This is a genomic window from Kitasatospora sp. NPDC015120, from assembly GCF_043080305.1.
Taxonomy (GTDB): Bacteria; Actinomycetota; Actinomycetes; order Streptomycetales; family Streptomycetaceae; genus Kitasatospora.
On sequence record NZ_JBIBVJ010000008.1, the window covers coordinates 218906 to 276433 of the forward strand.

The window sequence follows — 57528 nt, forward strand, 5'->3', positions numbered from 1 at the left end:
CGGGGGCGGGCGGGGGGGGGGGGGGGGGGGTGGGGGGGGGGGGGGGGGGGGGGGGGGGGGGGGGGGGGGGGGGGGGGGGGGGGGGCCCCCCCCCGGGCCCCCCCCCCCCCCCCCACGCTGCGCGCGCCCTCAGCATGCGCTGTCAGGGCAGTGGCACGGCGTCCAGGCAGGGGTGCCGGGCGCTTCCGGCCGGCGCGGTCAGGACGGTGGCCACCTGGCCGGCGATCTCCACCCGGAGACCGCCGTCGGCGCTCGCCCACACCGGCCTTCCGCCCGGTCCCAGGGCGCCGGTCCGGTGGACGACGACGACGGAGAGTGGCGCGTGTCCGCCGGTCGTGGCCGGCAGGGTCACCGCGTAGCGGCGGTACGGGTCGGTCATGGCCCGCCTCCTCGGTTCGGCCCCCGCCTGTCGATTGTCCGCACACCGGGCCGGACCGCACCTCGGGGCCACCGCCCCCGGTAGGGGGCGGGGCGGCGGGGGCGGCCCGGCGCGGCGGTCCCGCAGCCGTGCGGTCGTGCCGGTCGTGCGGTCGTGCGGTTCAGGTGCTCAGCGCGACGATCATCCCGATGAGCATGACCGACACGGCCACCGCCGCCAGCACGATCACGACGGCGGGCCAGCGGCCCCAGGCCCGGCGGACCTCCACGGGCTCGGGGTGCGAGATTCCTGAGATGCCTCCTTCGGCCGGCGGCGTGTCGCCGCCGGGCGGCAGGGTGCCGCGCGGGTCGAGGCCGGGTGTGCGGTCGGGGTCGGGGTCAGGTGTGGCCATGATGTCGTCCCGGGTCGTGGCTTGCTCCGGAACCCCGGCGGGTTCCCCGGGTGGACGGCGGCAAACCCCGGTGCCGCTCGGCCGGGCAACCACGTCTGCCGGGGCCACCGCCCGTACGACACGGGCCGCCCCCGGGCCCGAAGGCCCGGAAGCGGTCCGCTCCGGCGAACGGTGATCCTGCGGGCGCTACTCCACGGACCGGTCCGTGTTCGAACGGCGCCGCGCACGGTGGAGCAGGAGGCCGCCCACCGTCACCAGACCGCCGGCGGCGAGCCCCGCCGCCGTGACCGTCGCACCCGTGTCCGGCAGGTGACCGCCCCCGCCGTGCGGCGGCTCCGACGGGCCACCCGGGTGCGGCGGCTTCGACGGGTGAGGCGGCTTCCCGCAGCCCTCCTTCCCGGGGCATTCCGACACCGTGATGCACAACGACACGGGCCGGCTCTTCACGGACTCCCCGTTCGGGGTACGGGCCGAGGCCGTCACCGTGTTCGTCACATGACCGGCCCTCGCGTCCTCCTGCGTCACCACGTACGTGCCACGACACGTCGTGCTCCCGCCCGGGTTCAACGTCGTCGTGTCACAGACGACCGACGCCACCCGGTCATCGCTGACAGCGACGTCCGTCAGCACGGTCGACCCGCTGTTGGTCACCGTGTACGTGTACGTCACCGTGTCACCCGCTCTCGCGGAGCCCGACACGTCGGACTGCTTCGTGATCGACAACGACGGCGCACCCGGCACCGTCTCCACCGTCACCTCCACCGGCGGGCTCTCCACCGGCCGGCCCTCGGGGTCGGTGCCCGACGCGCGGGCCGTGTTGGTCACACGACCCGCTTCGACGTCCCGCTCCGTGATCGTGTACGAGCCGTGGCAGGTGGTGCTCTCGCCCGGCGCGAGGCGGGTCGCGGTGCAGCTGACGTTGCCGATCAGGTCGTCGGTGACGGTCAGGCCGGTCAGGTCGGTGGTGCCGGTGTTGTGGGCGGTGTAGGTGTAGGTGACGGTCTCGCCGACGGAGAACGGGCCGGGCCGGTCCGCCCGCTTGGTCAGGCTCAGCGCCGGCGCGCCCTGGTTCACCGTGATGACGGCCGTGGTCTCCTCGCTGACCACCTGGTCGCCGGTCTGGTCCGTCGCGTAGGCCACGGCGATGTTGATGACGTGGCAGCCGTCCGGGTGGGGCTGGTCACAGACCAGGTCCTGCCGGGTGACGGTGTACGTGCCGTGGCAGGTGGTGGTGGCGCCGGCCGCGAGGGTGGTCGCGTCGCAGACGATGCCGGTGATGTGGTCGTCGGTGACGGTCAGGTCGTTCAGGGCGAGGTTGCCGGTGTTGGTGACGCGGTAGGAGTAGGCGACCACCGAACCGACCTGGAACGGGCCGCTGGACGTCACCTGCTTCGCCAGGGACAGCCGGGGCGCCGGGACGGGGACGGTGATGCTCGCGTCGGCGGGGTCGCTGGCGATCGGGTGGCCCTGCGGATCGAGCGCCCCGGCCCGCGCCGTGTTGACGATGACGCACTGGGTGGCGTTGCTGTCGGCGCGCGTACAGTCGTCGATGTCGGCCTGGGTGACGGTGTACGTCCCGTGGCAGGTGGTGGTGGCGCCGGGGGCGAGGGTGGTCGCATCGCACGGGACGGGCGCGACCCGGGTGTCCTGGACCGTCACGTTGTGCAGAACCGTGCTGCCGGTGTTGGTGACGGTGTAGGAGTAGGCGGCTGTCGAACCCACGTGGTACGGACCGCTCGAAACCACCTGCTTGGTCAGGGTGAGGTGGGGCGTTCCGACGGGAATGGTCAGGTCGGTCTCCGGGGAGGTGATCGTCTGCCCGTCCGTGGTGCCCGTCGCCGTGGCGGTGTTGGTGACCGAACCGGTCGTCCCGTCGGTCGGCGTGATGGTGTACGTGCCGGTGCAGGTGGTGGTGTCCCCGGTGCTGTCCGCCGGAGCCAGCGTGGTGGACTGGCAGGTGATGCCCGTGACGTGGTCGTCGTGAACCTGGATGTTGGTCAGCTGCACCCCGCCGGTGTTGCGGACGGTGTAGGAGTAGGTGACGGTCTGCCCGACGGTGTAGGGGCCCGGCGTGACCACGTTCTTCTCGATCTGGAGCGCGGGCGGCTTTTCGAGGGGCACGCTCTCCGAGGACGGCGGCGAGGTGACCGGGTCGCCGTTCGACGTTCCCGTCGCGACGGCGGTGTTGTCGATCGATCCGTTGGCCGCGTCAGCCGCGGTGACCGTGTAGGTGGCGGTGCAGGTGATCGTCCGACCGGGCGCGAGCGTGGTCACGGGACACGACACCGGGCCCACCTTCGGGTCGTTGACGACCAGGTTGGAGATCTCGGTGTTGCCCGAGTTGGTCACCACGAAGTCGTACGGCACCTGCGACCCCGGAGCAAGGTCACCGGGCAACGGCAGCCTGACCTGCTTCACCAGGTTCAGCTGGGGCAGCGGGGCGTCGGTGGTGACGACCACGTTCCGGATCAGATGGACGTCGGTGGACGCGCCGGTCGACGAGGCGAAGCCGAACTTGTAGGTGGCCGGAAGCGGCTGGGGCGCGGGGGTGGACAGGACCTGGTGCGGGCCGGTGCCGTCGTTGAAGTCGATCGCCACGGTGATCGTCGGGTTGGCCCCGGCGGTGATGCGCACGTTCACCTGCCGCCGGGACTCCTCAAGGATGTCCGCGGCCTGCGCCGGGGTGACGCCCGGAGGCAGGACGGTCGTCGGGCCCTGGAGCTTGCCCGGCAGGGTCGAGGGCCACGGACCGGTGGTGGTGAGGTTGCTGGTCGTGGCCGTCAGGAAGCAGTAGCCGACCACGTCGTTGCCCGGGCCGCGCAGGGTGACCATGTTCGGACCCGGTGGCGGGAAGGCGATCCTGGCCGGCGCCCGCTGGGGACAGCCGTTGCCGCGCTCCTCCCCGTCACCGAAGAAGTTGCCGTAGACGTCCAGGCCGAGGCCGAGGTATCCGTGGTCGACGCCGGGCAGCAGCGGACTCCCGGGATTGTCGGCCTGACGGATCTGGGCGTAGCCGAGACTGCCGCCGTAGGAGCCCGGACGGGTCAGCGAAGCGGCACCGTCCACGAGGAAGAAGGAGATCCCGTCTGCCGGGTTCGCCGGGGTGGTGCTTCCGTACTGGTACTGGTCGAACGTGACGTCAAGACCCTGCCCCGCCGGGAGGGCGTGGTTGTACAGCACGGCCGCACTCTGGAAGTGCCCGGCGTCGGTCAGCCGCAGAAAGCCCTCCGGCGCCGCGTTGTCCGGAGGCACCGGCCCGATGGCCGGCGGGCAGCCGAGCACCGGGTGGTTCCCGCTCCCCGGGGGCGAAGCCGTCGGCGGAGCGCCGGTCAGACAGGCCGGCCCCACCGCCGAGAACTCCGGAGCGGTGGCCTGCCTGAACGACTCGTCGAGCAGCGGAGCACCGGCGGCCCGCACCTGCGCCTGCCCGGTCGGGTTGGCGGCGGCCCTCGGGTAGGCCCGGGCGACGCCGCTCCCGCCGGTCGACAGGGGCAGCGCGGTGCCGACGGCGAGGGCCAGTACGGCCGCGGCGAGGCGGGGGCCCCGCCCACGCCACCCGCTCTGGCCAGGGGGCGAAGGGGATTGTCTGCTTCTCATATTTTTTATCACTAGCAGCGGCCGGCCGACCGCCTCGGACGACAGCCCGGCAGGTCCCTCGGACGGCTCCCGCAACAGACCCCTATGCCGCCACCGGGGCTCGACGAGGACGCCGAGCCTGCGGGGCAGCCGTCCGGGGAGCGGTGGACGGAGACCGTTCGAGCTCGGTGCGCCGGCCCTTGCTGTCGCCGTAGCCGGCGTCCGCGGTCACCCGGCGCAACGGGATCCCGCCGTGGATCGCCCGGCGGACCGTCCCGCCGGGCGGTCCGGTGCCCGGTCGTGAACCCGACCTCGTCGCCGGTTCCTGCGAGCCGGCAGCGCTCGCGGTCGTCGGTCCAGGACTTCGGCAGGCGGAGCGTCCGGTCGATCGGGGTCCGGCCAAGCCGTCCGGAGTGGGCGGGGACGACGCACCGGCGGAGGCGGGTTTGCCCGGCCGCCGGTCGGCTAGCCGCCGGGTATGGACACTTCCTCCCATGACCTCCCGCAGGGCGGGCCGTGCTCCCGCCGGCTGCGTGACGCCCTCGACGCCCCGGCCGGGTGGCGCTTCCTGGACCGCGCCGCCGCGCCGCTCGCCGACGCGGTGAACGGGCTGCCGCTCGGCCGCTACCGCGACCTGCTGCACGGTGTGTGGCTCGGCCACCCCCTGCACCCGGCGCTGGTCCAGCTGCCGATCGGCTGCTGGATCTCGGCGGAGCTCCTGGACGCCCTGCCCGGGCACCGCCGGGCGGCGGGCGTCCTGGTCGCCGCCGGGCTGGCGGCGGCCGGGCCCGCCGCCGCGGCCGGCTGGGCGGACTGGGCCCGCCTGGACCCGCCCCGGCGGCGCACCGGTCTGGTGCACGCCGCCTCCAACTCGGCGGGCGTCCTGCTGTTCGCCGCCTCGCTCATGGCCCGCTGCCACCACCGGCCGATGAAGGGCCGGCTGCTCGGCCTCGCCGGGCTGACCGCCGTCTCGGTCGGCGGCGTGCTCGGCGGCCAGCTCTCCTACCGGCAGGCGGCGGGCCCCAACCGGGCGGCGGCCGTGCCCCGGCTGGCGCCCCCGGACTGGGTCGCGGTGGGGCCGGTCGAGGACTTCCCGCCGGGTGAGCCGGTGCGGCGCACGGTCGACGGGCTGGCGGTGGTGGTGGTCCACGACGACCAGGACGGCTGGCACGTCCTCGCCGAGCGCTGCGCGCACCTGTCCGGCCCGCTGGCCGAGGGCACGGTGGTGGACGGCTGTCTGCGCTGCCCGTGGCACGGGAGCGAGTTCCGGCTGAGCGACGGCGAGGTCGCCCGCGGGCCCGCCACCGCCCCCCAGCCGGTGCTCCAGGCCCGGGCGCTCTCCGGACACCTGGAGATCCGGCTCCCCGGCGCGGGCTGAGGGGCCCGGGGGCCGAGAGAGGCGCGGGGAAGCCGCGCGAGCGGGTGCGGGGCAGAGCGGGTGCGGGGGTCAGAGCGGGTGCGGGTCAGAGCGGCTCGACGCTGAGCTGGACGCCCAGTTCGGTGAACCCCAGCGCGGCCGCCACGCGCCGGGACGCCGGCACCCTGGCCCGCCACTGCGGCAGCAGGTCCCGCGCGAGCGCGTGCCGCACCGCGGCGGAGGCGGCCGCCCGGGCGAGGCCACGGCCGCGCAGGGCGGGCGCGGTCAGCACGGCCAGGTGGGCCGTGCGGCCCGGCCAGCGGCAGTAGCCGGCGGCGGCCGCGATCCGGCCGTCCACCCGGACGGCGAAGGCGGGCGAGGTGATCTCGTCGAGGCCCGCCTCGTCGGCGTCCGCCCGCCCCGCGGCCCGGTGCAGACCGGTCAGGTCCGGGTGTCCGGCCGGCAGGCGCTCCGGCCGCTCCACGCCCGCGTCCGGATCCGCGTCCCCCGCGGCCGGCCGGAAGCCGGCCGCGGACACATAGGCGAGCGCGGCCGGTCCGAGCACCCGGCCGAGCGGGAACGCCCTCGTGAACACCGCCGGATCGCCCAGCCGGCCGGCCGGCACCCCGGCCACGGCGGCGCGGATCCGGTCGGCGGTCTCCTGCGTCGGCGCCGTCACGACGGCCGCCCCGCCCAGGACGACGACGCCCACCCAGCCGGGCGGGCAGAGCCGCGACCCGGGAGAGACCACCACCTCGGCCTCGCCCGCCGCCCCGAAGGCGACCGGCACCGCCGCCAGTTCCCGCCACGGGGCCGCGGCCCGCACCACCGCAGGATCGTCCGCCACGGGTCCGATCCTGCCAGGCGGCTCGCCGGGGTGTGGGACCGCCCCGGTGGGGCAGCCGCTCCGCATGCTGCTGATCAGACCTCCCGGTGTGTACCCGCCCCAGGGCGACACCGACCTGCTCGTCCGCTGTCTGCGCCGCGAGGCCCTCGACCCCGCCAGCCGGGTGCTGGACCTCGGCACCGGCACGGGGGTGGTGGCCCTGGCCGCCGCGCGCACCGGGGCACGGGTGACGGCGGTGGACCTCTCGCCCCGCGCCGTGCTCACCGCCTGGGTGAACACCCGGTTGCACCGCAGCCGGGTCGAGCTGTGCCGGGGCGATCTGACCGGCCCGGTGAGCGGGCGGAGCTTCGACCTGGTGACCGCCAATCCCCCGTACGTGCCCGCCGAGGAGCCCGGACGGCCCCGCGGTGCGGCGCTGGCCTGGGACGCCGGGCCGGACGGGCGGCTCGTCCTCGACCGGATCTGCCGGGAGGTGCCGGAGCTGCTCACCGCCCGCGGAACGCTGCTGCTGGTGCAGTCCTCGCTCGCGGGGGTGCCGCAGACGCTGGCCGCGCTGCGCGACGCGGGGCTGCGGGCGGCCGTGGTGGCCCGCCGTCGGCAGGTGTTCGGGCCGGTGATGACGGCGCGGGCCGGACTGTTCGAACGGCTGGGGCTGATCGGGGCGGGCGAACGCGAGGAGGAGTTGGTGGTGGTGCGCGGTGTCCGGTCGCGGTGACCCGGGCGGCGGCGGCCGTCCACCGGTGCGGGTGACGGTCCTGGCGGAGGGGCCGGTCCTGGTGGAGGGCCCGGTCGAGGTGACCGGGCCGGACGGCCTGGTCCGGCTCTGCGAGCGCCCGGTGGTGGCGCTCTGCGCGTGCCGGCGCAGCCGGAACCAGCCGTTCTGCGACACCAGCCACCGGCGGCGCCGGGCCCGGCCTCAGGCCGGGTAGACGCCGCGCACATTGTCCTGGGCCGGGCGGGCGGCGGCGGCCGGGCCGGCCGCGAAGGCCCGCAGGACGTTCTCGGTCACCCGGCGGGTCAGCGCGCCGGTGCGCCCGTCCAGGCCGTGGTTGACGCCCGGGGCGGCCGGGCCCTCGGCGTCCAGCGACTCGACCCAGCGCATGGTGCCGCAGGCGAACACGGCCGCGCCGGAGGGGTGGGTGTAGTAGGCGGTGTCGGCGCGGGCGCGCCGGCCGTCGCAGACCACCGGGGAGTGGGAGACGATCTCCAGCGGCCGGGGGAAGGAGCGGGCCGCGTCGACCGTGTCGTACTCGACGCCCACCAGGTGCTCGAAGGAGTCGCCCGCCGCCACGCCGGTGCCGTCGAAGATCCAGTGCCCGGGCGCGGTGACGACGTACGGCGCGTCGACGGGGTAGCCGTCGTACAGCACGCCGAGCAGGGAACTCTCCGGGTCGGCGCCGGGCCCCAGCCGGAAGTCGGTGGTGGCCGGCCCGCCGTCCAGGTAGCCGGGGTCGCGGGCCCAGTCGCCCTTCCAGCAGGCCATGATCCGGTCCTCGCCCAGCGGGGACGGCTGGTAGCGCACGCGCCGGAAGCAGCAGTTGGCGCCGAGCACGGCCAGATTGGTCCCGGCGTCGCGGGCCGCGGAGACGGCCGCGCGCTGCTCGGGCGACCAGTACTCGTCGTGGCCCGGCGACAGGACGGCGTGCGCGCCGTCGAGGATGCCGGGGCGGCGGTGCACGTCCACGCCGGTGACGTAGGACAGCGGCAGTCCGAGGCGCTCGGCCAGCGCGATCAGCGGCGCCTCGTAGACGAGGAACAGGCCCGCGCCGTCGTCGTACAGGTACGGGCGGTCGAAGCTGACCTCCAGCGAGCGGGTGGCGAGCCCGCCGCTCGGGCCGTCGTACAGGTCGTGGCCGCCCCACTGGTTGTACGCCTGCCAGGTGCCGACGGCGTTGACGACGACGAGGGTGCCGGCGGTGGCCGCGGAGCGGATCGTCAGCGGCACGTAGCGCTGGCCCTCGCCGTCGACGGCGTCCAGGCGCAGCAGGTAGCTGCCGGGCGGCCAGCCGGTGGTGTCCAGTTCGGCGGACGGCTCCCAGGCGGTGGTCACGGTGCGGGTGCGGGGGTCGACGACGGCGGGCGGCCGGCGCCCGCCGGGCAGCGGCGGGGACCGCCACAGCAGGCGGGCGCGCGCACCGCCGTACCAGCCCATGCGGTAGGCGCTGACGCGGAAGGCGGGGGCGGTGGTGGACACGTGCAGCCGCACGCGTTCGCCGGGCAGCGCGCTGACCTGCGCGGCGTAGCCCTCGACGGCCTCCGGCGGGCCGGCGGCGGTGATCCGCCAGCCGGCGTCGCCGGGCAGGGCGTTCTCCGCTTCCGTCGGTGTGGGCGCGGCCTCGGCCGGGGCCGCCGTCGCGGCGGGCGGGGTGGCCGACGAACGGGTCCCCGGGGGCGCGGGCGTCGGGGAGCGGCTGCAGGCCCCGGCCGCCGCGGCGGCGAGCGTCAGCCCGAGGAACCGCCGCCGTCCCGCCATGCCGCGCTGCCCGTCCATGCACCCTCCGCACCCTCGGCCCCCGCTGACCGGTCGTCGGGAAAAGGATGCGGGAGCCCGCACCGGCGGGGCGGCAGCGACACCACCTCAGCCGGGACCGTCGGGCAGCGGCGAGCGCAGCGAGCTGCGCCCGGCCCGCCAGTGCTCCAGCAGGTGGGCGGAGAACCGGCCGTCGACCGCCTCCGTCGCCGCCAGGCCGAAGGCGATGTCCCCGGCCAGCGCGGGTTCGGTGGCCGTCAGCGCGTCGATCACGCCGCGCCGGACCAGCTGCTCGTGGACCGCGTCCGCCTCGACGTGCTCGCGGTAGAACAGGGTGCCCTCCGGGCCGGCCCCCAGGCGCTCCAGCGCGGCGGCCAGCCGGGCGGCGCCCGGCGAGGAGGTGATCTCGATGGCGGCGAACTGGCCGACGGCCGCGCCGCGCAACGCGCGGTGCAGCCCGAACAGCATCATCAGGTTGACCACCGCCAGCGCGGGCGCGGGCACCGCGTCGAGGTAGTGCCCGTAGGCCGGCTCCAGGCCGAGGTCGGCCATCATCCGGGCGAACAGCAGCGCATGGGCGTTCTCGGGCCGCCCGGCACCGTACTCGTCGAAGGCGACCGTCATCAGCACCGCCTGGGCGGGGCCGTGGATCCTGGGCAGCAGCCACAGCTGCGGATCGGCCTCCTTGAGGTGGTAGACCGAGCGGTGCACCAGGTACTCCCGGGCCTGCCAGCGCTCGCCCTCGGCCTCCAGGTACGCCGACGGGCCGCCGTCGCCCTCGGCGCTCAGCAGGCCCCCGACGGCCTCGGCGAGCGGCGGCACGGGCCCCGCCGCGTCCCGGACGGCGGCGAGGAACGGGCGCTCCAGACCGCGGCGGCGGGCGAGCAGGCCGGGGTCCCACTCCCAGCCGGGGTGGACGCCGGGCAGGCCGCGGTCGTGCAGTTCGTAGCAGAGGTACAGGGCCAGCTGGTGGTCCTCGCCCCACGGGTCGGTGCCGCGGAGCGCTTCCGTCCAGGCGCCGTCGGGCGGGCCCGCGGTCACCAGGGCGAGGACGGCGGCGGAGAGCGGCCCCCGGGGAGCCGGGGTCCGCCTCATCGCGTGCTCCCGCCACCGGACGGACGCCGGTTCGCCGGCGCCCCGGCGGGCCCGGGGAGCGGCGGCCGTCCCCCGGCCCCGTGAGCGGGCGGTGCGTTCGGGGTCCGCAGGTCCATACCGTCCGCCTCCTCGGCGTCGTGCTCCGCTTCCGGCCGGGCGGGTTCCCCCGATCGTCCGGAACGAACCCCACGCACGGCCGGCCGTGCGACAGCGGGCGGGCGTCACCGTCCGGGCGGGGCCGGGACGCGCAGGGCCAGGAGCAGACCGTGATCGACGGGGGCGGGGCCGGTGGTCAGGCGGGCGGCGATGCGGTCGAGGTGGGCGGGGAGGGCCGGGAGAGCGGCGGGCCCGCCGCCGTCCGGGGGGCCGGCGGCGTCGAGCAGGCGGGCCGTGCGGTCGGCGCCCGGGCCGTGCACCGGACGGCCGAGGGTGGCGAACAGGAGGACGTCGCCCGGCCGCAGGCTCAGATCGGACTGGTCGTAGCGGGCCTCGGCGCCGGCGCCGAGGGCGGGGCCGACGGGGCCGGGGGCGAAGGCGGGGGCGCCGGCCCGCAGGAGCAGCGGGGGCACCTCGTCGGCGGCGCTCCACAGCAGTTCACCGGCGTGCGGGTCGTAGAGGGCGCAGACGGCGCCGGCCGTGCGGTGGCCGTCGTGCTCGCGGAGCATGGCGTTGAGCACGTCGAGCAGTTCGGCCGGGCCGGCCCCGGTGTGGGCGAGGGCGCGCAGGCCGTTGCGGACCTCGCCCGCCCGGACGGCGGCGACCGGGCCGCGCCGGCCGACGCCGCCGACCGCCAGCAGGTAGCGGCCGCCGGGCAGCCGCAGGAGGTCGCACAGGTCCCCCGCCGAGCGGGGGTTCTCGGCGCCGCGCAGGGGGCGGACGGCGCTCTCCGGCCCGCCGGTCTCCGGTTCGGCGACGGACGACGCCGCCGTCAGCGCGGTCCGCAGGGCCCGCGCGGCCCGGTGCTCGGCGGCGGCCCGGCGGCGCTGCTCGGCGAGGCGGGAGCGGACGGCGGTCAGCTGGTCGTCGGTGTGACGCCGCCCGGTGACGTCCTCGACGACGCCGTTGACGGTGCGCGCCCGGCCGCCTCCGGGATCGGCGAGCGACTCGGCGACGACCCGCAGGACGCGCGGGGCGGCGCCGTGCGCGCCGACCACGCCGAACTCCAGGGTGGCCAGGTGCTGGCCGGCGAGCAGTCGGCGGACCAGCAGGCCCGCGGCGGGCCGGTCCTCGGGGCACACCCGGTGCAACAGCCCGGCGAGCGGCACCACGGCCGGCCGGCCGCCGCCGAGGCCGAGCAGCCGCAGGGCCTCCCGGGAGCAGTCCGGCCCGGGATCGCCGGTCGACCAGCGGAAGCTGCCCACGCCCGAGAGCCGTTGCGCCTCGGCCAGGTGGGCCGCGCGTTCGACCGGGCCGCGGCGCGGGCGCCAGGTGAGCAGCAGGCCGTCCAGGAAGGGGGTGGCGCGGATCGTCACGGCCCGTTCCGGGCTGCCGGTGCCGCTGAAGCCCTCCGCCGGGCCTTCGTGCGGGACGGCCTCGACGGCGGCCCGCAGGATCCGGGCGAACGTCCCGGTGGCCACCAGGCCCGGGTGCAGTTCGCTGAGGCGCCGGCCCTGGGCGGAGGGGCCGGGGCCGACGGCGGCCCGGTTGGCGTAGGCGACGCGCAGGTCGGTGACCGGCCCGCCGCGGCCGCCCGGGCGGACCGCGGAGAGCGCCAGGACCGGGGAGAAGGTGGCGTCCAGGACGCCGCGCAGCCAGGCCTCGCCGCCGGGGACGGCGAGCGCCGGCTCACCGCCGTCGCCCGCCGCCACCCGCAGCAGGTTCACGCCCACCGGCCCCGCCAGCGCGTTGACGTACCGGGTGGCGGAGCGGGCCTGCTCCGCCGGGCCGGCCCAGCCGAGGCTCATCGCGCCGATGATCCGCCCGCCGTGGTGCAGCGGGACGGCGCAGGCGCTGCGGCCGGGGACGATGCGGCCGGTGACCGGCCGGCCGGCGTCGCTCTCCGGGGGGTCGAACTCCCAGACCATGCCGCCGCCGTGCGCGGCCGAGACCAGGGGCACGCCGGTCTCCGGGGGGATGCGGCGCCACTGGCTGAGCCGCTGGGCGGGGACGCCGTGGCCGGCGACCAGGGCGAGGGCGCCGTCCGGCTCCAGCAGGCCGAGCACGACCGCGATGACGCCGACGGGGGCGAGGGCGACCTCGTGCAGCGCCCGGGCGAGGTCCTCGGGGGTGTCGGCGCTCGCCAGCGCCGAGGAGGCCAGGTGGAAGAGCGCCGCGAGGTCGTGGACCCGGGCGTGGGCCGCCCCGCCCGGCGGGTGCGGCAGGGGCCGGGGCGGTTCGGGCGGCTGCGGGTAGGCGGCGGCCGGTTCCCCGCCCGCCGGCAGCGGCGGCCCGGCCGGGGCCTGCCCGCCGTCCGGGGTCGCCGTGGCGTCCTCGGGCGGCGGGGCGGCGACGCCCACCAGGCCCGCGGCGAGGTCGGCCACCTTGCGGTTGGTGTCCTGGGAGAGGTGCACCAGGTACGCGAACGCCTCGTCGGGGGTGCAGCCGAGCCGTTCGGTGAGCATCCCCTTGGCCTGCTCGATGACGCCGCGGCTGCGCATCGCCCGGCGCAGTCCCTCGGCCTCGGTGCGCAGCCGGTCCACGGCCTCGCGCAGCACGGCGGTCTCCTCGGCGCCCGGCGGGGTGTCCGGGCGCGGGGGGTCCTGCCCCGCGGTGGAGGGCGGCGGGCCGGGCACGGTCACGCCTGTCGGCGCGGGAGGGCTCCGGACCGGTCGGGGCGGAGCGGGAGGGGGGCGAGCTGCATGACGGTCTCCCCGGTGTCGGTGGGGCTCCGCCACGCGCCTGCCCGTGCCGTCGGCCGGACACCCCGGCGCGCACGCGGGACCTCCGGACGGGCGGACCCGCCCGGACTTCCAGTATCGCGGTGCGGACCCGCCCGGGTCGAGCGGACGGGTCCGCCCGGACGGCCCGGGGCGGCTCAGCCGGGGACCGGCGGGCGGGCGAGCAGGCTGGTGTCCAGGCCGGCCAGCAGTTCCCCGGTGTCGGCGTGGACCTCGGCGGCGCCGGCGCCGAGCAGGTCCTGGGCGGAGTGCCCGCCGCTCTCGACGGCCACGCACCGCAGCCCGGCCCGGGCGGCGGCGATGACGTCCCAGAGCGTGTCGCCGACGAAGACCGCCAGCTCGGGGGTGCTCTCGGCCCGGTCGAGGGCGGCGCGGACGAGGTCGGGCTCGGGTTTGGTGGCGGCGACGTCGTCGGCGGTGGTGACCGCGGCGATCACCTCGTCGGCGTCCAGCGCGGCGCGCAGCGCGGTCAGCTCGCGCTGGGAGGCGGAGCTGGCCAGGACCACCCGCCAGCCGCGGCGGGCGCAGGAGCGCAGCAGTTCGGCGGCGTCGGGCAGCGGGCGCACCACGGGCCAGTACCGGGCGTAGAGGGCGTCGTGGGCGGCGGTGACGGCCTCGTCGTCGGCGTGGTCGCGGTCCTCGCCGAGCAGGTGGTCGAGCAGCCGGTCGGCGCCCATGCCGACGGCCCGGTGCACCCGGACGGCGGGGACGGCGCGGTCGTACTGGCGCAGGGCCTCCCACCAGGCGAGGGTGTGCAGGTAGGTGGTGTCGAGCAGCGTTCCGTCGACGTCGAAGAGAGCCGCCGGGTTGGTGGTCATCGGATCCTCCCTGGAGGGGGTCGGGCCTAAGGTGGCACGGTGTCGTGGACGGCGAACGCTTCGGTGGCGCCGGTGAGTTCGAGTACCCGGCGGACCAGCGGCCGGGGGCGGGCGATCTCCACCCGGCTGCCGAAGCCGGCCGCCCGGGCGGCGGCCTCCAGCAGTGCGCCGACGCCGGTGGAGTCGCAGAACGCGAGGTCGCCGCAGTCGATCACCACGACGGTGCCGGGGACGGCGAGCGCGCGGTCGAGGGCCCGGCGCAGGACGGCGACGGAGTCCAGGTCGAGTTCGCCGTGCAGGGCGAGGACGCTGCCGCGGGCCCACGGCCGGAGGCGGACGGCGAGTCCGGCGGGTTCGTCCGGCACGGTCGTGGTGTCGGCGGGCGGTCGGGGCTGACGGCGGGTCATCGCGGGTGCTCCTCTGGGGTGTGCGGTGCCGGACGGGGGCGGCACCCGGGCTCACGCGGTCCGGTAGGGGGCCGCGCGGGCGGGGGCGAGGCGCAGCCCGTGGCCGGGTGCGCCGTCGGCGCCGGGGGTGACGGTGCCGCCGGCGGGGTCGAGGGTGCCGTCGAAGAGCAGCCGTTCGATCGCGACGTGGTCGTGGAACCACTCCAGGTGGCGGCAGTTGGGGACGGCGGCGGCGGCGTGGGCGTGCAGGTGCGGGGCGCAGTGGGCGGACACGTCCAGGCCGTGCGCCTCGGCGAGGGCGGCGGCGCGCAGCCAGCCGGTGAGGCCGCCGCAGCGGGTGGCGTCGGCCTGGAGGCAGTCGACGACGGGGGCCATCCGGGCGAAGTAGGCGGGGTCGTGACCGTACTCCCCCGCCGTCACGTCGGGCCGTACCGCGTCGCGGACGATCCGCAGGCCGGTGAGGTCGTCGGAGGAGACGGGTTCCTCGAACCAGGTGACGCCCTGGTCGGCGAGGGCGTCGCCGATCCGGACGGCCTGTTTGCGCCGGTAGGCGCCGTTGGCGTCGGTGTACAGCGCGGTGCGGTCGCCGACGGCGGCGCGGGCGGCGCGCACCCGGGCGAGGTCGCGGCGTTCGCGGGTGCCCCGGGACTCCCCGATCTTGATCTTGACGCGCGGGATGCCCTGGTCCTCCGTCCAGCCGCGCAGCTGGCGGGTCATCCGCTTGTCGGAGTAGGTGGTGAAGCCGCCGCTGCCGTAGACGGGGACGGGCCGGGCGGCGCCGCCGAGCAGCCGGGCGAGCGGCAGGCCGAGCAGGTGGCCGCGCAGGTCCCACAGGGCGAGGTCGACGGCGGAGAGGGCGCCCGCGACCAGGCCGGGGCGGCCGGTGTTGCGCACGGCGCGGTTCATCGCCTCGTGGGCGCCGGCGGTGTCGTGGGCGTCCCGGCCGGTGACCAGGGCGGCGAGTTCCTCGCGGACGACGGCGCCGGCGGCCGGGGCGCCGTACGTCCAGCCGGTGCCGGTGTGCGGGCCGCTGACCGCCTCGACCAGGACGAGGGTGGTGCGGTCCCAGGCGAGGGTGCCGTCGGCCTCCGGGCTGTCGGTGGGGACGGTGTAGACGCGCACGCCGATCCGTTCGACGGCGTTCATGACGGGGCCCGCAGTCCGGATCGGGCGCCGGCGGCGAGCAGCCCGGCCGCGCGGTCGACCAGGGCCATGATGGTGAGCGCGGGGTTGGCGCTGCCCTGGGTGGGCAGCACGCTGCCGTCGGTGATCAGCAGGTTCGGCACGGCGAAGGTGCGCAGCCGGTGGTCGACGACGCCCTCGCGCGGGTCGGCGGCCATCCGGCAGCCGCCGACCAGGTGGGCGTAGCGGTCGATGGTGATGACCTCGCTCGCCCCGGCGGCGCGCAGGATCGACTCCATCACCTCGCGGGCGGCGCGGATCAGCCGGCGGTCGTTGTCGCACTGGGAGAAGGAGAACGCGGCGACGGGCAGGCCGCGCCGGTCGGTCTCGGCGGCGAGGGTGACGCGGTTGCCGGCCTGCGGCAGGAGTTCCGCCATGGCGCCGAGGGTGGCCCAGTGCACCGAGTCGGCGAGGTAGGCGCGCAGGTCGGCGCCCCAGTGGCCCTGGGCGATCACGTGCTCGGCCCAGGTGATGGGCAGCGGCGAGATGTTCTGGATGGTGAAGCCGCGCCGGTAGGGCTTGGCGGGGTCGCTCTCGTAGTACTGCTCGGTGGAGACCTCGGGCGGCGGGGCCTTGTAGGCGCGGATCTCCTCGTCGAAGCGGCCGGAGGTCTGCGGCGCGCCCTGGACCATGACGTAGCGCCCGACCTGGTCGTGGTCGTTGCACAGGCCCTCGGGGAAGCGCCGGTTCGCGGAGTTGAGCAGCAGGCGCGGGGTCTCGATGGCGTAGCCGGCGACGGCGACGGTGCGGGCCCGCTGGAGGTGTTCGCGGCCGTGGTGGAAGTAGCGCACGCCGCGGGCGAGCCCGTCGGGGCCGAGGTCGATGCCGGAGGCCATCGCGTCGGCGCGGATCTCGGCGCCGCGGGCGAGGGCGTCGGGGACGTGCGTGATCAGGGGCGAGGCCTTGGCGTTGACCTTGCAGCCCTGGAGGCAGAAGCCGCGGTAGATGCAGTGCGGGCGGCGTCCGAAGCGGCCGTTGGTGATGGCGACCGGGCCGATCCGGGCCTCGATGCCGAGCGCGGCGGCGCCGCGCAGGAAGACCTCGCCGTTGCCGCCGAGCCGGTGCGGGGGGTGCGGGTAGGGGTGCGGTTCGCCCCAGGGCCAGTACTGGCCGGCGACCGGGAGTTCGTACTCCAGGCGCCGGTAGGACGCGCGCAGGTCGGCGTAGTCGATCGGCCAGTCGGCGCCGACGCCGTCGAGGGTGCGGGTGCGGAAGTCGGAGGGGTGGAGGCGGGGCGCGTACCCGGCGAAGTGGATCATCGAGCCGCCCACGCCGCGGCCGGAGTTGTTGGAGCCGAGCGGGACGGGGTCGGTGCCGGAGATCACCCGCGGCTCGGTCCAGTACAGGTGGTGGGAGGCGGCCTCGTCACTGACCCAGTCGGCGAGCGGGTCCCAGAACGGCCCGGCCTCCAGGACCACCACCGACCAGCCGTGCCGGGCCATCCGCTGGGCGAGGGTGGCGCCGCCGGCGCCGCAGCCGACGATCACCAGGTCGACCTCGTCGGTGTCCCGGAAGCGGCGCATGTCCCGGATCAGGGTGTGGTCGAAGCCGCGGCCGTCGGGCGGCAGCAGCCAGGGCGACTCGTTGCCCGCGCGGGTCTCGCGTTCGGCGCGGGCGTTGGCCCGCAGGGTCTCGGCGGCGGCGCGCAGCCGCGAGTGCCGGCCGGGATCGGTGGCGCGCGGGACGGGCCGGGGCGGCGTGCGGTCGGGCGGGCGGGGCGGGCGCGGGTCGGCGTCGGCGACCTCCCAGGGTTCGCGCTGCCCGGCGCCCAGGCGCAGGTAACCGCGCGGGTGGGCGGGGCCGCCGAAACCGATCTCGTTCCAGGCGGTGGGGTGGGCGTAGTAGGCGGTGCAGGCGTAGCGCGTCCACAGGCTCCAGACGTGCCCGGCCGGCAGGCCGTGCCACCGTTCCCCCCGCAGCTCCTGGACCCGGCCGAGCAGGGCCCGCTGCCGGTCGTCGGCGAGGGCGGCGAAGGGTCCGCCGGCGTCGGCGTCCAGGGCGTGCAGGGAGCGGCGCCAGGCCTCGTCGTCGGGCGGCATGTCGGCGTAGTGCCAGCCGTCGGTCTGCTGCTCGGCGAGCCGGGCGTCGATCATCGGCAGGACGGGGACGGCCGGGTGGTCGAGCAGTTGGTCGAGCAGGGCCCGGGCGGTGGCCTCCTCGGCGGGGGTGTGGAAGCGCAGCGGCGGCTGCGGGCCGCCGGTGCGGGCGAGCACGACCGCGGCCGTGACGCCGTCCCAGTGGCGGGCCTGCCGGAGCACGTCGTAGCCGGGGAAGCGGGTGCCCCCGCCGGGCGCGGGGCGCTCAGGCATCCCGGGACTCCCTGCGCAGCAGGGAGGCGACCAGCCCCATGCCGCCGACCAGGCTCATCAGCAGCGGGGCGAACAGCGGGGGGCCCATCTCCACGTTGTAGCGGGCCGTCGACCAGCCGCCGGGCTTGTCGGCGATCCCGCGCACGTGCAGCCAGGTGCCCTGGAGGCCGTTGAGCACGATGCTCGCCGAGGCGAGGGGCAGCAGGGTGCGGGCGGCGCGCGGGCTGGCCGCACCGGCGACGCCCGCCACCGCGCCGACCGGCCCGAGCCAGACCGGCCACCACATCATCCGGTTGCCGAAGCCGGCCCGGTCGTGCTCCAGGAAGATCTCGGCGGCGGTGATCACCGAGCCGCCGGCGGTGGCGAGCGCCAGCGAGCGCTGGAAGCGTCCGGTGCGGACGTTGCGCAGCGCGAGGCCGGCGAGGTCAGTGGCGCCCATGGCGGCCTCCGAAGGACGGCAGCAGCTCCTGGAGCTTGGCCCGGAAGCCCTGGCGGACCACCGCGACCCGGTCGGCGTCGCCGCGCAGGACGGACTCGGCGGCGGACTGGATCTGGTCCCAGGTGGCGTGCGGCGGGATGGGCGGCACGGCCGGGTCGGTGCGCAGGTCCAGCACGTAGGGGCGGTCGGCGGCGAGCGCGGCCCGCCAGCCGCCCTCCACCTCCCCGGGTTCCAGGACCCGCTGGGCGCCGAGGCCGAGGGTGCGGGCGAACGCCGCGTAGTCGACGTCGGGCAGTTCCTGCGAGGGCAGGAAGCTCGGCGCGCCCTGCATCGCGCGCATCTCCCAGGTGACCTGGTTGAGGTCGCGGTTGTTGAGGACGGCCACCACCAGGCGCGGGTCCTGCCACTGGTGGCAGTACTTGGCGGCGGAGATCAGCTCGGCCATGCCGTTCATCTGCATGGCGCCGTCGCCGACCAGGGCGATCGCGGGCCGGTCCGGGTGGGCGAACTTGGCGCCGATCGCGTAGGGCACGCCGGGGCCCATGGTGGCCAGGGTGCCGGAGAGGGAGCCGCGCATCCGCCCGTGGAAGCGCAGGTGGCGGGCGTACCAGTTGGCGGCGGAGCCGGAGTCGGCGGTCACCATGGCGTCGTCGGGCAGCTGGCCGTCGAGGGTGTGCACGACGTACTCGGGGTTGATCGGGTCGGCCTCGACGCGGGCGCGCCGCTCCATGACGTCCCACCAGCGCTCGGTGTTGTCGCAGACGGTGCGCTGCCAGCCGCGGTCCTCCTTGCGGACCAGCAGCGGCAGCAGCGCGTCGAGGGTGCGGGCGGCGTCGCCGACCAGGTTGACCTCGTAGGGGTAGCGCAGGCCGACCATGAACGGGTCGAGGTCGATCTGCACGGCTCGGGCCTTGCCGAACTCGGGCAGGAACTGGGTGTAGGGGAAGCTGGAGCCGACGGTGAGCAGGGTGTCGCAGTCGCGCATCAGCTCGTAGGAGGGGCGGGTGCCGAGCAGGCCGATCGAGCCGGTGACGTAGGGCAGGGTGTCGGGCAGCGCGTCCTTGCCGAGCAGGGCCTTGGCGACTCCGGCGCCGAGCAGTTCGGCGACCCGTTCGACCTGCTCGCGGGCGCCCCGGGCGCCCTGGCCGACCAGCATCGCCACCTTGCGTCCGGCGTTCAGCACCTCGGCGGCGCGCCGCAGCTCGTCCTCCTGGGGGACGACGTTCCAGTGCGGGCTGCCGAGGCTGGAGGGCACCATCTTGAAGGAGTGCCGGGGCGGCTGGTAGTCGAGCTCCTGGACGTCGGCCGGGACGATGACGGCGGTGACGGTGCGGCGGGCGCCGGCGGTGCGGATCGCCCGGTCCAGGACGTTGGGCAGCTGCTCGGGGACGGTCACCATCTGGCAGTACTCGGCGGCGACGTCCTTGAACAGGCTGAGCAGGTCCACCTCCTGCTGGTAGGAACCGCCCATCGCGCTGCGGTCGGTCTGGCCGACCAGGGCGACCACCGGGACGTGGTCGAGCTTGGCGTCGTAGAGGCCGTTGAGCAGGTGGATCGCGCCCGGACCGGAGGTCGCGGCGCACACGGCGGTGCGCCCGGAGAACTTGGCGTAGCCGACGGCCTCGAAGGCCGCCATCTCCTCGTGCCGCGCCTGGACGAAGGCGGGGCGGTTGCCGGCCCGGCCCCAGGCGGCGAGCAGGCCGTTGATGCCGTCGCCCGGGTAGCCGAAGACGTGCTCGACGCCCCAGGCGCGCAGTCGTTCCAGGATGTGGTCGGAAACCTTCGGTGACACGGTGCTTCTCCTCCTTCGCGCCGACGGCCCCCCGCAGCGCGGCTAACCGCTGCGGGGGGCCGGAAACACCCGGAGGGGGCGCGGGTTGTCAGCCGAGACCGGACGGAGCGTCCGGCGGGCCGTCCGCCGCGCGGTCCTCCAGCTGCTCGCGCAGGTGCGCGAGGGTGGCCGAGAGCAGCCGGGAGACGTGCATCTGCGAGACGCCGATCCGCTCGGCGATCTCCGACTGCGTCCGGTCCTCCCAGAAGCGCAGCTTGAGCACCACCTGCTCGCGGCGCGGCAGCTGTCCGAGCAGCGGGCGCACCGCGGTGCGGAACTCGGCCAGCTCGATGCCGGGGTCGCAGGAGCCGAGCCGGTCCAGCAGCGCGCTGCCGGACTCGTCGGTGTCCTGCTCGCGCAGCGCGTCCAGCGAGTTGGGCCGGTAGACCCGGCCGGCGACCAGCCCCTCGACGACCTCGTCGACGCTGAGGTGGAGGTCCTCGGCGATCTCCTCGGGCTGCGGCAGACGGCCGAGCCGCTGCTCCAGCCGGTCCGAGCCGCGGGCGACGGTCAGGTAGAACTCCTGCATCCGGCGCGGCACCCGGACCGGCCAGGAGGTGTCCCGGAAGAACCGCTTGATCTCACCGGCGATGGTGGGGATGGCGTAGGTCACGAACTCCACCCCGCGCGCCGGGTCGTAGCCGTCGACGGCCTTGATCAGTCCGACGGTGCCGACCTGGAGGATGTCGTCCATGTCCTCCGGACGGTGCCGGAAGCGGCCGGCGATGAACCGCACCAGCGGCATGTTGAGTTCGATGATGGTCCCGCGGACGTAGCTGTAGGCGTGCGACTCGCGGGGCAGACCGCCGAGCCGCCCGAAGAGCGCGTCGCTGAGTTCACGGGCCTCGGTCTTGCCCATCGCCCGCAGCTGCGCCTCGGTGGGGCGCGGTGGCAGGTCCGGCGGCAGCCCGTCCGGCAGGGCGGAGGGTGCGGTCGGCGGGGCGGTCGGGGGGTCGGCGCATGGGCCGGTGCGGAGTGTCGACATGGACACGGCAGTTCTCCAGAGAGCGGGAACGCCTGGGCCGCGAGGGACGGCGGGCGGGAACTCCCGCACGCACCGCGGCTCCTCTTCCCGAAGACCTCTGCCCGGCTTCTTCAAGCGACGGTCCAGGTGGCGCCCGACGGGCGCGGGAACGGCCGGCGGTGGTGCGTCGCGGCCACTCCGATGAGAGTGGTACCCGGAATGCGGGGATTGATACCGATCCGCCCGGATTTACTCTCCGCCCCTGCGCTCACGGTCCGCGACGGACACGGGTCCGGCGCGGCCCCGCCCGCGTCCCCCGGGCGAGCAGCAGCACGGCGGTGGGCAGCCACACCACGGAGTACAGCGCCACGGCGAGTGCCGTGTGCACCGTCGCGCCGGCCAGCAGCAGCGCGAGCGACAGCGCCGCCAGCAGCGCCAGGACCGGCCCCGGCACCCGGGCGGCGGCGTCCAGCGCCCGGCCCAGCCCGCCCGGCAGCACGAACCGCATCGTCCGCAGCCGCTGCTCCAGCCGCCGGTCCGCCCGCAGCCCGCCCTCGATCTCCGCCAGAATGCGCCGCTCCCGGCTCGACAGACCCTGACCGTCCATGACCGCCACCTCCGCACCGGTGCTCCGTGGCCCCGGACACCCCGGCGGGTGCCCCACCCCCACCCCGGCAATCCGTCGGACCGGACACCGGGGCGGGGCGGGTGACCGGGCACCGGGGCGGGACGGCGGACCGCCTGCGCACCCGCCGGACGGGCGGCACCGGTGGTGCCGGGCCGAGGGGCGGTGCGCGACGCAAGAGGCCCGCCCGGCCGCTGCGGGCAGGCAGCGGCCGGGCGGGCGACCGGAGGGGCGGACGGGGTCCGGGCGCGGGGTCGGCGCCGTTGGCCGGACCCCGGGGCAGCCGCCCCTCCGGTCAGCAGGTGCCGGTCGGACGCTCGCGTACGACCAGATCGGTGCGGCCGGCCGTGGCGTCCAGCCAGAGCACCCGGGTGCCCCGGTCGGCCACCGGCACGTACTGGCCACCGCGGTTGCAGGAGACCCGCCGGGGGGTGCCGCCGGCCAGCGGGAGCTGCCAGAGCTTCGGCAGGTCGGCGTTGCGCACGGGGCCGTCCGGCTCCTCGAAGGCGTGGCCGAAGGTGACGGCCCGGTCGGAGACGGTGAAGGCGGCGATCCGGCGCAGGTCCGCGGCGGTTCCGGTGAGCACCTCGCGCACCCCGGAGCCGTCCACGGCGCCGGAGCGGATCGAGCTGCCCGTGCTCTTGTCCGCGGGCCGCTCCACCCAGTACAGCCGGTCGCCGGCCAGCCGGGTCTGCTCGGCCCGCACGGCGGGGGCGCCGTCACCGTCGCCCAGCACGTACTGGGCGACGACCCGGCCGGTGGCGATCGAGTAGACGGTCGGCGCGAACACGGTCCGCCCGCCGGACGTCCAGCTCTCGGTCCAGCCCAGCAGTCCGCCCTGGAGGGTGATCCCGGCGGCGGCATGGCCGTCGGCCAGCGGGACCTGCACCACCGGGGCGCCGTCCAGCGAGAACGCGGGCAGGGCCCGGTGGGTGGCGAAGTCGTTCAGCTGGAACGCGACGGTCCCGCCGGAGACCCGCACGTCCGAGACCTGCTGGTTCGGCCCGGTGTGGACGCTGCGCAGCGGTCCGCCGTCCAGCGGCCGGGCCAGCACCTCGGAGCCCCAGCCGCCGCCGGGGAGCCCGCCCAGGGTCGTCCACGCGGCGGTCGTGCCGTCGGTCGCGGGCCAGGCGTGCGAGCGGCCGTCGTCCGGGCTGAGCCGCACGGGTTCGGCGGAACCGCCGACCGTTCCGGTGAGGACGCCGAGGACGCCGCCGAAGCCGTGGCCGGTGGTGGCCGCCACCCAGCGGCCGTCGGCGACGTCCGGCGCGACGAGCCCGCCGGCGACATCGCCCAGCAGCAGCCGGCTGTCCACGCCGATCCGGCGCTGCCAGCCCTCCTTGATCCCGTGCGCGTCGAAGGCGCCGGCGACGGAACGCAGCTGGGCACGGGACAGACCCGTCGCCCGGCCGGCGGCGAGCACCGCGTTGCGGGCCTCGACGAAGCCGTCCAGCGGGGTGAGGTACTCGCTGAGCGCCCGGTAGACCAGCCGGTCGGCGGTCAGCGGGTCCAGGCTGCGCCGGATGTCCCACAGCGCGCCGCCCATGATGGTGGAGTTGAGGTGCGCCCCGCCGCTGTCGACGCTGGAGGGAGCGCCCACGTAGTCGGCGACCGTCGTGCGGCCGTCGTCCAGCCGCCGGTCGGCGCAGGCCTCCGGGGTGCCGGTGCGGCAGAGGCTCTCGCCCAGCAGGGCGGCGCGGGGGTCGTCCATCGACAGGCCCCGGGCGGTCACCTCGATCGCGTTGCCGAAGTAGTCGGAGACGGCCTCGTCCAGGGCCCCGGACTGCCCCGCCATGACCAGCCCGGCCGTCTTCTCGACCACGCCGTGGGTCATCTCGTGGCCGGCCACGTCGAGCGCCACGGCGAACGGGAACTCCTTGGCACCCCCGCTGCCGTAGATCATCTTCTGGCCGTCCCAGGCGGCGTTGCGCATCGACGTGCCGAAGCTGGTGGAGTTGACCACCGCGATGATCGGGCCGTTCCTGCCGTCGATGCCCTGGCGCCCGAGCCGGTCGCGGTAGAAGTCGTACACCAGGCCGGCGTTGACGTGCGCATCGGCGGCGCCGGTGGCGGCCGCCGAGGCGGGGAAGTCCGGCGTCGGGGAGGCCACGGGCTGGACCCCGGCCGGCATCCGGCCCCTGATCTCCAGGAATTCGCGCCCCGCCGCGTCATAGGTGGTGATGGTGGCGGGGCGGGTGAGGTCGGTGAGCTGGTAACTGCCGTCCGGGAGGCGGCCGATGTTCACCTGGACGGGGTTGCCGTGGACGTCCGGAGCGGTGCCGGCCGCCGGTTCCGGGGCCCCCGCGGCCCCGGCGGCCTGCGCGGCCGGCGGCTGCGGGGCGCGGACCTCGTGGCTGAGCACGACCGCGCCGACGGTGGCGTCCACGAACACGGCGCGCGCCTTCGCCTCCCCGGCGGCCGCGTCGGCACCGTGCACGGTGAAGTGGCGGGCGAGCCGGCCGGTGCCGCCGGGCAGCACCACCAGACCGTGGTCGTCGGCCGACGCGGCCTGCCGTGCGACCGGGTCCTCGACCGTGCCGAGCGCGAGACCGCGCAGCACCTCGTCCGGGACGCTCTGCGCGGTCGGGGCGGCCAGCCCGGTGAAGTACTTGCCGCCCGCCGACTCGACGCGCTGCCCGTCGCCCTCGCCGACCAGGTGAACCAGGTAGACGGCCCCGAACACCGGGACGCCGCCGTACTGCTGCGCGAACCTGACGGTGCGGCGGCCGTCGGCGGCCCGCTCCGTGCCGGTCTCCACCAGCTGGGCGGGGTCGATCCGGTAGCGGTCCCGGCGGGCGGCCAGGTGGGCGCGCGCCGCGTCGGCCGGGGTCGCGCCGGGGGCCGGCTCGGCCAGGCCGGTGACCAGCTGCGGGGCGGCGGTGTCCGATCCGGCGACCAGCCCCGGGACGGGGTCGGGGTCGGCGGCCGGGACGGCGGACGCGGCCGGCAGGCCCAGGCCGAGGCCCAGGACGGCGGCGATCGCCGTGCCGAGCAACCTGGGTGAACGGGAACGGTGGTGCACTGCGGTCCTCCCACGGGAAGCGAAGGGCCCGGCCGTCTGCCGGACCACGCGGGTGCGGCGGGCGCCCACACCCCCCACGGCTCGTCCGTTCTCCGGAGCCGGCCGCCCGCCTGGCGAACACCATAGGACAACTCTCGGCATATGTCGATGGTCTGCATATGCAGACCGACGAGGGCCTGCCTCGGGCGAGCGGGCAGGGAGGTCAACCCCGGGCAATGCCCGGGTCATGACAGGACAAAAGCTGCGGACACGGATCGTGAAGGTGCGACAAATCCAGTGAATCTGCCGATCGATGACGGGACCTCAGGCCGGTCGCACACCATTCACCACCGGAAGGAACTCTCCGGGCGGCGCCTCGAAGAGCCGAAAGGACATGCGATTGTTACCATGGCTCAATACAAAATTCGCTTGGTCGCATACGATCTCGTGCGAACCGGAAGCCCGTCCCACCTGCGCCCCCGTCGGGTGCACGGGTGAGCCGGTTGCGAAGAGGAAGAGGCGAGGAAGAGAGCCGGCGGAGCGGAGTGGAGACCGGCAGCTTTCCGGGGGACGTGGAACGCCCGACACCAGCACCAAGAGCCCTGGAGTTTCCTTTGCCGATCCGTCCGGCCGATTTCGCGGCCAAGATGCGCCCGCTGACCGCGCTGGCCCGTCGCAACCGGCCCGCCGGCAGCACGCCCGCCGGGCCGGCCGCCGCGGCGCCGGAGGAGGTCGCGCACCAGGCCGCGCACGAGGACGTTCCCGAGGCCCCGGCCGAGGCCGCGCACGAAGGCGCGCCCGAAGCCGCGCACGAGCCCGTCGAGCCGGTCGAGCCCGAGGACGCCGCCCGGGAGGAGCCCGGATCGCCGTACGAGCGGCTCGGCGCGGAGCGGGCCGCCCGGGAGGCGGAGCTGCTCGGCACGACGGCGGGGATCGTCCGCCACCGCGAGCACCTGGCCGAACCGCGCCGGACGCTGCTGCCCGGCGACCGCCGCGACGGCAACCTCGCCGAGGTGAGCGCGGCGCTGCGGACGGCCGGCCTCGCGCACGGCATCGTGCCCGACCGCCACCCGCGGCACCGGCTGGCGATCCGCCCGGGCGACCGGCCGGCGGTGCTGGAGGCGCTGGCCGCCGCGTTCGCCGGCCAGGCCGTCTACGCCGGCCTCCTGGAGCACGGGCGGACCCTCACCACGGTGCTCGCCGAGCAGCTGCCCGGCGCGGTCGCCCTGCTGGAGGCGGCGGCGGAGCCCGCGCAGGACGCCGAGGACCGGGAGGCGGCGGAGCGCGACGGCGAGCAGGACGGCCAGGGGGACGGCGGGCAGGCCGGACCGATCTGGCCGGCGGACCGGGTCAAGGGCGTGCGGATCTACCGCCCGGCGGTGCTCGGCACCCTGCTGTACGGCCCCGAGACCGGCTGCGACGTCGAGTTCTGGGACTCCGCCGCGCCCTCCGAGGGCGCCATAGCGGCGATCGACGAAACGCCCTTCGGCTGGTGGGTGCCCTCGCTGGAGGCCACCGCCACCACCACGGTCGGCGGCCGGCGCTACCCCCTGCTCGACGTCTTCGCGGCCTCGCTGCCCGAGCAGGTCGACTTCCCGGTCGACGCCGTGATCACCTGGGTCGACGACGCCGACCCCGCCTGGCAGGAGCGCCGGGCCGCCGCCCGCGCCCGGCTCGCGCACACCGCCGCCCCGATCGCGGAGGAGGACGGGATCGCCGAGAGCGGCATCGCGGGCGACGCCGACCAGCGTTTCCGCAACCGCGACGAGCTGCGCTACTGCCTGCGCGCCCTGGCCGCGCACGCGCCGTGGATCCGCCGGATCCACCTGGTCACCGACGACCAGACGCCGCACTGGCTGGACACCTCCCACCCGGGCCTGACCGTCGTCCCGCACCGCGTGCTGTTCGCCGGCACCGACGCGGGCCCGGTGTTCAACTCCCACGCCATCGAGACCCGGCTGCACCTCGTCCCGGACCTCGCCGAGCACTTCCTCTACCTCAACGACGACGTCTTCCTCGGCCGCCCGCTCGTCCCGGAGGACTTCTTCCTCGGCAACGGCATGCCCCGGTACTTCCCCGACCACCGGATCATCCCGCCGGGCGGGGCCGAGCCCGGCGAGTCGGTGTACGTCGCCGCGCAGAAGAACACCCGGGCCGCACTGGCCGCCGCCGTCGGCAAGACCTACCCGCGCACCCTCAAGCACTCACCGCACCCGCTGCGGCGCAGCGTGCTCGCCGAGACCGCGGAGCGGTTCGCGGCCGAGCTGCACGACACCGTCCGCTCGCCGTTCCGCTCGGCCGCCGACCTCGCGCCGGTCACCCTGGCCGTCCACTACGGCCATGCCACCGCCCGCACCGTCGAGGGTCACCTCTACGACGGCTACTTCGTCACCGACAGCACCGAGGACCTCGGCCGGCTCGCCCAGCTGCACGAGGAGCGCTGGGCGGACTACTTCTGCCTCGCCGACGGCACCCGCGACCAGCTGCCGCCCGAGGAGCAGGAGCAGGCCGTCACGGAGTTCCTGCGCACCTACTTCCCGGTGCCCTCGCCCTTCGAGCTCCGCGGGCCGGAGCCGGAGCGGCCCGAGAGGGCCGGCGAGGCCGACGGGACCGACAGGGCCGCCGAGGGCGACGGGACGGACAGGGCCGCCGAGGGCGACGAACGGGCCTGACCAGCGGCGCCCCTCCGGCGTTCCCCGCGTGGCGTACGTCTCATCGGCCTCCCGATCCCCTTCGACCGCGCCGCACTGTGATGGGATGACCCGGCAGAGTGACGACCGCTGACCGGGGGGTACGCCGTGGGGACCGAACTGATCGGGCTGGGACCGGACGCGGGCGCGCCGGACCTCATCGGCGTCGGGCTGATCCGCCTCGCCGTCGAGGAACGGCTGACGCCCGCGGCCGGGTCCGCGCCGTGGCTGGGACAGCTGCGGGCGGCCTCGTTCGCGGACGCGTGGCTGGCCTTCGCCGGCCCCGCGGCACCCGGCCTCCGGGTGCCGGCCGAGACCGTGCTGCAGGCCGTGGTGCGGCGGGCGGCGGAGCTGGTGCTGCGATGCCACAGCGGGGACGGCCCGGCCGCCCTGGAGCGGCTGGGCCGCGCATCGGCCGAGGCCCGCGACCGGGCGCGGCTCGCCGACGTGTCCCACCCGGCCGATCCCGCCGCGCTCGTCCTGCTCTGGCACGGGGTCCGCGCGGCCACCGCCGGGAGCGGGCCGGCCGGCGACGCCGAACGCGAGGCCCACGCGGGGTACGTCGCCGAGCGGTCCGCGGCCCACGTCCGGGAGCACTGCCGCCGCCAGGACCTGCTGGCCCTGGTCCTGGCGTGCGCGCGCTCCGCCGCCGCCGCGCTGGCGGAGCTCACCGACGGCGACCGGGACCGGGCGCTGGCCGTCCTGGACGCCGAAGCGGCCCGCCACATGGCGCCCGACGCCCCGGTGCCGCTCTGGGTCCCGGGCCGCTTCCAGGACGTGCCGCGGGTGTGAGGCGTGGCGGGGTCCCGGGATACCGCGGGTCGGGGACGCGCCGCGGGGGCTACGTGCTGCCGATCGACACGACGAGCGCCGTCGTCCGGCCGCCGGGCGCCTCGTACTCGACGGTCTCACCGGCCCGGCGACCGAGCAGCACCTTGCCGAGCGGGCTGTCCGCGGTGACCAGCTCCGGATCCAGCTCCTCGGCCAGTTCACCGATCCGGACGGTCATCTCGTCGGCGTCCGCGAAGCGCAGGGTCACCGTGCTGCCGACGCCGACGCACTCGGTGCTCGGCGCCCCGGCGGTGGCCGCCTCGCGCAGCCGAGCCTCGATCCCGGCGATCCGGTCGTCCAATCGGTCGAGCTGGTCGGCCCGTTGCAGTTCGTCGGCCTGATCGGCCCGGTCGCCGACGTCCTCGCCGCCACGCAGGGTGTCGGCGACGGCGTCGCGTTCCGTGCGCAGCTCGGCGAGTTCCCGCTCCAGTGTGCTGCGGCCGGCCTCGCTGATGGGTTCGGGTGCACCGGTCATTCCCGTCTCCCTGGTCGGGCCGCCGCTGGGGGCGGCGCAGGTTTGTTCCGGCATTTCCGAACATAACGGACTCCCGGTCTCCCGGCTCGGCGACAACGGTGCCCCTGATCGGTAACGACTTGCCGATCCGCCTTCCCGAGCGGACGCGGGCTCGATAGAACAGCCGTACACCACCATCGCCGAGGCAGGGAACCAGCCACGATGAGCACCAACGGTCCCAACGGGTACGGCCAGAACCCGTACGAGGGGAACAACCCGCACGGTCAGCAGAACCAGAACCCCTACGGCGGCGGGCAGGAGCAGCCGTACAAGCAGGAGGGCCCCTACGGCCAGCCGTTCGGAGAGCAGCAGCCGTACGGGCAGCCCGGCTACGGCACTCCCCCGCAGCAGCCCTACGGGGCGCCGGAGGGCTCCTGGCCGCACGGACACCCGCAGCCCGGCGCGTTCGGCGGCTCGCCGGTGCCCGGCGGCCGTCCGCTCGCGCCGATCGGCGAGCGCCTGGTCGCCCGGCTGATCGACGTCGGCGTGCTGCTCGTGCCGACCGTGGTGCTCTTCGGTGTCCTCGGCGCCTCGATCCTGTACTACGTCGTGGCGGCCCTGCTGTCCTTCGGCTACGAGGCCGCGATGCTGCTCACCCAGGGCGGCCAGACGGTCGGCAAGAAGGTCATGAAGCTGCGGGTCGTCGCGGTCGCGACCGGCGGCAAGCCCGCCGAGAACTCGCTGCTGATCCGCGCGGCGCTCTACACGCTGCCCAACGCGGTCTACTGCATCGGTTCGCTCTTCGCGCTGCTGAACGTGCTGTGGCCGCTGTGGGACAAGCCGCTCCAGCAGGCGCTGCACGACAAGCCGGCCAACACCGTGGTCGTCAAGGAGTCCTGACCACCCGGCTCCCGCGCGCCCCGCACCACTGCGCGCACCCGCCTCCCACCGACCGGACACCCGGACCGCCGCCGCGCGGCCGGGCGTCCGGTCGGTCGCGTTGCGGGGGCGGGGGCGGGGGTCCGGGGCGGGATCCGGGGACACAACTCCGGTCTACAAGTCAACATTTACTTTCCCCGCGCGACCACGCATAGTGACAGGCCGACACCGAGAGGGGAGCACTTCCTGTGCCGCAGGCCGAGGAGAACGTGGTACGCCAGGTGGAACTGGAGCGGGCGGAGGTGGCCGCCGTCACCGCCCTGTTCGACGACCGGCTCGCCGACACCCGGGCGCAGCTCGCCGTGACGCTCGCGACCCGGGCGGACGGCGCCCGCGAGGCGTACGAGCGGCAGTCGGCGGCCGAACGGCTCACCCGGGAGGTGCGGCGCCTCGAAGGCGCCGAGGGCGGCCTGGTGTTCGGGCGGATCGACCTGGCGGACGGGACGGCGCTGCGGATCGGCCGGCTGGGCCTGCAGCGCGGGGACGAGGAGCTGCCGGCCCTGGTCGACTGGCGGGCGGACGCGGCGCGCGCGTTCTACGAGGCCACTCCGGTGCACCCGATGGGCCTGCGCCGGCGCCGGCACCTGCGGCTGGCGCGGCGCGCCGTCGTCGGGGTCAGTGACGAGCTGCTGGACGGTTCCGAGCCGACCGCCGAGGACGTGGTCGGCGACGGCCCGCTGTCCGCCGCGCTCCAGGAGCGGCGCACCGGGCGGATGGGCACCGCCGTGGCCACGCTGCAGACGGAGCAGGACGCGATCGTCCGCTCCCCGCACCGCGGGGTCACCGTCGTCCAGGGCGGTCCGGGCACCGGCAAGACGGTGGTGGCGCTGCACCGCGCCGCCTACGTGCTCTACGCCTTCCCGAAGGCCGCCGAGCAGGGCGTCCTGGTGCTGGGGCCGAACGCCCGGTTCCTGGACTACATCTCGCAGGTGCTGCCCTCGCTGGGCGAGAACGACGTCGTCCTCGCGACCTGCGCCGAACTGGCGGGCGAGGTCGCCGCTCCGGCCGTGCAGGCCGTCGAGCGGCCGCGGGAGGCCCGGCTCAAGGGCGACGCGGCGCTCGCCGGGGCACTGGCCGCGGTGGTGCGCTCGCGGCAGGCGCCGGACGGGGGCCTCACGGTCCGCGTCGGGCAGGAGGACGTCCGGCTGGACGGCGCGGAGGTCGCCCGGCTGCGGGACGCCGCCCGCGTCGGCGGGCTCGCCCACCACCGGGCCCGCCGGCTGTTCAAGGAGTTGCTGGTGGAGGCCGTGACGGCCGCGCTGGCCCGGGGCGCCGCCGAGACGCTGGAGCGGATCGACGCCGAGGTCGCCGAGCTGACCGGCATCGACCTGGACCGGGCCGCGGCGGCGGACCTGCGTCACCTGGGCCTGGAGGCCGGGCCGGCCGACGACGGCCCCGGGTTCGACAGCGACGCGATGCGGGCCGAACTGCTCGACGACGCCCACGTCGAGCGCGCCGTCGAGGAGTTGTGGCCGCGGCTGACGCCCGGGGCGGTGGTGGAGGCCCTGCTGGGCGACCCCGACGCGCTGGCCGCGCACCTGCCGGGGTTCACCGCCGAGGAGCGCGCGCTGCTGCTGCGCGCGCCCGCGGCGCCGTGGACCGACGCCGACCTGCCGCTGTTCGACGAGGCCGCGGCGCTGCTCGACGGCCCGCCGGCGCGGGCCTTCGGCCATGTCGTGGTGGACGAGGCGCAGGAGTTCACCGCGCTCCAGTGGCGGATGGTCCTGCGGCGCTGCCCCGGCCGGTCGATGACGCTGGTCGGGGACTTCGCCCAGGCCGGTCCGGCGACCACCGCCCGCGACTGGCACGAGGCGCTGGCGCCGCACCTCGGCCGCCGCTTCGACCTGCGCACACTGACCGTCAGCTACCGCACCACCGAGGAGATCCTGGCCGCCACCCGCGAGCTGCTGGCCCGGATCGCCCCCGACCAGCCGCCGGTCGGCTCGATCCGGCACGGCGAGCGGCCGCGCACCCTCGGCGCGGCGCCCGCCGCGCTTCCCGGCGTCCTGCTCGCGGAGCTGGGCGAGCAGGCGGCCGCCCACCCCGGCGAGCTGATCGGCGTGATCTGCCCGGACGCGTCGGTCACCACGCTGGCGGCGGCGCTGACGGCCGGGCCGACGGCAGGGCTGCCGGCAGGGCCGACGACGGCCGGCGGAGCCGGGCAGGTCCGGCTGGTGCCGGCGTCCGAGGCCCGCGGCCTGGAGTTCGACACGGCCGTCGTCGTCGATCCCGACGGCATCACCGCCGCCCGCCCCGGGGGTGAGCGCGACCTGTACGTCGCGCTCACCCGGGCCACCAAGCGGCTGTGCACGATCGTGGTGCGGGAGGACTGACCCGCCCGTCGTTCCTGCTCCCGTTCCCGCTCCCGTTCCCGGCGGGCGGGAACGGGAACGACGGGCGGGAGCGGGAGCGGGGGACGACGGAGGCGGCTCAGGCCCGGTAGGCGACCAGGCCCATCATCCCGGCCTCGCCGTGGTAGGCGTTGTGGCAGTGCGTCATCCAGCGGCCGGGGTTGTCGGCGTCGAAGTCACAGGCCACCGTCCGACCGGGCAGCACGATCACGGTGTCCTTGCGCGGCCCCTGCTCCCCGACCTGGAAGGTGTGGCCGTGCAGGTGCATCGGGTGCCACATCTGCGTCCGGTTGACGAACTCCAGGCGGACCCGCTCGCCGCCGCCGACCAGGAACGGGCGGGCGGCCGGGTCCGCCATGTCGAAGGGACGCCCGTCGAGCGCCCAGTCGTACCTCGCCATGCCGCCGGTCAGCTCGATCCGGTGGGTGCGGTCGGGGGTGCGCGCCGCGAGGCGCACCTCGTCCGCGGCCCGCAGCTCGGCGGCGGCGAGGATCCGGCCGTCCAGCTCGGCGGGGCGGACGGTGGCCGCCGGCGCCTCGCCCGCGCCGGTGCGGACCAGGGCCCGGCCGGCGGCGTCCTTGCCCTCGGCGAGCGCGGTCAACGGGAAGACGCCGTCCTGGAGGGTGACCAGGGCGTCGTAGCGCTCGCCCATGCCGATCAGCAGGGCGTCCACCTCCTCGTGCCGCACCGGGTAGCCGTCGGTGTGGGTGACGGTCAGCCGATGGCCGCCCAGGGCGAGGCGGTAGGCGGTGTCGCCGCCCGCGTTGACGATCCGCAGCCGCACCCGCCTACCGGGCGAGGACCAGTACACCTCGGGGTCGGCGGCGATCCGGCCGTTCACCAGGTGGTGCGCGTAGCGGACGTCGCCGGCGTCGCCGCCGAGCAGTTCGCTGGTGGCGCCCATGAGCATGAACGACGGCTGCTGCCCGGCGGGGGCGCCCGCGCTCCCCGCGCCGTGGCCGCCCATGCCGTGGCCGGACATCCCGCTCATGTCGTGGCCGCCGCTGCCGCCCCCCATGCCCTTGCGGAGTTCGGCGAACGCCTGGTCGGGGGTGCCGGTGACACCGTCCAGCCAGTCGTCCAGGACGACCACCCACTCCTCGTCGTACCCCAGCGGCTCCTGCGGGTCCTCAACGATCAGCGGAGCGTACAGGCCCCGGTCGAGCTGGACGCCGACGTGCGGGTGGAACCAGTAGGTGCCCGGCCGGTCGGTGACGAAGCGGTAGGTGAAGCTGCCGCCGGGGCCGACCTGCCGCATGGTGACCGGCGGCACGCCGTCCATGTCGTTGCGCAGCGCCAGGCCGTGCCAGTGCAGGGAGGTCGGTGCGGGCAGCCGGTTGTCCAGCGTGGCGACCAGGGTGTCGCCGGCCGTGGTGCGCACGGCGGTGCCCGGCAGGGCGCCGAAGGTCCAGGTCGGGGCGGTGACTCCGCCGCCCAGCTCGACGGTGGCGGCGGCCGCGGTGACGGTCACCGCGCGCTCGCGGCCGGTGCCGCGCCGCCTGGCCTCGGCCTCGGCGACGGGGCTGCCGGACGGGTCGACGAGCCGCGGGGTGCCGGCCGCGTCCGAGCAGGCGGCGAGCAGGCCGGCGCCGGCGGCGCCCAGGCCCGCGAGCAGCAGGGAACGGCGGTTGACGGTGATTCGGGACATCGGGGTCTCTCGGGTGAGTGCGCGACGGCACCGGCCTCCTCGGCCGTGCCGGTGGACAGGGCGGACCGGCGGCGGGAGGTTCGCTCCCCGCCGCCGTGCGGGCGCCTATCTGCGCGAGACCGAGAGGGCGTCGAGATCGGGTGGCGGCGCACCCGGCCACGGGATGCCGGGCGCGCGGGCCGGACGGTGCGGCGCCGGGCCGGCGGAGCCCGCGGCGGCGAGGCCGGCCGGCGGCGGGGCGTCGAGCGGGACGCCGCGCGCGGGCGCCGTCGAGGAGCAGACCCGGTGCTCGGCGCAGGCCTGGACGGGGTGCTCGGCGACGGCCGGCGACGTCCGGTGGCCCGCCGGGTGCCCATGGGCGGGCGTCGCCGGCATCGCCGCCGCCATCGCGGTGTGCGGGGCCGGGACGATGCCGGGCGGCAGGCTGTGGTGGCCGATCAGCCCGAGGGCGGTCAGCAGCAACAGGACCAGCGCCGCCCCGGCCCCGCGGCGACGCCGGTCGCGGGAGGGTGGGGCGGCGTCCGGACGCATGGCGGTCACTATACCCGGGCCCGGTATGTGGGACGGGTAAGCGAGGGACGGCCGTGACACCAGCCCCGCGGGTGACCCGTGGTGCGCTCAGAGCCCCCGGAGCCCCTTGCCGAGGGTGGCCAGGCCGCCGGCCAGTGCCAGGGCCAGCACCACCGTCCGGGCCCGGCGCTCGGCCACCCGCTCCGCCAGCAGCCGACCGACGCCCGCGCCGAGCACGATCCCGGCCGCCGTCGCCGACCACACGGGCACCGCGAGGTGCGGCGCCCCCTTGGCCGCCAGCGAGAAGAGGTTGACGGCCACCCCGTAGACCTGGGCATTGGGCACGAACTCCCGGGCGCTCCAGCCCGCGTTCACCGCGTACAGCGAGACGGCCGGACCGCCGACGCCGGCGGCGGAGTTCATGAACCCGCTGACCGCACCGGCCGCCAGGGCGCCGCGCACGCCGCGCAGCCCGGAGGCCCGCACCCCGCGGAGCACCAGCAGCGCCGCCGCGCTGACCAGCAGTCCGATGCCCACCAGCAGGGCGGGCGCCGGCACCCGGGCGGCGGTCCAGGCACCGACCGGGACGGTGCACGCGGCGGCGCCGATCAGCGGCAGCATCCGGGCGAGCCGCACCTGCCGCCGGCTGCCGGCCAGCCCGATCGCGCTGATGGCGCACGCCGCGCAGTTGGACAGCGTCACCCCGTCCCCCGGGCCCAGCAGCAGGACCAGAGCCGGCCCGGCGACCAGCGCGAAGCCGACGCCCGCCAGCCGCTGCACGGACGATCCCACCAGGACCACCAGGCCCAGCAGCAGCGCACCACCCCACCCGCCCGAAACGGCACCTCCCCCGCCCCCGGACTTCCGCGCGGCACCGGACCCTACGCGTCCGGCACCCGCCGCTCGACCGGATTTCACCCATCGGACCCCCACGAACTACTACACGCCTGTAGAGTCAGCCTCCACGCCCACCCAGGAGGGGGAGACATGGCAGAGCATCCCGGGCAGCACACCGCAGCGCCCCGCCCCGCCGCCGCACCCGGCTGGCGGCCGCCGGAGCACGAGGTCGAGCCGGCCTACCAGCCGGTCCAGATCACCCGGGCGGACGGCAGCTGGGCGGTGGGCCGGATCAACGCCTGGTGGCGCCCGGCCGGCGCCCCGCCCTGGTGCCGCGTCCGTGCGATGGGACGCGGCGAGACCCCCGCCTGGATGCCGTTCGACCCCGAACGCCTGCTGCTGCTCCCGGCCACGGGGATCTGACCGCTCACCCCGGGGCCGCGGAAGGCTGCCGGCGCAGCAGGACCGCCACCTCACGGTCAGTCACGTCCCGGAAGTCGCCGTACCAAGGGCCCACCGCGTGCAGATAGGTCTTCTCGCGCAGGCAGAGCAGGGCGTCGACGACCCGGCGCAGCACCGCCGCCGAGCGGGCGTCGCACACCGGCGCGGCCAGCACCAGCCGGTCCGGGCCGCCGCCGCGCACCGCCCGCACCGCGGCCGGGGTGACCGGGCCGTGCACGACGCCGTCGGTGACCAGCACGACCGTCCGCCCGTCCACCGGCAACGCCGGTCTGCGGTCCCGGTACAGCTTCTCCAGCCGGTGCAGTTCCGCCCGCTGGTGGGCCACCTCGGCGTCGAGGTCCTCCTCGCGCAGCCCGAGTTCGCGCATCAGCCGGCGGTTCAGCACCGGCGGGCACTCGTCGGCCAGCGCGCCGAGCGGGGTGCCGTTGCCGGGCGCGTTGAGCGGGCGGGCCACCACCACGTCCAGCGGGGCCGCCAGCGCCCGCGCGACCTCGGCCGCCACCGCGACACCGCCCGGGGCCAGCCCGACGACGACGGGCCGCTCCCCCGCGCGGGCGCCCAGGTACGCACTCGTCCGCCGGGCCAGCCTGCGCCCGGCGTCCGTGCGGTCGGCGAACAGCGCGGTCACGTCCTTCCTCCTCGCCGGTCGGCGCCCCTGTCGTGCGCCTACCCGGCGCGCCGGCCACCACACACCGTTGCCACGGCCGCCACGCCCGCCTACGCAAGCACGACACGGGCCCCACGCCACCGAGCACCCGCCGCCAGCCCCACCACCCTGCGCATGCCCCGGCCCAGCGGGGCGGGCAGCGCGGGGCCGCCACGCCACTGAGCACCTGCTCCGGCCCGACAGGGCGGACGGCCGCCCCACACCACTGCCACGCCCGCCCACGCAGGAGCGACACGGGGCCGCCTCACCGCCAAGCACCTCTCCGGCCAGCAGGGCGGGCCGCCACACACCGCTACCACGGTCGTCACGCCCGCCTACGCAGGAGCGACACGGGCCCCACGCCACTGAGCACCCGCTGCCTACCTGCACTTGCCCCGGCCCGACCCTGCGGGCGGCCACCACGCACCACTGCCACGCCCGCCCACACAGGGCGGGCACGGGACCGCCGCCCCGCCAAGCACCTGCTCCGCCCCACCAAGGCGAGCCGCCACACACCGCTACCACGGCCGCCGCCTGCCCGCGCAGGAGCCACACGGGGCCACCTCCCCGCCAAGCACCCGCCGCCGGCCCCGCCGACCTGCACCTGCTCCGCCCAGCGGGGGGGCCGCCACGCCCGCCCACGCAGGAGCCACACGGGGCGCCCACGCCACCGCGCACCCGCCGTCGGCCCGGCCGCCTGCACCGGCCCGACCGGGCGGGCGGCCCCGGGCGGGTCGGGAGCGACGACGATCGTGGCGGCGGCGGCCCACCGATGTCCGCGAGGCCGCGGCGGCCAGGGGCGGGCCTCGCGTCCTCGGGTGCCCGGAGTGGTGGCGCGGTGGCCGCGAGCCCGGGCGGCGTCGGGGACGAGCGCCGGGGCGGCCGTCTCCCGGCCGGACCGCGGGCGCGGGGACCCCGCCGCACCGGCCTTCCGCTACCCCAGACGGCGGGCGAAGAAGGCTCCCACGCCGCGCCGGACCCGGGCGAGCGCCGCCACCGGGTCGCCGGTGCCGACGAGGGCGTCACGGGTCGCCACCGTGACCAGGCCGGCGGCCCGCAGTCCCGCGACGAGGGGGCCGTAGTCGGTGAACGCCCAGTGGTTCGCGGCGGCGAGCAGCGCCCGCCGGCCGGGGAGGCCCGCCCAGGAGGCCTCGATCCGGGCGGCGCCCTCGAAGAGCTCGCTGCGGAACAGCAGCAGCGGCCGGTCGGCGCCGGCCGCTGCCGGGTCCAGGTCGAGGTAGCCCTCCAGGTTCGCCACCGCGCCGACCCGGTGGTCGCCGCGGGCCGCGTGGACCACCGCCGTGCCGCCGGCGGAGTGCCCGTACAGACCGATCCGGCCGAGGTCCATGACCGGGGCGAGCGGCAGGGTGCCGAGCCGGTCCAGGACCAGCCGCAGGTCCGCGATCCGCGTGTCCGTCATCGTGCGGAAGGTCGCCGGATCCGGGGGTCCGGTGAGGACGGTCGTCCGCAGACCGCTCGGCAGCTCCACCTGGGTGGCGTCCCCGGGGTGGTCGACGAGGACGACCACCCGGCCGTGGCTCGCGAGGTCCTCGGCGAGGCCCGTGCCGAGCGTGCGGGAGTCACCGCCGCCCGGCGAGTACACCAGCACCGGCCGGCGACCGGGCAGCGGCGGCGCGCCCGGGTAGCCGTGGGTGAGGACCGCGCCCCAGTCCACCGCCCCCGGCCCCGGCAGCCCCGGGTGGACGAGCGGCGCGTAGCCGGCGAACTCCCGGGCCTCGGCCGGGGTGAGCTGAGGGGCCCGCGGGAGGCCGCGCACCGAGCGGGCCGGGTACAGGACGGTCAGCATCACCTCGCGGGGGCCGCCCACCCACGGGTCGGTGCGGGCCGGATCCGTCAGCGGGAGCGTCCGCAGGCCCACGGGGTGCGGCCCGCCGGGTGCGGGCAGCCGCAGCACCGGCCCGCCGCCGGGGGCCGTGGCGGACGCGGCGGCCGTGGCGGCCGTGGGCAGCAGGGCGGCGGCGGTGCCGCCTAGGGTGGCTTTCAGAAGAGTGCGTCGGGACGTCATGCGGACATCCTCGGGACGGGACCGTCACGGCGCGAAGGTTCAGGCCCTGGCCGAAAGGCCGGTGCGGAACGGGGGGTCGGGGGAGCCATGGCAGTGCTGCGCGTCCACTTCACCGCGACGGACTTCGCCCGGCTCCGCTTCGCAGCCCGCCCGGCGCCGCTCCAGGAGCTGCACGCGGCCCTGGCGACGGCGGTGGATCCGCGCGGCGGGCCGCTGTTCGCCCCGTGGCGCGGCCGGGTCCTGCGTTCCCTTCCGGCCGCCGCCGGCCCGCTCGCCGACCTGGTTCCCGGGGGCCGCCCGCCGTCCTTCCTGGACGTGCTCGGCGACACCCTGGCGGACGGCTTCGAGCGGATCCGCGCCACCGCCCCCGGCATCGTGCGCGCCGAACTGGAGCGCGTCCACGGGGCGTTGCCCGCGCCGCGCTGGATCCACGGCCTGCACGAGGGCGACGGGGCGGCCTGGCGCACCCTGCGCCGGGCCCAGCAGGCCGCGTTCGACACGGTCCTCGCCCCGGTCTGGCCCGCCGTCCAGGACCTGCACCGCGAGGAGTTCGCCCGCTACGCCCTGGCCGCCGCCGAGCACGGCGCGGCCGCCGCGCTGACCGGCCTGGCCCCGGGCAGCCGGCTGCACGGGGGCGTGTGGGAGTGGCCCGGCGCGGGACCGGCCCGGGACGTCGTCCTCGGCGGGCGCGGTCTGGTGCTGCTGCCGACCTTCCACCACCCGGGAGGCCCCCTCCTCCAGGACGCTCCGGGCCGTCCCGCCGTCCTCACCTACCCCGCCGGTCCCGGGCTGCCGCCCGCCGCCGGGCGCCCGGAGGATCCCTCCGAGGCCCTGGCCGCCGTCCTGGGCCGCACCCGCCTGGACGCCCTGCGCCTGCTCGCCGAGCCCCGGAGCACGACGGGCCTGGCCCGCGCCCTGCGCGTCAGCAACGCGACGGCCTCCGCCCACGCGGCGGCGCTCAGGGCGGCGGGCCTGGCGACGACGGCCCGCACCGGCCGCTCGGTCACCCACCGGCGCACGGCCCTCGGCACGCTGGTCGCGGGCGGCGGGCCGCCCTACGGCGCGCCGTAGGGGCTCGGCACGCTGGACGCCGACGGCCCCGGCCCGTCGGCCGACGGGTGGGCCGCCGTGGACAGCACCCTCAGCATCAGCTCGCCGTAGGTCAGACCGGCGGCGCCCGCCGCGGTGGCGAAGCTCGCCGTCTCCCGCAGCGCGGGCAGCGCGTTGACTTCGAGCCAGTACGCCCGACCGTCCGGCGTCAGGACGAAGTCGCTGCGGGAGTACCCGCGGCAGCCCAGGACGCGATGGGCCGTCACGGCCGCCCGTGCCAGCCGGCCGGCGGCACCGGCCGGGACGTCGGCCGGGCAGAGGCGGGTGACGCCGAGCGCGTGCTTGGCGTCGTGGTCGAAGAACTCCCGCCCCGAATCGATCTCCAGCACCGGTAAGGCGGCGCACGTACCGTCGGCGTCCTGGAGCACCCCCACGGTGACGGACCTTCCGACGACGAACGGCTCGACGAAGACCCTGCGGCCCACCGCCCGGTGCCGGGCGAGGGTGCCCGCCAGCTCCTCGGGGGTGCGCGCCACGGAGATGCCGGCGGAGCACCCCTCCGCTTCGGGCTTGACGATGGCCGGCAGACCGACGCGGTCCACGGCCCGCCGGGCCCCGTCCGCCCGGGCGCCGTCCAGTTCCGTCCCCCGGACCTGCGCCAGGACGTCGACCCCGGCCGCCGCCACGCGTTCCTTGGCACTGGGCTTGTGCATCGACCGGACGCTCGCGGCGACCCCGGAGCCGGTGTACGGGATGCCCAGGGCCTCCAGCACCCCCTGCAGCGTCCCGTGCTCCGCGTAGTCGTCGGCCAGGCCGAGGAAGGCGACGTCCACGCCCCGGATCCGGTCGACGGTGCGGGGATCGCCGGCCTCGACCACCCGGACCGTGTGGCCCTCGGCCCTGAACACGTCCGCGGTGACCGCGGCCGACCGTGCCAGCGCCGCGCGCCGGCCGGGCTGCTCGCCGCCGACGATGATCCCGATCTCGGCCATGTTCGTCCTCTCGGTGCGCGGCGGGAGAGTTGCACGGGACGCGCGGGGACCGGCGGTGCGCCGTCGGTCACGTTCGGTGTCCCCGCTGTCGCTGGAGCAGTACCCCCCGGACCCGGGCCCTACTCCAGGCGCGGTCCGCCGCCGGCTCCCACCGCTCCACGGGCCGTGTCACAGATCGCGGCCGGCATCCGTCCTCCGTACGGCTTCGCGTTGTCCGACCAGAGGAGGATCCCGTGTCCACGTCCCCCGCCCCCGCCCATGCGGCGACGCTGCGACGGCTGCACGACGCCGTCAACTCCGGTGACCCGGAGCTGGTCGCGGCGACGATCGACGAGGTCGCCGCACCGGACGTGCTGATCCGCACGCCGCTGCCGCTCGACGCCACGGGGGTGCAGGCGCTGAAGCAGGTGTTCACCACGCTCCTGCGGGCCTTCCCGGACCTGCGCGTCACGGCGGAGGACGTGATCGTGCAGGGGGACAAGGTGGTCAGCCGCAACACCGTCACCGGCACCAACCTCGGCGCGTACCTGGGCCGTCCGCCAACCGGGCGCGCGGTCCGCTACGAGGAGATCTTCGTCTTCCGCTTCGCCGACGGCCGGATCGCCGAGACCTGGGGCGTCGTCGACCTCCTCACCCAGCTCCGCCAGCTCGGCGTCCTGCCGTCCTGACGGGGAGCCGGGGCGCCGGGTCCGCGGGCCGGGAGCCCCGCTTGCGGACAACGGGGCCGGGGGGTGGACACGGATCGTTCGGGGCCGGAATCCTTCCTGTAGTCCACCCCGGTCCCCCCGGGCCGCCCGACGACGTACGGAGCCCGTGTGCAGGCAACGCCCGCCGATCCGAGCACGCCCGACGCCTTCCTCACCCCCGTCGAGCACCTCTTCGTCCGGAACCACCTCGCACCGCCACCCGAACTGGACGCCTCCGCCTGGACGTTGACGGTCGAGGGCCTGGTCGGGCGACCGCTCTGGCTGGACCTGCCGGCGCTGCGCGGACTGCCGCGGACACGACTGACCGCCGTCCACGAGTGCTTCGGCAGCCCGTCGCGCCCCGACGTCCCCACCCGCGCCGTGGCCAACCTGGAGTGGTCCGGCGTCGCGCTCCACCACGTCCTGGCCCTCGCGGCCCCGCGTCCGCAGGCCCGGCACGTCTGGTTCGAGGGCGCCGACCGGGGCTCGTTCGCGGGCGAGAGCGGGCTGGCCTACCTGAAGGACCTCCCGCTCGACCGGGCCCGCGAGGAGGTGCTGCTGGCCGACACCGTCAACGGCGCACCGCTGCCGCACCGGCACGGCTTCCCGGTGCGCGCGGTGGCGCCCCGGATGTTCGCCACCAACTCGGTCAAGTGGCTGACCCGCGTGGTGCTCTCCGAGCACCGGCCCGAGCACCTGTTCACCACCCGTCTGTACACCCGCGTCCCGCCGGGCGGCGGCGCCCCGCAGCCGGTCCGGGACGTCGACGTCAACAGCAAGCTGCTCGGCCCGCGCGACGGCGGGCGGGTGCCGGCCGGGCCGCACGAGGTGACGGGCCGGGCGTGGAGCTTCACGCCGGTGGTCTCGGTGGAGGTCGCCGTCGACGACGGCGGCTGGCGGCCCGCCGCCCTCCAGCCGCGCGGCCCGCACCCCGTCTGGCAGCGCTTCGCCCTCCCCTGCCGCCTCGCCCCCGGCCCGCACCGGATCCGCTGCCGCGCCACCGACGCGCGCGGTCGCGTCCAGCCGCCCGGCGGCGCCCGGAACGCCGTCCACACGGTGGAGGTGCTGGCCGTCTGAGCACGGCGGTCGCGCTACCGCCGCTGCTCCACGACGGCGATGCCGAGGCCAGGTCGCACAGGAGCGGACTCGTCGGCATCCCCGTGCCCGCCCAACGGGCGGAGGCGGCTACGCCGTTCCCTCCGGGGCGTCCTGAACCGCGGCGAGGTCCTCCCGGGCGGCGCGGGTGTCGGGGTGGTTCTCACCCAACTGCTCGCGCAGGATACCGAGGACGGCCTCGTACTCGGCCCTGGCCGCCTGACTCTCCCCCAGGCCGAGGAGCACCAGAGCGAGGGTGCGGCGGGCGGGGACGCCGTCCAGGTGGGTGTCACCCCATCGCTCGCGCTCAAGAGCGACCACCCTGTCCACCTGGGCCCGGGCCGCCTCAAGGTCCCCCATCGTGAGGAGCACCACGGCAAGATTGTGCCGCGTGAGGAGGGTTTCGGGGTCGGCCTCGCCCATCCGGGCCCTCTGGAGGGCGAGAGCCGCCGCGAACTCACCTCTGGAAGCTTCCAGCTCTCCCAGGTCGTAGAAGAGTCGAGCGATGGCGCCGTGGGTGACCGAGGCCTCGGGAAAGCCCTTGTCGAGCTGGCCCCGCCGGACGTCGAGAAGGGCCTCGAACTCCACCCGGGCCGCCTCCGGTTCCCCCTGGTCCCGGAGGATCTGGGCGATGTCGCGCCGGACGGTGAGGGCGAACTGGGAGTCGTCGCCCACGGCGTCCCGCAGGAGGGCGAGGAGGGTCTCGAACTCTGCCCGCGCGGCGTCCAGCTCTCCCGCCTCCCACAGCACCAGGGCCAGGGAGTGACGGGTGTTCAGGGTGAGCAGCTGCTCGGCGTCGCCCATCCCGGGCAGGACCGCGAGAACCCCCTCCAGCTCCGCCCGGGCCGCGTCGAAATCGCCCAGGTCCCGCAGGACCCGGGCGAGTCGGCGCCGGTTGACGAGCAGTTCGTAGCGCGTGTCGTCCACCCGCTCGCGTTCGAGGGCAACGATCGTCTCGAACACGACGCGGGCATGGGTGAGGAGCCCTCCGACCCGGAGGTGCCGGGCCGCCAGACCGACGGCCTCGATGACGTCCAGAAGCTCCTCGTCGTCGAGGGACGCGGTGTCGGCCCGGTGGAAGCCGTCCAGGAGGTGCGGCGCGAGAAGCCGCCACACGCACCAGAACTCGAACTCCTCCGGCACACCGGTCTCCTCTGCGAGGGCCGTCGCCACCAGCAGGCGCAGCGCGGTGCGTCCGGCCCCGGCCGTGCGCGAGGCGTCGCGGACGAGGGGGTGCATGCGCAGCACGGGGAGCGTGCCGGGGGCGGGGTCGGGGAGGTCGATCAGGCCGAGGGCGGCGAGGGCGGTGAGGTGCTGCCACAGGGCCGGGCCGTCGAGGGCGGCGAGCGGGCCCGCGTCGGCGAGGCGGCCGGGGGCCAGCAGGAGGGCGTACGGGAGGTCCGCGTCGGCGAAGGAGGCGAGCAGCTCCAGCAGGGCCCGGGCGTGGGCGTGGCCGCGCTGTTCGAGCAGGTCGAGGGACATCGCCCAGGTCCGGGGCAGCACGTGCGCGGGGTCCAGACCCTGCGGGCCGTCCTCCCATGTCTGCCGGTAGTCGGCGTACGTGGTCGGGGTGCCGGGTGCCCGGAACGGGGCCGGGGTCCGGCCCGCCTCGGTGAGGTAGGTGCCGGCCAGCCGCAGGGCGAGCGGCAGGCCGCCGAGGCGGGCGGCGAGGGCGTGCGCCTCGGCCTCGGTGCCGGCGGTGTCCGGGGCGTGGTCGCGCAGGATGCGGGCGGCGGCGTCGAGGCGCTCGCCGGTCAGCGGTTGCAGGGGGTGCAGCCGGGCCGCCGGCCCCCAGGTGGCGGGGGTGCTCTCGCGGGTGGTGACCAGGACGGTGCCGGCTCCGGTGGCGGGGCGGATCCAGCCGGTGCCGGCGTTCAACGCGCCCGGACCGTCGAGCAGGGCGGGGTCGTCCGCGTTGTCGACGACCAGCAGCCAGGGCGCGTCCAGCCGGTCCAGGTGGGACCAAAGGACGTCGGCGGTGTCCCCGCGCTCCAGTTCCTCCGCGGCGGCGCCCGCCTGACGGGCGACGGCACGCAGCGCGGCCTCCAGGGCCGGCCCGTTGCGGGCCTCGACCCACCACACCCGGCAGCCGGCCCCGGTGCGGCGGGCGGCGAGTTCCAGCGCGAGGGCGGTCTTGCCGCAACCGCCCATCCCGCACAGCACCGACAGCCGGTCCCCGGCCGGGGCGGCGGCCTCCAGCCGGGCCAGGACGTCGGCGCGGCCGCGCAGCGGGCGGGCGGCGTCCCGCAGGCCGAGCGGCGGCGCCACCGTCACCGGAACGGCGGGCTCGACGGGGTCCGCGGCCCGCAGGACGATGTCGGCGCGCCCGGCCTGGACGACGCTGCCGTGCACCGTGCTGTCCGTCAGCCGGTTGTGCACCCGGGTGCGGGCCTCGTCCGCGCCCCCGAATTCCCCGCCCACCCGCGTCGCCCCCGCAGCTCTGTGCCTCCGTCACCCCCATTCTCGCCCACGGCGGCACGACCGGCGCGGGCGGGGGGACGGGGGGACGGGGGGACGGGGGCGGGGACGTCTACAGCTCCGCTAGAGCTCCGCCCGGTAGGCCTCCAGCCGCTCGGCGAGTTCCTCCGGGTGGCCGAGCATGGGGAGGTGGTCGCCCGGCATCTCGTCCGGCCGGAAGCCGAGCCGTTCCTCGACGTGGCGCCGCAGGAAGGCGGGCGGGAAGAAGCGGTCCCCGGCGGCCAGCAGGAACCTGGTCGGCACCCGCGGCCAGGCCTTCAGCGGCCAGGGCGTCCCGAACGGGGCCGCCGACTGCCGCCGCTGGTGGTCGGCGAGGAGTTCGTCGGCCGCCGCGGCCGGGGTGTCGTGCAGGAACAGTGCGCGCTCGTCCTCCTCCGCGTCCTCCGTCACGCCCCTGTCGAGGTCGGCCGCGCGGCGGGCCGGCCAGTACCCGGTGTTCTCCCACCACGCGCCCGGGGTCTCCGCCGGGGCCGGCACCTGGGCCTGGAGCATGACCAGCAGGTCCACCGGAAGCCGCTCGCACACCAGCGGCCCGGTGAAACCGCCGAAGGAGTGGGCGACGACCACGAGCGGGCCCTGCGGCTCGCCGCCCGCCGCCACCGCGGCCACCACCGCATCGGCGTACTCGGCGAGCCCGGCCGTGTCGTCCTCGCAGGGCAGGTCCGGTGCGACCACCCGGTGGCCGCGCCTGCGCAACCCGGCCGCCAGCGGACGCCAGTACCAGGCGTCGGCGGCCGCGCCGTGGATCAGAACGTATGTCGCCACGGATCACTCCCCGTCCGGACCGGACCCTTCCGGTCCCCGCCCGCGAGCCTACCGAACGGCGGGCGCCCGGGGGGCGCACGGATGCTGACGCCACGTCACCGATGCGCCGGGGAAACGGCGTTCACGCCCCATTCCCGCCGGGCGGCGGCGCGGGCGGGGTTAGCCTGGGCCCATGGTTGCCAACGCCAACGAAGAAGTAGCCCGGGGCGGCGCGGAGTTCGTCAGCGGTCCCGAGCTGATCCTCCGGTCCCTCGCGTCCGGACCCGACCGGCAGGCCCTGGTCACCGCCGACGGCGCCGGGATCCCCGCCGGCGCGTTCGCCGCCGCCACCTACCGCCTCGCCCACGAGCTGATCGCCCGGGGCGCCGCCCGCGGCACCACCGTCACCCTGCTGACCGGCAACACCCCCGAGGCCCTCAGCGCCCGGTACGCGGCCGGTCTCGCCGGCGCCCGGGTGGTGACCCTGTACGACGGCATGAGCGCACCGGTCCTGGCCGACATCACCGCGAGCGTCGACACCACCGTCCTGCTCGTGGACGCCGAACGGTACGCCACGGCCGCCCGGCTGCTCCCGCTGATCGACGTGCCCACCGTGCTCACGCTGGGCCCCGGACCCGGCCCCGGCGGCACGGCCGTCGGCGAGGACGTCGTCGCCGCCTCCGCCCACCGCCCCGCCGAGTCGCCGGGCGTCCCGATCGGCCCCGGGGACGACCTCGGCATCCGCCACACCAGCGGCACCACCGGCATCCCGAAGGGCATCCTCAGCCTGCACGGGCCCTACCTGCGCGTCTTCGACGCCCCGCTCGGCAGCGGTGGGCCCGACGCGCCGCCCCGGCTGCTCGTCGCGACCCCGCTCGCCCACCTCGCCGGGGTCCTCGCCGACCTGACCCTCCAGCGCGGCGGCACGGTGGTCCTCCAGCGCGCCTTCGACCCCGGCGCCGTCCTGAAGGCCGTCGAGCGCGAACGCATCACCGACTTCTGGGTGCTGCCGCCGCTCCTCCACCAGCTGCTCGACCACCCGGCGGTCGGCCGCACCGACCTCTCCAGCCTGCGGCAGATCCTCTACGGGGGCAGCGCGGCCTCGCCGGTCCGGATCCGGGAGGCGCTCAAGGTGTTCGGTCCGGTCATGACCGGCATCTACGGGATGTCGGAGGCCCAGCTGGTCTCCGTGTTCACCCCGCAGGAGCACGAACGGCTCGGCCGCGGCGGGCTGGTCCCGGTCGGACGGCCGGTGCCGGGCGTCGAGGTGGCGGTCCGTTCGCCCGACGGCGCCGACCTGCCCGCCGGCCGGGACGGCGAGATCCACCTGCGCTCCGACACCGTCATGGCCGGCTACTGGAAGCGGCCCGACCTCACCGCCGCGGTGCTGCGCGACGGCTGGCTGAACACCGGCGACGTCGGCCACCTCGACGAGGACGGGTACCTCTACCTCTCCGACCGGGTCAAGGACCTGATCATCGTGGTCGGCGGGCACGTCTACCCGTCCGAGGTGGAGGACCTGCTGCTCACCCACCCGGCGGTCGCCCGCTGCGCGGTCTTCGGGGTCCGCGACGAGCAGGAGGCGGAGCACGTCCACGTCGCCGTCGTCCCCGCCCCGGGGCAGCGGCCGCGCCTGGACGACCTCCGCGCCTTCGTCACCGCGCGCAAGGGCCGGATCTACGCCCCCGAGGTGCTCCACCTGGTGGAGGAGATCCCGCTGACGCCCGTCGGCAAGCCGGACAAGAAGCGGCTGCGCCGGGCCGCCACCGGCTGACGGCCGGCCACCGCCGGGGCCGGGCTCACGCCCAGAGGTGGTCGCCCAGGGCGGTGCCCTCCGGGGCGCCGGGGAGGACGTAGGCGACGGCGGAGGCGGTGTGTTCGAGGAAGGGGTTGAGCGCGTCGCGCTCGGCGAGGCGGTTCTGGACGCGGGTGAACTGGCCCGGGTCGCGCATGAAGGCGCAGAACAGCAGGCCGCGGTCGCCGGGCGCGTCGTCGTAGCTGTAGCCGCGGCGCAGCATCCGGGCGCCGCCGTCGAGGCGGGGGCCGGTGAGGCGGACGTGGGAGGTGGTCGGGATGACGTAGGCGCCGTCGGGGTGCTTGGCGTAGAGGTCCGGTTCGTCGTGCTCGGCGGTGCCGGTCAGCGGGGCGCCGTCGCCGGCGCGCCGGCCCATGGCGAGGTCCTGCTGCTCCCCGGGGAGGGCGGCGAAGGCGGCGGTGTCCATCCGGATCCGCCGGTAGACGAGCACGGTGGCGTCCTGGTGCGGGCCGGGCGGGCCCCAGACCCACTGCCGGGCGGCGTCCTCGTCGGGGTTGGCGGTGCCGTCCTTGAAGCCGAACAGGTTGCGGGGGGTGACGCCCGGCGCGGTCGGGGGCAGGAAGCCGGACTGCGCCCAGCGGGGCGCGGCGCCCGCGCCGTGGGCGGCCGTGGCGGCGAGTTCGGCGAGGACGGCGAGGGTCCAGGGGTCGGCGGCGCCCAGCTGGAGCAGCAGGTCGCCGCCGCCGCGGGCCGGGTCGAGGCGCTCGCCGGGGAACGGCGGCAGTTCGGCGAAGCCGGCGGGGACGGTGAGGGCGAGCCGGGCGGCGAGGCCGGGGCCGAGGCCGACCAGCGAGGTGAACCGGGCCTGGGCGCCGTCGGCCCGCAGGCGCGGGTCGGGCGACGGTCCGGCCGCCGCGGCCAGGGTGCGGGTCCAGGCGGTGAGCAGGGTGCGCAGGGTCTCGCGGCCGTCGGCGGCGGTGGCCTGCGGGAGGTCGAAGGCGAGCAGCCTGGTGGCGGGCAGCTGAGGTGCGGTCAGTCCGGACTGCCGGGCGCCGTGGAAGGGGATCGGCGCGGCGGGCGGCGGCGCGCCGGGGGTGGTGGCGCGACCCGGCGCGCGCTCGTGCTCGACCAGTTCACCGACCGCCGCGCCGACGCCCGCGGCGAGCACCGCCCCGGCCGCCAGCAGCGCCCGCCGGCGCCCGACGCCGGCGGCGGCGGGAAGGTCCGAGGACGACGCGTTTTCCGGTTCGGTGGGCATGCGCCCTATTGGAGACGATAGAACACGTGCCATGCAAATCACGTTTCCTGATCGTCAGTCACCCCGTAGGACCGCCCTGACCTCGCTGGTCGTCGCGGTCGCCCTGGCGGCCGCCGGGTGCTCCTCCTCCGGCCCGGCCGCGGAGGACGCCGAGCACCCGGCCGGGAGCGTGGTCCGCGTGCCGGAGGACTTCCCGACCGTCCAGAAGGCGGTGGACGTCGCCCGCGAGGGCGACACGGTGCTGATCGGTCCCGGCACCTACCGCGAGAGCGTGCGCGTCACCGGGCGGAACGTGGTGCTGCGCGGCACGGACCGCTCCGCGGTGGTGTTCGACGGCGGACTGAAGCTGGCCAACGGCATCACCGCCACCGGCCCCGGCACGGTGGTGGAGAACCTCACCGTGCACGGCTACCTGGCCAACGGCGTGCTGTTCACCGGAGTGACCGACGAGAAGCTGCAGCAGCGCGGCGCGGGCGGCTCGGCGTACGATCCCCTGGACACCCGGCGCTTCCCCCCGGTGGAGGGCTTCCGGGCGACCCGGGTGACGGCGTACAACAACGGCCTGTACGGCATCTACGCCTTCGACGCGCGCGCCGGGGTGATCGAGGAGTCCTACGCCTCCGGGCACGCCGACTCCGGCATCTACGTCGGCCAGTGCAAGCCCTGCGACACCCTGGTGCGCGGCAACACGGTGGAGCGCAACGCGGTCGGCATCGAGCTGACCAACGCCTCGGACAACCTGTCGATCCTGGGCAACCGCGCGGCGGGCAACCGGGTGGGCGTCACGGTGAACTCCAACGACCTGGAGGCGCTGGCCCCGCAGCACGCCGCGGTGATCGCGGGCAACGTGGTCGTCGACAACAACGCCGCCGACTCGCCGCAGCAGGCGGACGGCGGTTTCGGCATCGGCATCGGGATCGGCGGCGGCACCGAGAACCGGGTGGAGCGCAATCTGGTGCGGGGCAACCGGGCGGCCGGGGTGATCGTCACCGACCCGGCGGGCCACCCGGCGAGCGGCAACCGGGTCGAGGGCAACCAGGTGGACGGCAACGGCGCCGACCTGGTGCTCGCCTCCGTCGACCCGGCCAACTGCTTCAGCGGCAACCGGCCCGGCACGCAGAGCCCGGACGGGCTGGAGGCCGCGGCGGCGTGCGGCGGGCCGGGGCGCGGGCCGCTGGCCGCCGGGCGTCCGGCGCCGGTCCAGGCGCCGCCCGGCGTGCCGTTCAGCCGGGTGCCGGCGCCGCCCGCGCAGCCGTCGCTCACCGACCCGGCGGCGCCCGGCCGTCCGGCGACCGGCCTGCCGGGGGCGGTGGACCCGGGGGCGTACCCGCTGCCGGCGGATCCCGCGACGGTGCCGCCGCGGCCTGCCGGGTAGCGGCGGGGCGGCGGGCCGGCGGTCAGCCGGTCAGCCAGGGCGCCTCGGGGAGCCTCGCGGTGTCGTCGTGCCCGCCGAACTCGACCGTGCTCGGGGTGCCCAGGCCCGGCATCCGCATCGTCACCCGCCGCAGCGTGCCGTCCTCGTCGACCCAGTAGGTCAGCGGCGAGCGCTCGCCGTCGGGCGCGGCGCCCTGGGCGCGCGGTCCGGAGAACCGGTCGTACTCGCGGCCGTCCAGCCGGTCGCGGCCGAGCCGGCGCGCGCCGGACTGGGCGAGCAGCAGCGGGTTGTCGGGCCGGTCGGCGCCGAGCTGGACGATCAGCTGGAGCCCGGCGTCCAGCGGGTCGGCGGTGTAGGTGCGCGGGGACCAGCCCTGGCGGGGGACGTGCTCGGCCTGCTGCCAGGCCGGGCCGTCGGCGCCGGCCGGTTCGGGGGCGAGCCCGAGGCCGCCGGCGTCCCAGACGACCAGGCCGTGGTCGAGCGGGCCGTTCGCCCCGGTGACCTGGTAGCGGCCGGTGCCCCGGCGGGTGCGGTAGTCGACGACGCCCTCGACCCGGACACCGACGCCGCCGCCCTCGGAGGCGGTGAGGGTCACCGCGACCGGGCTCGCCTGGAACAGGGTGAGGCGCGACAGGGCCAGCCGGGAGGCCTCGTCGACGGTCACCGGCCGCTCCCCCGGCTCGTCGGAGACGAAGCGCTGGGCGACCAGGGCGCCTGCGGCGGCGGCGCACACCGCGAGGGCGGCCAGGCTCCTGAGCCAGAAGGCCCGGCGCCGGCCCGGCCCGGGGGGCGCCTCGGGGGTGTCGGCCTTCGTCTTCCGGGCCATGCGCGTGCCCACTCTCGTCCCTCTCGTCGAACCGGTCGGTCACAACGGGCGGGCCCGGGGACCTGTGGTCCCCGGGCCCGCCCTGGTTCCGGCGTCACGCCCCCGCTCGGGCGGGGGCACCGGGGCCGGGCTACTGCTGCCGGGTCCGGCGGCGGCGCGCCAGCAGCACGAGGCCCGCGCCGAGCACGGTCAGCGTGCCCGCACCGGCGGCCATCACCGGGATGCCCTCGTTCGCCCCGGTGTTGGCCAGGTGCGATCCGGGGGCGGGGGCGGCCGGCGCCGGCGGCAGCGGCGCGGCCGGCGACGGCAGCGCCGGCGCCTGGGTCTGCGTCGCCGTCGGCGTCGGGGCGGGGGTCGGCGTGGGCGTCGGCGTCGGCGTCGGCGTCGGCGTCCCGGTGGGCGTCGGCGTCGGGGTCGCCGTCGGGCTGGGCGTCGGCGTCGGGATCAGCCGGTTGACGGCCGTCACCTCGACTCCGGCGGCCAGGTTGTCGGCGTTCAGCACCAGCGGCCCGAACACCGTCTTCTCCGGCGCGGAGTAGCCCTCCGGCGGGCTCACCTCCTGCCAGTAGTACGAGCCCACCTCACCGCTGCCCCGGCAGATGCCGTCGGCCCCGGTGGTGCAGGGGTCGCCGACCGCCGTGTCGGGCTTGTCACCGGTGCTCTGCAGCCCGTCGGTGCCGTTGCTCTCCTTCCAGAGCCGGAACGTCGCGCCCGCCAGCGGCTTGCCGTCCTGGTCGTGCTTGACCAGGCGCAGCACGCCCTCCTGCCGGCGGAAGCCGAAGTCGAAGGTGTGGTCGTTCTCGCCCGGTCCACCGGTGGTCAGCGCCCGCTCGGCGTACTGCCCGCCCGCCGGGACGATGCCCTTCGAGTTGATGAACGCGTTGTCGCCGGCGTCCGCTTCGGTCGGCACCCACTGGTGGAGGGGGCCGCCCTTGGCGTAGTCGGCGGGGTTGTCCAGCCGGACGGTGTACTTCGTCCGGGGCTTGAGGCCGCCGGTGACGTTGGAGTCGTCGAAGTAGTACTCACCGCGCTCGGTGGTCGTGGTGGTGCCGACGAGCTTCCCCGACTCGTCGTAGAGGTTGACGGTCGCTCCGGGCACGGGCTTCTGGCCCGGGCGCTGGATGCCGCTGCGCTCGGGGTCGTACCAGACCCGGTTGCCGATCTGGAGCGGGGCCTGGTCGCAGAGCACCTCCAGGTCACCCATCGAGGCGCCCTTGCCGAAGGGGGCCACCTCGTCCTTCGGCGTGAGCCGGAACCCGAACTTCGGGTCCTGCTTGCCGTCCCGCTGGAGGAACGAGGTGCCGTAGCCGAGGGCGGTGTGGTTGGGGTCGAACGCCGAGGTCGCGATGGTGTTCTCGACCTTGGAGTCCGCCAGGCCCGCGAACGCCGTGTTGCGGTGGCCGCCCCAGCTGGTGTCGAAGAAGCGGGTGCCCCGGGGGGACAGTCCGCACCCGTTGTTGGTGTCCATCACGTAGCCGCCGTTCGCCGGGCAGGCCTTGTTGAGGTCACCGCCCGACATCACGGTGGAGTAGGGGACACCGGACGGCGCCCGGTCGGCGAAGCGGTCGCGGAAGGCCAGCAGCATCGAGCCGTCGGTCTCGAACGCGATCTCGCCCAGCTCGGGTTCGGGCTGGGCGATGGTGGAGGCGCCGCAGGGGTTGCCGTTCTGCGAGGTCGGCCAGGTGTCGGTCCACGGGAACCAGGCCGCGCCGTCGCAGGGGCCGCCACCGACGGTCGTCTGGCGCGGGTAGTCCAGCGGCTGGTTCAGGACCGGCGCCGCGAACGCCCCGGTGGCCAGGTCGAACGGGAGCACCACCGCGCGCAGGTCGGAGGCCTTGCCGGTCGACTCGCCCGAGCAGACGCCGCCGAGGTAGCCCGTGCCGTCCTGGAGGCCGAGGCCGAACGGACGCCAGTCGGCGGCGGCCGGGCAGCCCGGGTCCGGAACGGGGTGGACCGCCTTCGGCGCGGAGGCCGTGGGCCCGGTGGCGTCGTAGCGGTAGAGCTTGCGGTCGTGGAGGTTGACGACGAAGAGGTCCTTGCCGTCGTCGGTGACCTTGATGCCGCCCAGGCTCTCCTTGCCCGGTGCCCCGATGAACCCGTCGTCGGTGCCGCCGCCGTGGGCGGTGGAACCGGTGTTCGGGACGGTGGTGAACAGCGTGGTCTTCTTGCTCTCCACGTCGGTCACGTAGATCCCGCCCGCGCCGCCGGGCCCGTAGTCCGTGGCCCGCTTGGCGACCGCCGAGGAGAACACCCGCCGGTCGGCCTTGTTCCACGCGATGCCGTAGAGCGTGCCGGTGTCGGCGTTGGTGGCGATGTTCGTCGCCTTGACGTCCACGCCCTCCTGGCCGCGCGCGCTGTACGGGAAGGAGACCAGCGTGCGCTGGGTCCCGCCCTCGCGCGTGGCGGGCTGGCAGGTCGTCACCAGGGGGGCGTTCTTCTGGCAGTAGTCACCGGGGCTCCAGAGCCCGGTGGTGAGCTCCACGTTCTTGCCGCCGGTGACGTCGACGAACTCCTCGTTGCTGCTGAGCTGGGTGGGCGCGCCCTCCAGCCCCTTCCGCGAGGCGAACGCCGGGTGGAGCGTGCCCGGCTTCGGGTTCACCACCTGGACGCGGTACTTGCCGCCGGTGAGCTTGGTGCCGGGCGTGAGCGTCACCGTCCCGTTGGCCGCCGTGGTGCCCTCGACGACGGCTCCCGCGTCGTCGGTGAGGGTCACCCTGACGCCGGCCATGCCGGGCTCCAGCGCGGCCTGCCACACGCCGTCGGTGTCCACGGCCCGCACCACGCGGACCGTCACCGTGCCGTCGGCCGGCTGCGGGAACGCGGCCGGGGCGGCCAGCAGCGAGCACGCCCCGATTCCGAGGAGCAGCGCCGCGGCGCCCCCCACGGTACGGCGGCCGACCGGACCCGGTGGCCGCCGTCCCGGGCCGCGCGCGGCACCGGTTTCCTGATCATGTGTCGTCGTCATCCCTGCTCTCATAATGCAGTTGGGCCTGCCGCCCCGACTCCGTGCGGAGTGCGCGTGTGACGGAAAGCCGTCATTGTTAAGGGGAGCTTAAAGGGACTTCACACAAGTTCGCAGGAAAACCAGGAACTTTGACGACACATCAGACGTTCCGTCCTGCGGAGTGGTGTTCGGCCGTCAGTGCGCCGGGAGTGACGTCCACGGGGGTGGCAGCGGTGGGTGGCCAGGTCGTGCGGGGGTCCGGACGGGGCGAGGTGGAGCTGGAGTTCCCGGATCCGGCCCGGGTGGTGCTGCTGACGCTGGAGGCGGGCACCCCCCACTGGCCGGTCGTCCTGCGCGGGCAGGGCGAGGAGGGGTCACCGCAGCGGCCGGAGGTCAGCGGCCACGGCCGCGTCGCGGTGCTGCTCCCGCCGGAGCGGCAGCGGTCGATGCGGCGGGTCACCGTCGGCACCTCGGTGTCGTGGACCCTGCGGCTGCACGATCCGGACGGCACCGTCGAGCTGGGCACCGGCGCGGCCGGCAGCGGGCCCCGGATCCTGGAGCACCGGGGCGGCACCGCCCGGGTGGTGGTGACCCAGAGCGACGACGCGGCCGGAGCGCTGCGGGTGCTCCACTACCCCGAGGGCCCGGGCGGTCCGCCGGTGGTGGCCGCCGACACCGGGGGCACCACCCTGAGCACCCTGGTCCGCAACGGATTCCTGCTGGACGGCCCGCAGTTCGTGGTGGTCGAGTACGGCGAGGACTGGTCCTTCGCGGTCGAACCCGCCGACCTCCCGCCGTCGGCCCCGCTGGTCCGCCACGGCTTCGGGAACGCCACCGAGTTCTTCGACCGCCCCTCTCCGGGCCGGCCGGCGGTGCTGGAGATGACGCTCGAATCCGGCCGGTGCGGCATCAGCGTCCTCGGCGAGGACGGCGGCCGGCTCGCGCGGCACTCGGTGAACGCCGCCCTGGGCCCGGTTCCGATCCCGCTCTGGGGCGGCCGGAAGGACGCCGCCCTCGGGCGGCTCGGCCTCCGGGTCGAGGACGGCGACAGCGCCTGGCGGATGACGCTGCGGCCGGACCGGCCGGAGCGCCGGCTGGTCGGCCGCGCCGAGGGGGCGGGCGACGAGCTGCTCCGCTACGAGGGCCCGCCCGCCGTGCTGAGCGTCCGTCACCCGCCCGGAGCGGACGGCCGGCTCGCGCTCGACGCCCCGGACGGACGCGTCTCGGGCCCCCACCGCGGGGAGCGGTGCGGTTCGCTCCTGGTCGGCGCCGCCCCGCACCCCGAGGTGATCGCGGTGACGGCGGCCGGCGGCTGGGCCCTGGAGGTGACCTTGCCGGAGGAGGCCCGCCCGTTCTCCGACCGGCTGACCGGCTGCGGCAGCGAGGTGGTCCGCTGGACGGGCGGCCGCGCGCGGCTCACCGTCCGGAACCGTCCGCGCCACCGTCGTCTGCGGTGGCCCGGCAGCGCCCTCGGCGCCGCCGTGTGGAGCCCCGACGGCCCGCGCGACGCCGCGGCGGCCCACCCGGACCCGCCCCGGCGCGACGCGGTGCTGTTTCCGGGGTGCCTGGTGCTGGTCCACGATCCCCACCACTCCGGCTGGCGGCTCGTCGCCGACTGAGCGCCGCCGGCGCGCGGCGCCGCTCCAGGGGGCCGGACGCGGACGGCACGTAAGGAGCGAAACACTGACGTAACGTCACTCTGCGGGGGAAGCCCGGAGTTCAACCCGGGCACCCTTGACCGGTCAAGTCCTTGCAGTAGTGTCGCCACCCAAGTCCTGGGGAATCGGTTTCCCCCGGTGTTCCCCGGGACATTCCCAGGCGTGAACCGGATCTACGGTTGGAGTTCAAGGCGATGACGGCGGCGATCGGGACCAATGCTCGCTTTGCGTACCGTGTCTACCACGCGATGCTCCGCACCGAGGAGGGCCGCACGGATCCGGCGGAGGTCGCCCGCAGGCTCGGCGCCTGCTCCGAGGACGTCCGGGAGGCCGTGGACTGGCTGGCCGGGCACGGGCTGCTGGACCGGGATCCGGACTCGCCGGTCGATCCGCCGCAGCGGGTGCTCAGACGGCTGGTCGCCGACCAGCAGGAGCGGCTGGCGGAGTTCACCCGCGCCCAGGACCTCATCTCCGACCTGGCCGACGGCCTGATGGCCCGTCCGCCAGCCGGCGGGGGCTCGGGCGTCGAGGTGGTCGACTCGCGCGAGCAGTTGCTGCGCCGGCTCGGGGAGCTGCACGCGGCCAGCCGCTCCGAGGTGGCGGTGATGCTGCCGCACGCGGCCGAGCCGGAGCCGCTCCAGCCGTCCGTGCACGAGAACGTGGAGCTGCTGAAGCGCGGTGTCCAGTGCCGGGTGGTGGCGCCCGCCTCCGCCCTGGGCAGTCCGGCGGTCGTCGAGTACGTCGACGCGCTGCAGGAGGCGGGCGCCGAGGTCCGCACCGCCGAGTCGCTGCCGCTGCGGCTGGTCATCGTCGACCAGGAGAAGGTGGTCACCCGCTCGCAGCCGGAGGGGCCGCGCCGCCATGTGGTGATCGACTGCGGGCTGCTGGCGCAGGTGTTCACCCGGGTCTTCGAGCACAGCTGGTCGACGGCCGCGCCGTACACCCGGCGCCGGCGCAGCGACGATCCGGCGCAGGTGCTCTCCGGCACCCACCGGCTGGTGCTGCACATGATGGCCTCGGGGACGACCGACAAGGCGATCGCCCGTCACCTCGGCTACTCGGACCGGACGGTGCGGCGCTTCGTCGCCGAGATCCTGCGGGTGCTGGAGACCGACAACCGGCTCACCGCGATGGTGCGGGCCACCCGGCTCGGGCTGCTGGAGCACGAGCCGTGGCGGGCGCCGGAGGCGGCGGCGCCCTGACCCGCGGTCCACGGGCGGCCGTCCGCTACAACAGGCCGCGTTCGGAGGCGATCCGGGCGGCGTCGAAGCGGTTGCGCCCGTCGAGCTTGCGCATGGCGCCCGAGGTGAGGTTGCGCACGGTACCGGCCGCGAGGTAGAGCTCGCGGGCGACCTCCTTGACCGAGGCGCCGGTGGCGGTGAGCCGCAGGATCTCCCGCTCGCGCTCGCTCAGGATCTGTTCGGCGACGGCCGTCGGGGCGGCCGGGCGGACCGGCGCCTCCGGCGTGTCGCCCGCCGCCGGCCTCCCGGCCACCGGTCTGCTGCCGGCCGGTCTGCCGACGGCGGCGTCCCGGATGGCGTCGACCAGGCACGGGATCTTCGTCTGCTTGGTGACGACGCCGCGCGCGCCCGCGGACACGGCGCGGTCCACCAGCGTCCGGGTGGGCCGGGCCGTCATGATGACGACCCGGCAGTCGGGCAGTCGCCGGCCCAGTTCCCGCACCAGCCGGAAGCCGCCCTGGGCGGGGCCCATCCCCAGCACCGCCACGTCCGGCCGACGGCGCACCGCGACCGGGACGATCATCGAACTGCGGCTCACGGCGCCGACGACCTCGAAGTCCTTCACGGAGGCCAGGACCTCCGCGATCGCGTCCAGGGGCAGGAGGTGCTCGTCGGCTACCAATACACGAATGGTCATCATCAGGTCTCCCCCGAGGGTCCCTGGAACGGGACACTCCTGGTGATCGTTTCGGCCGCGGCCCAGTGTGCGGCCGGCCGTCCGGCCCCGTCGACGGGTTCCGAATGTCCGGGTGAGGACATGTCCGCGGCAGGACCTGCAGCGCCGGCGGAGCCGCGGATCTACGCGTGTCATCCGCCGTCGACCCCTCAACCTATCCCGGCCCCGGGGGGCGATCCGGTGCCCTCGGAGCGGGACGTGACAAACGTCAGTGGAAGCAGGTCGAAGCCTTGTCGCCGGTCACCCACCAGGACCACGATGCGCACTGGTGACCGTCCGCCGCGCAGGGCCCGTCCGCCCCGCCCGGCCCATCCGCACCCTTCCGTCACCCCAGCCCGTCCGTCACCCCGACCGCCGTCTGCCCCGACGCCCACCACCGCCCGCGCGCCCCGCAGGCCACGAGCCCTGCCCGCGCCGGCCGGTCCCCGTCCGGCCGTGCGCCCCCGTACGCCCCGGCCGGGTGCCCGGCCACGCCCGAAGCCCGCTCACCCCGGATGCCGGAGGAAGAGGACATGCACACAGACCCCGTGGTCCAGGACCCGACCCAGGCCCTGGCCGTCGTCGGCATGGCGGGCCGGTTCCCCGACGCCCCCGACGTCGAGAGCTTCTGGCGGCTGATGACGGAGCGGCGCGACGCCATCCGTCCCGTCCCCGCCACCCGGTGGGACGCCACCGCCCAGCTCGACCCGCAGCGGGAGATCCAGGCCGTCGGCGGATTCCTCGACGACGTCGACCGGTTCGACGCCACCTTCTTCGGCATCTCCCCGCGCGAGGCCGAGATGCTCGACCCCCAGCAGCGGCTGATGCTGGAGGCCGCCTGGCGGGCC

At 76.3% G+C, this 57528-nt stretch carries 45 protein-coding genes (1 of these 45 running past the window's edge); 16 read left to right on the plus strand and 29 right to left on the minus strand.

What is annotated here, in order from left to right:
* Nucleotides 1-142: 142 nt before the first annotated feature.
* The 3 genes from ACF1AK_RS20995 to ACF1AK_RS21005 all read right to left on the minus strand — a co-directional run bounded on the left by ACF1AK_RS20995 (nucleotide 143) and on the right by ACF1AK_RS21005 (nucleotide 4367).
* Entirely contained in the window at nucleotides 143-379 is a 237-nt protein-coding gene (locus ACF1AK_RS20995) for a DUF6296 family protein (protein ID WP_391500317.1), read from the minus strand.
* A gap of 160 nt (nucleotides 380-539) precedes the next feature.
* The gene (locus ACF1AK_RS21000; protein WP_391500318.1) at nucleotides 540-770 is read right to left on the minus strand and encodes a DUF6480 family protein; all 231 of its coding nucleotides are present in this window, start codon (nucleotides 768-770) and stop codon (nucleotides 540-542) included.
* Nucleotides 771-956: 186 nt separating this feature from the next.
* Nucleotides 957-4367, minus strand: a complete 3411-nt coding sequence (locus tag ACF1AK_RS21005; protein WP_391500319.1) for an LPXTG cell wall anchor domain-containing protein — start codon at nucleotides 4365-4367, stop codon at nucleotides 957-959.
* A 457-nt stretch (nucleotides 4368-4824) separates the two neighbouring features.
* Here ACF1AK_RS21005 and ACF1AK_RS21010 point away from each other — a divergent pair, with 457 nt between their 5' ends.
* Nucleotides 4825-5724: a Rieske 2Fe-2S domain-containing protein gene (locus tag ACF1AK_RS21010; protein WP_391500320.1), complete on the plus strand. Its 900-nt coding sequence runs from the start codon at nucleotides 4825-4827 to the stop codon at nucleotides 5722-5724.
* Between the two features lie 85 nt (nucleotides 5725-5809).
* Here ACF1AK_RS21010 and ACF1AK_RS21015 read toward each other — a convergent pair whose 3' ends face one another.
* Nucleotides 5810-6550 carry a GNAT family N-acetyltransferase gene (locus tag ACF1AK_RS21015; RefSeq protein ID WP_391500321.1) on the minus strand — a complete coding sequence of 247 codons (741 nt, stop codon included), beginning with the start codon at nucleotides 6548-6550 and terminating at the stop codon, nucleotides 5810-5812.
* 64 nt (nucleotides 6551-6614) lie between these two features.
* Between ACF1AK_RS21015 and ACF1AK_RS21020 the strand changes: the two genes are divergently transcribed.
* Both ACF1AK_RS21020 and ACF1AK_RS21025 read left to right on the plus strand, forming a co-directional pair.
* A complete protein-coding gene (locus ACF1AK_RS21020; RefSeq protein ID WP_391500386.1) occupies nucleotides 6615-7265 on the plus strand; it encodes a HemK2/MTQ2 family protein methyltransferase in 651 nt (216 codons plus the stop codon).
* A complete protein-coding gene (locus tag ACF1AK_RS21025) occupies nucleotides 7249-7479 on the plus strand; it encodes a CDGSH iron-sulfur domain-containing protein (protein ID WP_391500322.1) in 231 nt (76 codons plus the stop codon). The genes ACF1AK_RS21020 and ACF1AK_RS21025 overlap by 17 nt, the downstream gene beginning before the upstream one ends.
* Here the strand turns inward: ACF1AK_RS21025 and ACF1AK_RS21030 are convergent.
* From ACF1AK_RS21030 to ACF1AK_RS21085, 12 genes are all read right to left on the minus strand, one after another.
* The gene (locus ACF1AK_RS21030) at nucleotides 7467-9041 is read right to left on the minus strand and encodes a N,N-dimethylformamidase beta subunit family domain-containing protein (protein WP_391500323.1); all 1575 of its coding nucleotides are present in this window, start codon (nucleotides 9039-9041) and stop codon (nucleotides 7467-7469) included. The genes ACF1AK_RS21025 and ACF1AK_RS21030 overlap by 13 nt on opposite strands.
* 87 nt (nucleotides 9042-9128) lie before the next feature.
* Nucleotides 9129-10115, minus strand: a complete 987-nt coding sequence (locus ACF1AK_RS21035; protein ID WP_391500324.1) for an iron-containing redox enzyme family protein — start codon at nucleotides 10113-10115, stop codon at nucleotides 9129-9131.
* 221 nt (nucleotides 10116-10336) lie between these two features.
* Entirely contained in the window at nucleotides 10337-12847 is a 2511-nt protein-coding gene (locus ACF1AK_RS21040; RefSeq protein ID WP_391500325.1) for a SpoIIE family protein phosphatase, read from the minus strand.
* A gap of 242 nt (nucleotides 12848-13089) precedes the next feature.
* The gene (locus ACF1AK_RS21045) at nucleotides 13090-13770 is read right to left on the minus strand and encodes an HAD family hydrolase (RefSeq protein ID WP_391500326.1); all 681 of its coding nucleotides are present in this window, start codon (nucleotides 13768-13770) and stop codon (nucleotides 13090-13092) included.
* A 26-nt stretch (nucleotides 13771-13796) separates the two neighbouring features.
* Nucleotides 13797-14177: an STAS domain-containing protein gene (locus tag ACF1AK_RS21050; protein ID WP_391500327.1), complete on the minus strand. Its 381-nt coding sequence runs from the start codon at nucleotides 14175-14177 to the stop codon at nucleotides 13797-13799.
* Nucleotides 14178-14228: 51 nt separating this feature from the next.
* Nucleotides 14229-15323, minus strand: coding sequence for an enolase C-terminal domain-like protein (locus tag ACF1AK_RS21055; RefSeq protein ID WP_391500328.1), 1095 nt, complete (start codon nucleotides 15321-15323; stop codon nucleotides 14229-14231).
* On the minus strand, nucleotides 15320-17668 hold the full coding sequence (locus ACF1AK_RS21060; protein WP_391500329.1) for a GMC family oxidoreductase: 2349 nt from the start codon (nucleotides 17666-17668) through the stop codon (nucleotides 15320-15322). The genes ACF1AK_RS21055 and ACF1AK_RS21060 overlap by 4 nt, the downstream gene beginning before the upstream one ends.
* A complete protein-coding gene (locus ACF1AK_RS21065) occupies nucleotides 17661-18107 on the minus strand; it encodes a hypothetical protein (RefSeq protein WP_391500330.1) in 447 nt (148 codons plus the stop codon). The genes ACF1AK_RS21060 and ACF1AK_RS21065 overlap by 8 nt, the downstream gene beginning before the upstream one ends.
* Nucleotides 18094-19899 (minus strand): thiamine pyrophosphate-requiring protein, encoded by a 1806-nt coding sequence (locus ACF1AK_RS21070; RefSeq protein WP_391500331.1) that lies wholly within the window; start codon nucleotides 19897-19899, stop codon nucleotides 18094-18096. Before ACF1AK_RS21070 ends, ACF1AK_RS21065 begins: the two co-directional genes overlap by 14 nt.
* Before the next feature lie 88 nt (nucleotides 19900-19987).
* Nucleotides 19988-20923, minus strand: coding sequence for a SigB/SigF/SigG family RNA polymerase sigma factor (locus ACF1AK_RS21075; RefSeq protein ID WP_391500387.1), 936 nt, complete (start codon nucleotides 20921-20923; stop codon nucleotides 19988-19990).
* A gap of 247 nt (nucleotides 20924-21170) precedes the next feature.
* A complete protein-coding gene (locus ACF1AK_RS21080) occupies nucleotides 21171-21509 on the minus strand; it encodes a hypothetical protein (RefSeq protein ID WP_391500332.1) in 339 nt (112 codons plus the stop codon).
* A gap of 313 nt (nucleotides 21510-21822) precedes the next feature.
* Nucleotides 21823-24549, minus strand: coding sequence for a M4 family metallopeptidase (locus tag ACF1AK_RS21085; protein WP_391500333.1), 2727 nt, complete (start codon nucleotides 24547-24549; stop codon nucleotides 21823-21825).
* Nucleotides 24550-25142: 593 nt separating this feature from the next.
* Here ACF1AK_RS21085 and ACF1AK_RS21090 point away from each other — a divergent pair.
* Together ACF1AK_RS21090 and ACF1AK_RS21095 are read left to right on the plus strand one after the other, a co-directional pair.
* Nucleotides 25143-27200 (plus strand): stealth family protein, encoded by a 2058-nt coding sequence (locus ACF1AK_RS21090; RefSeq protein ID WP_391500334.1) that lies wholly within the window; start codon nucleotides 25143-25145, stop codon nucleotides 27198-27200.
* A gap of 126 nt (nucleotides 27201-27326) precedes the next feature.
* Complete coding sequence (locus tag ACF1AK_RS21095; RefSeq protein ID WP_391500335.1) at nucleotides 27327-28010, plus strand: hypothetical protein; 684 nt, start codon at nucleotides 27327-27329, stop codon at nucleotides 28008-28010.
* Between the two features lie 49 nt (nucleotides 28011-28059).
* On the opposite strand, the gene ACF1AK_RS21100 is transcribed toward ACF1AK_RS21095, so the two are convergent.
* Entirely contained in the window at nucleotides 28060-28524 is a 465-nt protein-coding gene (locus ACF1AK_RS21100; RefSeq protein ID WP_391500336.1) for a GreA/GreB family elongation factor, read from the minus strand.
* Nucleotides 28525-28725: 201 nt separating this feature from the next.
* On the opposite strand from ACF1AK_RS21100, the gene ACF1AK_RS21105 reads away from it, so the two are divergent.
* Nucleotides 28726-29403, plus strand: coding sequence for an RDD family protein (locus ACF1AK_RS21105; protein WP_391500337.1), 678 nt, complete (start codon nucleotides 28726-28728; stop codon nucleotides 29401-29403).
* A gap of 227 nt (nucleotides 29404-29630) precedes the next feature.
* A complete protein-coding gene (locus ACF1AK_RS21110; protein ID WP_391500338.1) occupies nucleotides 29631-31775 on the plus strand; it encodes a HelD family protein in 2145 nt (714 codons plus the stop codon).
* 97 nt (nucleotides 31776-31872) lie between these two features.
* Here ACF1AK_RS21110 and ACF1AK_RS21115 read toward each other — a convergent pair whose 3' ends face one another.
* The 3 genes from ACF1AK_RS21115 to ACF1AK_RS21125 all read right to left on the minus strand — a co-directional run bounded on the left by ACF1AK_RS21115 (nucleotide 31873) and on the right by ACF1AK_RS21125 (nucleotide 34743).
* Complete coding sequence (locus ACF1AK_RS21115) at nucleotides 31873-33441, minus strand: multicopper oxidase family protein (RefSeq protein WP_391500339.1); 1569 nt, start codon at nucleotides 33439-33441, stop codon at nucleotides 31873-31875.
* Nucleotides 33442-33546: 105 nt separating this feature from the next.
* Nucleotides 33547-33972 carry a hypothetical protein gene (locus ACF1AK_RS21120; protein WP_391500340.1) on the minus strand — a complete coding sequence of 142 codons (426 nt, stop codon included), beginning with the start codon at nucleotides 33970-33972 and terminating at the stop codon, nucleotides 33547-33549.
* Nucleotides 33973-34059: 87 nt separating this feature from the next.
* Nucleotides 34060-34743 carry a TSUP family transporter gene (locus ACF1AK_RS21125; RefSeq protein WP_391500341.1) on the minus strand — a complete coding sequence of 228 codons (684 nt, stop codon included), beginning with the start codon at nucleotides 34741-34743 and terminating at the stop codon, nucleotides 34060-34062.
* 195 nt (nucleotides 34744-34938) lie between these two features.
* Between ACF1AK_RS21125 and ACF1AK_RS21130 the strand changes: the two genes are divergently transcribed.
* Entirely contained in the window at nucleotides 34939-35211 is a 273-nt protein-coding gene (locus tag ACF1AK_RS21130; RefSeq protein ID WP_391500342.1) for a hypothetical protein, read from the plus strand.
* A 4-nt stretch (nucleotides 35212-35215) separates the two neighbouring features.
* Here the strand turns inward: ACF1AK_RS21130 and ACF1AK_RS21135 are convergent, their stop codons facing one another.
* Together ACF1AK_RS21135 and ACF1AK_RS21140 are read right to left on the minus strand one after the other, a co-directional pair.
* Nucleotides 35216-35878, minus strand: a complete 663-nt coding sequence (locus tag ACF1AK_RS21135; RefSeq protein WP_391500343.1) for a phosphoribosyltransferase — start codon at nucleotides 35876-35878, stop codon at nucleotides 35216-35218.
* Nucleotides 35879-36830: 952 nt separating this feature from the next.
* Entirely contained in the window at nucleotides 36831-37922 is a 1092-nt protein-coding gene (locus ACF1AK_RS21140) for an alpha/beta hydrolase family protein (RefSeq protein ID WP_391500344.1), read from the minus strand.
* A gap of 93 nt (nucleotides 37923-38015) precedes the next feature.
* Here ACF1AK_RS21140 and ACF1AK_RS21145 point away from each other — a divergent pair, with 93 nt between their 5' ends.
* A complete protein-coding gene (locus ACF1AK_RS21145) occupies nucleotides 38016-38993 on the plus strand; it encodes an ArsR family transcriptional regulator (protein WP_391500388.1) in 978 nt (325 codons plus the stop codon).
* Here ACF1AK_RS21145 and ACF1AK_RS21150 read toward each other — a convergent pair.
* Complete coding sequence (locus ACF1AK_RS21150; RefSeq protein WP_391500345.1) at nucleotides 38978-39964, minus strand: hypothetical protein; 987 nt, start codon at nucleotides 39962-39964, stop codon at nucleotides 38978-38980. The two genes, ACF1AK_RS21145 and ACF1AK_RS21150, sit on opposite strands and share 16 nt — an antisense overlap.
* A gap of 233 nt (nucleotides 39965-40197) precedes the next feature.
* Here ACF1AK_RS21150 and ACF1AK_RS21155 point away from each other — a divergent pair, with 233 nt between their 5' ends.
* Together ACF1AK_RS21155 and ACF1AK_RS21160 are read left to right on the plus strand one after the other, a co-directional pair.
* Nucleotides 40198-40632 (plus strand): ester cyclase, encoded by a 435-nt coding sequence (locus tag ACF1AK_RS21155; RefSeq protein WP_391500346.1) that lies wholly within the window; start codon nucleotides 40198-40200, stop codon nucleotides 40630-40632.
* Nucleotides 40633-40779: 147 nt separating this feature from the next.
* Nucleotides 40780-41727, plus strand: a complete 948-nt coding sequence (locus tag ACF1AK_RS21160) for a molybdopterin-dependent oxidoreductase (RefSeq protein WP_391500347.1) — start codon at nucleotides 40780-40782, stop codon at nucleotides 41725-41727.
* A gap of 108 nt (nucleotides 41728-41835) precedes the next feature.
* On the opposite strand, the gene ACF1AK_RS21165 is transcribed toward ACF1AK_RS21160, so the two are convergent.
* Together ACF1AK_RS21165 and ACF1AK_RS21170 are read right to left on the minus strand one after the other, a co-directional pair.
* On the minus strand, nucleotides 41836-44166 hold the full coding sequence (locus ACF1AK_RS21165) for a tetratricopeptide repeat protein (RefSeq protein WP_391500348.1): 2331 nt from the start codon (nucleotides 44164-44166) through the stop codon (nucleotides 41836-41838).
* Between the two features lie 120 nt (nucleotides 44167-44286).
* Nucleotides 44287-44988, minus strand: coding sequence for an alpha/beta fold hydrolase (locus tag ACF1AK_RS21170; protein ID WP_391500349.1), 702 nt, complete (start codon nucleotides 44986-44988; stop codon nucleotides 44287-44289).
* A 172-nt stretch (nucleotides 44989-45160) separates the two neighbouring features.
* Here ACF1AK_RS21170 and ACF1AK_RS21175 point away from each other — a divergent pair, with 172 nt between their 5' ends.
* Nucleotides 45161-46741 (plus strand): AMP-binding protein, encoded by a 1581-nt coding sequence (locus tag ACF1AK_RS21175; RefSeq protein WP_391500350.1) that lies wholly within the window; start codon nucleotides 45161-45163, stop codon nucleotides 46739-46741.
* Between the two features lie 25 nt (nucleotides 46742-46766).
* Here ACF1AK_RS21175 and ACF1AK_RS21180 read toward each other — a convergent pair whose 3' ends face one another.
* Nucleotides 46767-47981, minus strand: a complete 1215-nt coding sequence (locus ACF1AK_RS21180) for a Dyp-type peroxidase (RefSeq protein WP_391500351.1) — start codon at nucleotides 47979-47981, stop codon at nucleotides 46767-46769.
* A 31-nt stretch (nucleotides 47982-48012) separates the two neighbouring features.
* On the opposite strand from ACF1AK_RS21180, the gene ACF1AK_RS21185 reads away from it, so the two are divergent.
* Nucleotides 48013-49356: a right-handed parallel beta-helix repeat-containing protein gene (locus tag ACF1AK_RS21185; RefSeq protein ID WP_391500352.1), complete on the plus strand. Its 1344-nt coding sequence runs from the start codon at nucleotides 48013-48015 to the stop codon at nucleotides 49354-49356.
* A 22-nt stretch (nucleotides 49357-49378) separates the two neighbouring features.
* Here the strand turns inward: ACF1AK_RS21185 and ACF1AK_RS21190 are convergent, their stop codons facing one another.
* Nucleotides 49379-50182: a hypothetical protein gene (locus ACF1AK_RS21190; protein ID WP_391500353.1), complete on the minus strand. Its 804-nt coding sequence runs from the start codon at nucleotides 50180-50182 to the stop codon at nucleotides 49379-49381.
* Nucleotides 50183-50312: 130 nt separating this feature from the next.
* Entirely contained in the window at nucleotides 50313-53066 is a 2754-nt protein-coding gene (locus ACF1AK_RS21195) for an SdrD B-like domain-containing protein (RefSeq protein ID WP_391500354.1), read from the minus strand.
* A 293-nt stretch (nucleotides 53067-53359) separates the two neighbouring features.
* Here ACF1AK_RS21195 and ACF1AK_RS21200 point away from each other — a divergent pair, with 293 nt between their 5' ends.
* Together ACF1AK_RS21200 and ACF1AK_RS21205 are read left to right on the plus strand one after the other, a co-directional pair.
* Entirely contained in the window at nucleotides 53360-54745 is a 1386-nt protein-coding gene (locus ACF1AK_RS21200; protein ID WP_391500355.1) for a hypothetical protein, read from the plus strand.
* 287 nt (nucleotides 54746-55032) lie between these two features.
* Nucleotides 55033-55986, plus strand: coding sequence for a LuxR C-terminal-related transcriptional regulator (locus ACF1AK_RS21205; protein ID WP_391500356.1), 954 nt, complete (start codon nucleotides 55033-55035; stop codon nucleotides 55984-55986).
* A gap of 25 nt (nucleotides 55987-56011) precedes the next feature.
* Here ACF1AK_RS21205 and ACF1AK_RS21210 read toward each other — a convergent pair whose 3' ends face one another.
* A complete protein-coding gene (locus ACF1AK_RS21210) occupies nucleotides 56012-56662 on the minus strand; it encodes a LuxR C-terminal-related transcriptional regulator (RefSeq protein ID WP_391500357.1) in 651 nt (216 codons plus the stop codon).
* A gap of 551 nt (nucleotides 56663-57213) precedes the next feature.
* Between ACF1AK_RS21210 and ACF1AK_RS21215 the strand changes: the two genes are divergently transcribed.
* Nucleotides 57214-57528, plus strand: partial view of an SDR family NAD(P)-dependent oxidoreductase gene (locus ACF1AK_RS21215; protein WP_391500358.1) — the beginning only. Its footprint extends 6060 nt past the window's final position; 315 of the gene's 6375 nt are visible here — the first part of the coding sequence; its start codon is at nucleotides 57214-57216; the stop codon falls past the right edge of the window.

Bases quoted from the DNA above. Each gene is read 5' to 3' on its own strand.
- ACF1AK_RS20995 (WP_391500317.1), bottom strand. From the start codon at position 379: ATGACCGACCCGTACCGCCGCTACGCGGTGACCCTGCCGGCCACGACC.
- ACF1AK_RS21000 (WP_391500318.1), bottom strand. From the start codon at position 770: ATGGCCACACCTGACCCCGACCCCGACCGCACACCCGGCCTCGACCCG.
- ACF1AK_RS21005 (WP_391500319.1), bottom strand. From the start codon at position 4,367: ATGAGAAGCAGACAATCCCCTTCGCCCCCTGGCCAGAGCGGGTGGCGT.
- ACF1AK_RS21010 (WP_391500320.1), top strand. From the start codon at position 4,825: ATGGACACTTCCTCCCATGACCTCCCGCAGGGCGGGCCGTGCTCCCGC.
- ACF1AK_RS21020 (WP_391500386.1), top strand. From the start codon at position 6,615: ATGCTGCTGATCAGACCTCCCGGTGTGTACCCGCCCCAGGGCGACACC.
- ACF1AK_RS21030 (WP_391500323.1), bottom strand. From the start codon at position 9,041: ATGGACGGGCAGCGCGGCATGGCGGGACGGCGGCGGTTCCTCGGGCTG.
- ACF1AK_RS21035 (WP_391500324.1), bottom strand. From the start codon at position 10,115: ATGAGGCGGACCCCGGCTCCCCGGGGGCCGCTCTCCGCCGCCGTCCTC.
- ACF1AK_RS21045 (WP_391500326.1), bottom strand. From the start codon at position 13,770: ATGACCACCAACCCGGCGGCTCTCTTCGACGTCGACGGAACGCTGCTC.
- ACF1AK_RS21050 (WP_391500327.1), bottom strand. From the start codon at position 14,177: ATGACCCGCCGTCAGCCCCGACCGCCCGCCGACACCACGACCGTGCCG.
- ACF1AK_RS21055 (WP_391500328.1), bottom strand. From the start codon at position 15,323: ATGAACGCCGTCGAACGGATCGGCGTGCGCGTCTACACCGTCCCCACC.
- ACF1AK_RS21060 (WP_391500329.1), bottom strand. From the start codon at position 17,668: ATGCCTGAGCGCCCCGCGCCCGGCGGGGGCACCCGCTTCCCCGGCTAC.
- ACF1AK_RS21065 (WP_391500330.1), bottom strand. From the start codon at position 18,107: ATGGGCGCCACTGACCTCGCCGGCCTCGCGCTGCGCAACGTCCGCACC.
- ACF1AK_RS21075 (WP_391500387.1), bottom strand. From the start codon at position 20,923: ATGTCGACACTCCGCACCGGCCCATGCGCCGACCCCCCGACCGCCCCG.
- ACF1AK_RS21080 (WP_391500332.1), bottom strand. From the start codon at position 21,509: ATGGACGGTCAGGGTCTGTCGAGCCGGGAGCGGCGCATTCTGGCGGAG.
- ACF1AK_RS21100 (WP_391500336.1), bottom strand. From the start codon at position 28,524: ATGACCGGTGCACCCGAACCCATCAGCGAGGCCGGCCGCAGCACACTG.
- ACF1AK_RS21105 (WP_391500337.1), top strand. From the start codon at position 28,726: ATGAGCACCAACGGTCCCAACGGGTACGGCCAGAACCCGTACGAGGGG.
- ACF1AK_RS21115 (WP_391500339.1), bottom strand. From the start codon at position 33,441: ATGTCCCGAATCACCGTCAACCGCCGTTCCCTGCTGCTCGCGGGCCTG.
- ACF1AK_RS21120 (WP_391500340.1), bottom strand. From the start codon at position 33,972: ATGCGTCCGGACGCCGCCCCACCCTCCCGCGACCGGCGTCGCCGCGGG.
- ACF1AK_RS21130 (WP_391500342.1), top strand. From the start codon at position 34,939: ATGGCAGAGCATCCCGGGCAGCACACCGCAGCGCCCCGCCCCGCCGCC.
- ACF1AK_RS21140 (WP_391500344.1), bottom strand. From the start codon at position 37,922: ATGACGTCCCGACGCACTCTTCTGAAAGCCACCCTAGGCGGCACCGCC.
- ACF1AK_RS21150 (WP_391500345.1), bottom strand. From the start codon at position 39,964: ATGGCCGAGATCGGGATCATCGTCGGCGGCGAGCAGCCCGGCCGGCGC.
- ACF1AK_RS21175 (WP_391500350.1), top strand. From the start codon at position 45,161: ATGGTTGCCAACGCCAACGAAGAAGTAGCCCGGGGCGGCGCGGAGTTC.
- ACF1AK_RS21180 (WP_391500351.1), bottom strand. From the start codon at position 47,981: ATGCCCACCGAACCGGAAAACGCGTCGTCCTCGGACCTTCCCGCCGCC.
- ACF1AK_RS21185 (WP_391500352.1), top strand. From the start codon at position 48,013: ATGCAAATCACGTTTCCTGATCGTCAGTCACCCCGTAGGACCGCCCTG.
- ACF1AK_RS21190 (WP_391500353.1), bottom strand. From the start codon at position 50,182: ATGGCCCGGAAGACGAAGGCCGACACCCCCGAGGCGCCCCCCGGGCCG.
- ACF1AK_RS21205 (WP_391500356.1), top strand. From the start codon at position 55,033: ATGCTCCGCACCGAGGAGGGCCGCACGGATCCGGCGGAGGTCGCCCGC.
- ACF1AK_RS21210 (WP_391500357.1), bottom strand. From the start codon at position 56,662: ATGACCATTCGTGTATTGGTAGCCGACGAGCACCTCCTGCCCCTGGAC.